At 57.5% G+C, this 48,922-nt stretch carries 45 protein-coding genes and 1 pseudogene (1 of these 46 running past the window's edge); 20 read left to right on the top strand and 26 right to left on the bottom strand.

The window, feature by feature from the left end; genetic code table 11:
• Positions 1-1,150 (top strand): choice-of-anchor F family protein (locus CWI75_RS16835; protein ID WP_146003625.1); only part of this gene is annotated, 1,150 nt, incomplete at its 5' end.
• A gap of 95 nt (positions 1,151-1,245) precedes the next feature.
• Here CWI75_RS16835 and CWI75_RS16830 read toward each other — a convergent pair.
• Both CWI75_RS16830 and CWI75_RS16825 read right to left on the bottom strand, forming a co-directional pair.
• A complete protein-coding gene (locus CWI75_RS16830) occupies positions 1,246-2,886 on the bottom strand; it encodes an AMP-binding protein (protein ID WP_101522689.1) in 1,641 nt (546 codons plus the stop codon).
• A 30-nt stretch (positions 2,887-2,916) separates the two neighbouring features.
• Positions 2,917-3,765, bottom strand: coding sequence for a crotonase/enoyl-CoA hydratase family protein (locus tag CWI75_RS16825; RefSeq protein ID WP_101522688.1), 849 nt, complete (start codon positions 3,763-3,765; stop codon positions 2,917-2,919).
• A 72-nt stretch (positions 3,766-3,837) separates the two neighbouring features.
• On the opposite strand from CWI75_RS16825, the gene CWI75_RS16820 reads away from it, so the two are divergent.
• Positions 3,838-4,632, top strand: coding sequence for a hypothetical protein (locus CWI75_RS16820; protein ID WP_146003624.1), 795 nt, complete (start codon positions 3,838-3,840; stop codon positions 4,630-4,632).
• Between the two features lie 64 nt (positions 4,633-4,696).
• Here the strand turns inward: CWI75_RS16820 and CWI75_RS16815 are convergent, their stop codons facing one another.
• Positions 4,697-5,995: an erythromycin esterase family protein gene (locus tag CWI75_RS16815; RefSeq protein ID WP_101522686.1), complete on the bottom strand. Its 1,299-nt coding sequence runs from the start codon at positions 5,993-5,995 to the stop codon at positions 4,697-4,699.
• A gap of 29 nt (positions 5,996-6,024) precedes the next feature.
• Positions 6,025-7,059: a chemotaxis protein CheB gene (locus CWI75_RS16810; RefSeq protein ID WP_101522685.1), complete on the bottom strand. Its 1,035-nt coding sequence runs from the start codon at positions 7,057-7,059 to the stop codon at positions 6,025-6,027.
• 338 nt (positions 7,060-7,397) lie between these two features.
• Here CWI75_RS16810 and CWI75_RS16805 point away from each other — a divergent pair, with 338 nt between their 5' ends.
• Positions 7,398-8,690 (top strand): HNH endonuclease signature motif containing protein, encoded by a 1,293-nt coding sequence (locus CWI75_RS16805; protein ID WP_101522684.1) that lies wholly within the window; start codon positions 7,398-7,400, stop codon positions 8,688-8,690.
• Here the strand turns inward: CWI75_RS16805 and CWI75_RS16800 are convergent.
• Both CWI75_RS16800 and CWI75_RS16795 read right to left on the bottom strand, forming a co-directional pair.
• Positions 8,684-9,721 (bottom strand): AI-2E family transporter, encoded by a 1,038-nt coding sequence (locus tag CWI75_RS16800; RefSeq protein ID WP_101522683.1) that lies wholly within the window; start codon positions 9,719-9,721, stop codon positions 8,684-8,686. The genes CWI75_RS16805 and CWI75_RS16800 overlap by 7 nt on opposite strands.
• Positions 9,722-9,790: 69 nt before the next feature.
• A complete protein-coding gene (locus CWI75_RS16795) occupies positions 9,791-10,714 on the bottom strand; it encodes an alpha/beta fold hydrolase (RefSeq protein ID WP_101522682.1) in 924 nt (307 codons plus the stop codon).
• A 292-nt stretch (positions 10,715-11,006) separates the two neighbouring features.
• Here CWI75_RS16795 and CWI75_RS16790 point away from each other — a divergent pair, with 292 nt between their 5' ends.
• Both CWI75_RS16790 and CWI75_RS16785 read left to right on the top strand, forming a co-directional pair.
• A complete protein-coding gene (locus tag CWI75_RS16790) occupies positions 11,007-11,774 on the top strand; it encodes a glutaredoxin family protein (RefSeq protein ID WP_241521273.1) in 768 nt (255 codons plus the stop codon).
• 39 nt (positions 11,775-11,813) lie between these two features.
• Entirely contained in the window at positions 11,814-12,656 is an 843-nt protein-coding gene (locus CWI75_RS16785) for an SDR family NAD(P)-dependent oxidoreductase (RefSeq protein WP_101522681.1), read from the top strand.
• 9 nt (positions 12,657-12,665) lie between these two features.
• Here CWI75_RS16785 and CWI75_RS16780 read toward each other — a convergent pair whose 3' ends face one another.
• Both CWI75_RS16780 and CWI75_RS16775 read right to left on the bottom strand, forming a co-directional pair.
• Complete coding sequence (locus CWI75_RS16780; protein ID WP_101522680.1) at positions 12,666-15,824, bottom strand: efflux RND transporter permease subunit; 3,159 nt, start codon at positions 15,822-15,824, stop codon at positions 12,666-12,668.
• 3 nt (positions 15,825-15,827) lie between these two features.
• Positions 15,828-16,967, bottom strand: coding sequence for an efflux RND transporter periplasmic adaptor subunit (locus tag CWI75_RS16775; RefSeq protein WP_162300116.1), 1,140 nt, complete (start codon positions 16,965-16,967; stop codon positions 15,828-15,830).
• A 217-nt stretch (positions 16,968-17,184) separates the two neighbouring features.
• Here CWI75_RS16775 and CWI75_RS16770 point away from each other — a divergent pair, with 217 nt between their 5' ends.
• From CWI75_RS16770 to CWI75_RS16755, 4 genes are all read left to right on the top strand, one after another.
• Positions 17,185-17,433 carry a bacterioferritin-associated ferredoxin gene (locus tag CWI75_RS16770; RefSeq protein ID WP_101522678.1) on the top strand — a complete coding sequence of 83 codons (249 nt, stop codon included), beginning with the start codon at positions 17,185-17,187 and terminating at the stop codon, positions 17,431-17,433.
• 50 nt (positions 17,434-17,483) lie between these two features.
• Positions 17,484-17,954 (top strand): bacterioferritin, encoded by a 471-nt coding sequence (gene bfr, locus CWI75_RS16765; RefSeq protein ID WP_101522677.1) that lies wholly within the window; start codon positions 17,484-17,486, stop codon positions 17,952-17,954.
• 58 nt (positions 17,955-18,012) lie between these two features.
• Positions 18,013-18,672: a glutathione S-transferase family protein gene (locus tag CWI75_RS16760; RefSeq protein ID WP_101522676.1), complete on the top strand. Its 660-nt coding sequence runs from the start codon at positions 18,013-18,015 to the stop codon at positions 18,670-18,672.
• An 81-nt stretch (positions 18,673-18,753) separates the two neighbouring features.
• Positions 18,754-20,166, top strand: coding sequence for a M20/M25/M40 family metallo-hydrolase (locus CWI75_RS16755; protein WP_101522675.1), 1,413 nt, complete (start codon positions 18,754-18,756; stop codon positions 20,164-20,166).
• 34 nt (positions 20,167-20,200) lie between these two features.
• Here CWI75_RS16755 and CWI75_RS16750 read toward each other — a convergent pair whose 3' ends face one another.
• Positions 20,201-21,604, bottom strand: coding sequence for a hypothetical protein (locus CWI75_RS16750; protein WP_146003623.1), 1,404 nt, complete (start codon positions 21,602-21,604; stop codon positions 20,201-20,203).
• A 109-nt stretch (positions 21,605-21,713) separates the two neighbouring features.
• On the opposite strand from CWI75_RS16750, the gene CWI75_RS18285 reads away from it, so the two are divergent.
• Positions 21,714-21,896 (top strand): hypothetical protein, encoded by a 183-nt coding sequence (locus tag CWI75_RS18285; protein ID WP_146003622.1) that lies wholly within the window; start codon positions 21,714-21,716, stop codon positions 21,894-21,896.
• A gap of 4 nt (positions 21,897-21,900) precedes the next feature.
• Here the strand turns inward: CWI75_RS18285 and CWI75_RS16745 are convergent, their stop codons facing one another.
• The 3 genes from CWI75_RS16745 to CWI75_RS16735 form a co-directional block, all read right to left on the bottom strand.
• Positions 21,901-23,094, bottom strand: a complete 1,194-nt coding sequence (locus tag CWI75_RS16745) for a hypothetical protein (protein ID WP_146003621.1) — start codon at positions 23,092-23,094, stop codon at positions 21,901-21,903.
• Positions 23,095-23,287: 193 nt separating this feature from the next.
• Positions 23,288-23,680 carry a DUF302 domain-containing protein gene (locus tag CWI75_RS16740; protein WP_101522672.1) on the bottom strand — a complete coding sequence of 131 codons (393 nt, stop codon included), beginning with the start codon at positions 23,678-23,680 and terminating at the stop codon, positions 23,288-23,290.
• 68 nt (positions 23,681-23,748) lie between these two features.
• Positions 23,749-25,317: a M48 family metalloprotease gene (locus CWI75_RS16735; protein WP_101522671.1), complete on the bottom strand. Its 1,569-nt coding sequence runs from the start codon at positions 25,315-25,317 to the stop codon at positions 23,749-23,751.
• Positions 25,318-25,575: 258 nt separating this feature from the next.
• On the opposite strand from CWI75_RS16735, the gene CWI75_RS16730 reads away from it, so the two are divergent.
• Together CWI75_RS16730 and CWI75_RS16725 are read left to right on the top strand one after the other, a co-directional pair.
• Positions 25,576-26,202 (top strand): hypothetical protein, encoded by a 627-nt coding sequence (locus tag CWI75_RS16730; protein ID WP_101522670.1) that lies wholly within the window; start codon positions 25,576-25,578, stop codon positions 26,200-26,202.
• A 170-nt stretch (positions 26,203-26,372) separates the two neighbouring features.
• A complete protein-coding gene (locus CWI75_RS16725) occupies positions 26,373-27,668 on the top strand; it encodes a pyridoxal phosphate-dependent aminotransferase (protein WP_101522669.1) in 1,296 nt (431 codons plus the stop codon).
• Between the two features lie 91 nt (positions 27,669-27,759).
• On the opposite strand, the gene CWI75_RS16720 is transcribed toward CWI75_RS16725, so the two are convergent.
• Positions 27,760-28,515, bottom strand: a complete 756-nt coding sequence (locus CWI75_RS16720; protein WP_101522668.1) for a hypothetical protein — start codon at positions 28,513-28,515, stop codon at positions 27,760-27,762.
• 161 nt (positions 28,516-28,676) lie between these two features.
• Here CWI75_RS16720 and CWI75_RS16715 point away from each other — a divergent pair, with 161 nt between their 5' ends.
• The gene (locus CWI75_RS16715) at positions 28,677-29,870 is read left to right on the top strand and encodes a BaiN/RdsA family NAD(P)/FAD-dependent oxidoreductase (protein ID WP_101522667.1); all 1,194 of its coding nucleotides are present in this window, start codon (positions 28,677-28,679) and stop codon (positions 29,868-29,870) included.
• Positions 29,871-29,908: 38 nt separating this feature from the next.
• On the opposite strand, the gene CWI75_RS16710 is transcribed toward CWI75_RS16715, so the two are convergent.
• Positions 29,909-31,720 (bottom strand): hypothetical protein, encoded by a 1,812-nt coding sequence (locus tag CWI75_RS16710; protein ID WP_101522666.1) that lies wholly within the window; start codon positions 31,718-31,720, stop codon positions 29,909-29,911.
• A gap of 230 nt (positions 31,721-31,950) precedes the next feature.
• Between CWI75_RS16710 and CWI75_RS16705 the strand changes: the two genes are divergently transcribed.
• Both CWI75_RS16705 and CWI75_RS16700 read left to right on the top strand, forming a co-directional pair.
• Entirely contained in the window at positions 31,951-32,631 is a 681-nt protein-coding gene (locus CWI75_RS16705; protein ID WP_101522665.1) for a hypothetical protein, read from the top strand.
• A gap of 174 nt (positions 32,632-32,805) precedes the next feature.
• On the top strand, positions 32,806-35,748 hold the full coding sequence (locus tag CWI75_RS16700; protein WP_146003620.1) for an AsmA family protein: 2,943 nt from the start codon (positions 32,806-32,808) through the stop codon (positions 35,746-35,748).
• 14 nt (positions 35,749-35,762) lie between these two features.
• Here CWI75_RS16700 and CWI75_RS16695 read toward each other — a convergent pair whose 3' ends face one another.
• Positions 35,763-36,971 carry a cation:proton antiporter gene (locus tag CWI75_RS16695; RefSeq protein ID WP_101522663.1) on the bottom strand — a complete coding sequence of 403 codons (1,209 nt, stop codon included), beginning with the start codon at positions 36,969-36,971 and terminating at the stop codon, positions 35,763-35,765.
• A 310-nt stretch (positions 36,972-37,281) separates the two neighbouring features.
• Here CWI75_RS16695 and CWI75_RS16690 point away from each other — a divergent pair, with 310 nt between their 5' ends.
• On the top strand, positions 37,282-37,503 hold the full coding sequence (locus tag CWI75_RS16690; RefSeq protein WP_101522662.1) for a hypothetical protein: 222 nt from the start codon (positions 37,282-37,284) through the stop codon (positions 37,501-37,503).
• Positions 37,504-37,552: 49 nt separating this feature from the next.
• Here the strand turns inward: CWI75_RS16690 and CWI75_RS16685 are convergent, their stop codons facing one another.
• The 3 genes from CWI75_RS16685 to CWI75_RS16675 form a co-directional block, all read right to left on the bottom strand.
• Complete coding sequence (locus CWI75_RS16685; protein ID WP_206604772.1) at positions 37,553-37,705, bottom strand: hypothetical protein; 153 nt, start codon at positions 37,703-37,705, stop codon at positions 37,553-37,555.
• Positions 37,706-37,833: 128 nt separating this feature from the next.
• Positions 37,834-38,229: an ectoine synthase gene (locus CWI75_RS16680; protein ID WP_101522661.1), complete on the bottom strand. Its 396-nt coding sequence runs from the start codon at positions 38,227-38,229 to the stop codon at positions 37,834-37,836.
• A gap of 226 nt (positions 38,230-38,455) precedes the next feature.
• The gene (locus CWI75_RS16675) at positions 38,456-39,952 is read right to left on the bottom strand and encodes a M17 family metallopeptidase (RefSeq protein ID WP_101522660.1); all 1,497 of its coding nucleotides are present in this window, start codon (positions 39,950-39,952) and stop codon (positions 38,456-38,458) included.
• A 123-nt stretch (positions 39,953-40,075) separates the two neighbouring features.
• Here CWI75_RS16675 and CWI75_RS16670 point away from each other — a divergent pair, with 123 nt between their 5' ends.
• Both CWI75_RS16670 and CWI75_RS16665 read left to right on the top strand, forming a co-directional pair.
• Positions 40,076-41,041, top strand: coding sequence for a zinc-binding metallopeptidase family protein (locus tag CWI75_RS16670; RefSeq protein ID WP_101522659.1), 966 nt, complete (start codon positions 40,076-40,078; stop codon positions 41,039-41,041).
• Positions 41,042-41,295: 254 nt separating this feature from the next.
• A complete protein-coding gene (locus CWI75_RS16665; protein WP_101522658.1) occupies positions 41,296-42,603 on the top strand; it encodes a carboxylate--amine ligase in 1,308 nt (435 codons plus the stop codon).
• Positions 42,604-42,694: 91 nt separating this feature from the next.
• Here the strand turns inward: CWI75_RS16665 and CWI75_RS16660 are convergent, their stop codons facing one another.
• Entirely contained in the window at positions 42,695-42,850 is a 156-nt protein-coding gene (locus CWI75_RS16660; RefSeq protein ID WP_101522657.1) for an entericidin A/B family lipoprotein, read from the bottom strand.
• A gap of 219 nt (positions 42,851-43,069) precedes the next feature.
• Between CWI75_RS16660 and paaI the strand changes: the two genes are divergently transcribed.
• A complete protein-coding gene (paaI, locus tag CWI75_RS16655; protein WP_101522656.1) occupies positions 43,070-43,507 on the top strand; it encodes a hydroxyphenylacetyl-CoA thioesterase PaaI in 438 nt (145 codons plus the stop codon).
• Between the two features lie 263 nt (positions 43,508-43,770).
• Here the strand turns inward: paaI and CWI75_RS18460 are convergent, their stop codons facing one another.
• From CWI75_RS18460 to CWI75_RS16630, 5 genes and pseudogenes are all read right to left on the bottom strand, one after another.
• Entirely contained in the window at positions 43,771-44,625 is an 855-nt protein-coding gene (locus CWI75_RS18460; protein WP_206604771.1) for a putative inorganic carbon transporter subunit DabA, read from the bottom strand.
• 34 nt (positions 44,626-44,659) lie between these two features.
• Positions 44,660-44,977, bottom strand: a pseudogene (locus tag CWI75_RS16645) (DUF3604 domain-containing protein); the annotation flags it as partial.
• Positions 44,978-45,006: 29 nt separating this feature from the next.
• A complete protein-coding gene (locus CWI75_RS16640; protein WP_101522654.1) occupies positions 45,007-45,228 on the bottom strand; it encodes a DUF3604 domain-containing protein in 222 nt (73 codons plus the stop codon).
• A gap of 33 nt (positions 45,229-45,261) precedes the next feature.
• The gene (locus CWI75_RS16635) at positions 45,262-46,107 is read right to left on the bottom strand and encodes an oxidoreductase (protein ID WP_101522653.1); all 846 of its coding nucleotides are present in this window, start codon (positions 46,105-46,107) and stop codon (positions 45,262-45,264) included.
• 1 nt (position 46,108) lies between these two features.
• Positions 46,109-47,356: a hypothetical protein gene (locus tag CWI75_RS16630; RefSeq protein ID WP_101522652.1), complete on the bottom strand. Its 1,248-nt coding sequence runs from the start codon at positions 47,354-47,356 to the stop codon at positions 46,109-46,111.
• 387 nt (positions 47,357-47,743) lie between these two features.
• Here CWI75_RS16630 and CWI75_RS16625 point away from each other — a divergent pair, with 387 nt between their 5' ends.
• Entirely contained in the window at positions 47,744-48,499 is a 756-nt protein-coding gene (locus tag CWI75_RS16625) for a hypothetical protein (protein ID WP_101522651.1), read from the top strand.
• A 29-nt stretch (positions 48,500-48,528) separates the two neighbouring features.
• On the opposite strand, the gene CWI75_RS16620 is transcribed toward CWI75_RS16625, so the two are convergent.
• Positions 48,529-48,789 carry a TIGR02450 family Trp-rich protein gene (locus tag CWI75_RS16620; RefSeq protein WP_241521272.1) on the bottom strand — a complete coding sequence of 87 codons (261 nt, stop codon included), beginning with the start codon at positions 48,787-48,789 and terminating at the stop codon, positions 48,529-48,531.
• A 4-nt stretch (positions 48,790-48,793) separates the two neighbouring features.
• Positions 48,794-48,922 carry the 3' portion of a VF530 family protein gene (locus CWI75_RS16615; RefSeq protein WP_101522650.1) on the bottom strand. Its footprint extends 117 nt past the window's final position, so 129 of the gene's 246 nt are visible here — the last part of the coding sequence; its start codon lies off the right edge, out of view; its stop codon occupies positions 48,794-48,796.

The raw sequence follows: 48,922 nt of genomic DNA, 5'->3' as shown, positions 1-48,922 counted from the left end.
AAAGTCTCTACTCAAAACCTCGATTATTTTTTGGGGGGATTACAACAGCACCATCTATGATCGCGAAGTGCCCGATAGCAATGCGCGCAGCAGCGGTGTCATCACTTTCGATGGTGCAGAGACGCTTTCTCCCGGCCTGAAGGTGGTTAACGATGCGCCATCGGGGGACCCCAACGATGCGCCCGGGGGCGGCGACGTCTTCAACTGCATCATGGCCTCGAGCCTTGCCAGCTGCAACAGCCCGCGCCAGTCCGGCAAACGCTTCAAACTCGACCGAACCGGCATTGATGCGATTGATCTTGTTTTCGGAACGAACCCCGATGGCACGTTTTCAATCCCGGGTAACGACGGCCTGTACAAGGTATTCCAGAAATCCGGCAATGCGACCGGGAGTAGCCTGCCGGATTTTACCGCCACCCTGGGTACCGGTATTGGCGCTGATTTCCAGTCTTCCACGGCCGACGACGGCCTGAGCTTCGTTGACTTTGGTGCCGACCCGAAGAACAGCCAGTTCAGTTCACTGTTCGCCAGGGGCCTGTTCGGGTCGACCGACGAGGTGCACCCACTGGACGGCTACTTTGACACCCAACGTGCGGGCTATGGCCTGCAACTTACCAGTGCGGACAGTTTTACGTCCACAGGCATATTCGGCGCTTATAGTGCTTTATTTGGTGACCTCCTATCGTATACGCAGGTGCCCAACGGCGTCTTCTACGACGACGACGGCAACGCCGACACAGACAACGTATTGTTGGCGCACCAGCTTGCCGATGGGTCCTGGGTGCAGAACCGTAGCCTGGAATTAGTTGACGACGTCGTGACTGTTGCGACCATTGCCTTCCTCAATAACGGCACATCGTACGACACCCTGGCTGAGCTTCTTGCTGCACTGGCAGACAGCTCCGGCGTTTCCACATGCGATGTGGTAGCTGATGGTGTGGCCTGCCTGACGGGCGTAGAAGGCGTAGACGTCATCGAGGACCTGGCCAAGTTCAACCTGACCTACTCGATTGATCCAACTCAGTTCATGGGAAGCGAATTTACCCTGCGCTTGGCGTCGGTAGCGGCTGTGCCCGAGCCTGCCGGCATTGCAATATTCGCTCTCGGCCTGGGTGCGCTCGGTTTTACCCGCCGCCGTCGCCTTCGCTGAGCCTTGAGCCCGGGAGTCGTACGTCGAGTCCCGGGCCTTAAAACTCTTCCTGGACCGTGTGCCGAAAACGGCTGTCGGGAAGGTCACGAGGGTAATCAGGCTGTTCGCTGTGCCGCCTGTTCCGCCGCCAACTGCCGGAGGCGATATCGAGCAATCTTGCCGACCGGTGTATAGGGAAACTCGTCCAGGGAAAATATGAATCTGGGGCGAGCGGGCGGCTCATTCACCTGCCCGGCGATAAATGCCGCAAGCACTTCCTCGCTCACACCCTCACCCTCGTGATAGCGGACATACAAGACCGGCAGCTCACCGGCATAGGCATCCGGCATGGCGACGGCGGCAGCCTCCGCCACCGATGGATGACTCATAGCGACCTCCTCGATGACCAGCGGATCAATGTTATGGCCGCTGCGGATGATGATTTCCTTGGAGCGGCCGGTAAGGCGAATGTCACCCGATTCTTCCACTATCGCAAGATCCCCCGAGCTGATCCAACCATCCTGATCGTCTTTGATATATCCGTGTTCTGTCAGATAACCCGCAAAAACCTGTGGCCCTCTGACATAAAGTTCGCCGGAGGCGCCGGGGTCAAGGGGAGCGCCGGGCTTCCCCAGGGAAATTTCCGAAAGCGGTACTGGCTTGCCCGCGCAAGGCGACCGAAAAACCCCGTCGATGGCCTGGTTACAGACAATACCTGCGGTTTCGGTCATGCCGTAAAGCTGGTAAACCGGACATCCGGTAGCTCTCTCAACACGTTTCGCCAGAGCTGTCGACAATGGCGAGCCACCGGTCACCGAGGCGCGAAGCGTCGAGACACTCAGATCATCTCGAGGAGCATCGCTGATCGTCGACAGCATGGTGGGGACACCAGCAATAATCGTGCCTTCAACCTGGTTGAGGATGGACCAGAAATTGTTTATGACCCCAGGGTTTCTTAGTCCCAGTGCTGTCGGGAAAACGACGGTCGCCTGAACGGCTATAGAAGCCATCACCACATCGACCAGCCCGCCAACGTGGAACAGCGGCAGGCCACTAACGATCCTGTCATCAAAGCTGTAGCCAAAACCCGCCGCCGCCATAAGACCACCGGCGGCCAGGTTTCTTTGGGTCAGGCCGGCCAGCCTGGGCTCGCTCGTGGTGCCACCAGTGTGAATAAGCGCCGCCACCCTGTCCGCATCCTGTCCGGCAACTGGGGCAGCAACTTTACCCTCCGACAGGAAGTCTTCCCAGCTCGCACTGCCTGGGGATGCCTCGCCCGTCACGGAGAGCTCCACCAGTTTGATGCCGCCAGCGGCCTGTACCGCCTGCCCGACCCGCTCCCGGACATCAAGCGCAGGGTGCGCGCCCATGGTTATCACCAACCGTGTCCTGGCAAGATGGAACTGGGACACCAGTGCATCGGGTGACAGCAACAGATTCACCGGAAATGCCACCGCGACACTGGCAGCTGCAATCAGCGCGGAAACTGCCTCGGGCAGCAAGGGCAGGAATATGGCCACGCTTTCGCCAGGTTTGATATCACTAAAGCGAATGGCAGACGCCAGCTTTTCGGTTTCTTCCAGCAAATGGCGGTAAGTTACCGATATTGGTGCGACCCCATCGGCGGATGGCAGGTAGACGATCGCCAGTTTCTCGGGATGGCGACTGGCGGCGCGTCGCAGCAAATGCAGCGGGGTCGGGTTTTCATTCAGAAGCTTACGGACATGATCGTTATCGTTTTCAATTGCCGGTCGCATCGTGGCTCTTCCTGTTAACAATTCGTGCAATTACCTGGAGACGCCAGGCGCAATGGGATCACCGGAATCACGTTCTTTTACCGCCTGCTTGAAGCCCACTTCTTCAGCCCTTTCCTTAAACCAGACCCCCTCCGGGGAGTGCCGCGCAACGCCATCAAACAGGGATGCAAACATCTGGGTGGTCTTTAGTCCCATGTTGTCAAATGCGGAGTTGATCATCAGCTTGCTCATCATCAGCTGGTTTCTGGGCACTCCCTTGATACGATCAGCCAGCTTATCCACGACTTCGTCCAGCTGATCAAAGGGAACCGAATCGAGCACCAGCCCCATATCCATGGCGGTTTGCCCGTCGACCAGGTCGCCGGTAAACAACATGCGCTTGGCTTTTTCCGCACCCAGCCGATAGACCCACATGGCCGGTGTCGGGATGCCCCATACCCGTGCGGGCGGATACCCGATTTTGCCCTCGTCCGTCATAATCACCAGGTCACAACACAGCGCAATATCGCTGCCCCCGGCTACGGCATAACCATTCACCTTGGCGATAGTGGGCTTGTTGGAACGCCACAGAGACATGAATTTCTCGGTGTTACCATACATGAGGTCGAAATCGACCATTGGGTCCCAGGGCATCTCCTGCTGCCCCTCGTTGGCACCCGGTGTTTGCGCGTAATGCTTCAGGTCGTAACCACTACAAAAGGAGCTCCCCGCGCCGGTCAGCACGATCACGTGCACACTCTTGTCGCGATTCGCCATCTCGACCGCCTGGGCCAGCTCCGACGGCATATTCGCGTCAATCGCGTTTAATGCTTCTGGGCGATTCAGCATGATGGTGGCGACACGATCACTGACCGAATAGGAAATACTTTCGAAAGACATGTCTCAATCCTTTTGTTACGCTATTATGCACTTAAAAAGATTTATTGTAACTTTTGTCCCGTGAGTGTCAACGTGAAAGAACTCGATCTCCCTGAGATGTCCCCCAAGCTGGTAATCCTGGACGTGCTTTCCGTTGCCGGCGACATCGCCCTCACTTCCCCCATGCTTGCCCGCAGCGGTGAGATCATGGGCTTCAAACCGGGCTCCATGCGGGTTGCCACAAGCCGCCTGGCGACCGATGGATTGATCAAAAGTCCTCGACGAGGCGAGTGGCAGTTGGCAAAGACCGGCACCTGGATCAAGGAACAGTCCCGATGGACACTCCGCGAGGAGCTGGTCAAGCCGTGGCAGGGAGACTGGTGGGTTGCGTCAACACAGTGGGTATCCCGCTCCAATCGTCCAGAATGGCGTTCACATGAAAACGCCCTTTGGCATCGGGGTTTTGTAGAGGCCGGCCGAGATTATTTTGTCCGCCCCGCCAACCTCAACCTGACATTTTCACAACTACTCAGTGAGCTGGCGGCTCTTGGCATGTCGGCAGAGTCGCTGGTTTGCCACGCGATGGCGCTTTCAATGGCGCCCGATACAATGCTCTGGGAAGCCCGAGAACGTAATGACCTTTTTCGGGCGCTCGCCTCCAGGATAGAAGCTTTGATCAGTTCAACATCAGCCAGTATGACAACCAGGCAAGAAGTTTGCCGGGATTACCTCCGGCTCGGAAGAAAGGCCGTCTGGGCGCTGAACATGGACCCATTACTGCCAAAAGAGTGGAACGACAATACCGACACGGATCATCTGCTCAGCCTGATGCCGCGGTTTATCGCCAGCGGCAAAAAGCTTTGGTTGGAACAACTCGGAATTGACTGACACAAGGCGATAACCGGACGGGCAGAGCCTCCTGCGAAGCGTTGCTGCTCGTCCGGATATGCCGTTAAAACCCATACGGATAAGTGTCAGGCATTTTCGCTTTGTCTTCGCGAATATCAATTGCGTGCAACCCTCTCGTTTCATCAAAGAAAATAAAATGGTCATAACGCTGGGGGATAATACTGGGAACGTAGTTGCCGTAACGTTCGTGTCGTGGGTTATAAACCACACCCACGGCACGGTGCGGAACGCGTCGCTGCAGTTCCGGTACATCCATCAAATCACCAGAGGCAATATAGAACTGTGTGCCGGCCTGGTGGCACCATTCCTCCCAGCTGTTTTCGCGCGCCTCCGGAAGGTCTATTTCCTGCACCGGTGAACCCCAGGAGCTCCCGGCGAGAACACTTCCGCGGTAAGAACCAAAGCCGATCAGGGCAACCTTGTCCCGCCCGTACTCCTCGCGCCCGAGTTCACCGATATTGTACAGGCCTGCGTCACCCATATCGGTATATGAAGCATCGCCAATATGGGTGTTGTGGGCCCAGACAATACCCTTCGCATCGCTACCATGAAACGCCATTAAATGGCTCAGGGTGTCCATCATATGCTGGTCACGAAGGTTCCACGTTGACTCGTCGCCCGATGCCATAATCCGGTAATAACGCTCGGCGTTGTTACTGACCATCGCATTTTGCTCCACACTGAATGTTTGCTCGCGATCCGTATTGTAAGTGGGTACTTTGCTGCGAATTTCCCGCAATAGTTGCGTAACTTCAGCGCTACAGCCCTCGGGAACCAATCGCGTCGACAGTGCGTAGCGCTGGCCATCGCCGTCCCGGTGAGGCTCAAAACAGCGCATCGCCATTTTCGCGGTTTCAAACGCATCGGGATCTTCATCTTTCAGATAATCCATTATCGCATCCATAGATTCCCACAAACTGTATACATCCAGGCCGTAAAATCCTTTGCGCTTGTTTTCCGCCAGCCCCTGATTCAGTTGACGAAGCCACTGCGCCCACTCGTACACTTCCCAGTTAGCCCACATCCACGAAGGCCAGCGCTCGAAGTGCTGCAAAACCTTGCCGGTGTCTGCAACGGCATCGTCATAATTTTTTACGTGTCGATTCAATTCATAGCATGGTGGCCAGTCGCCCTCCACGGCAACAAAATCGAAACCGTAATCCTCCATCAGTATTTTTGAGATTTTTGCACGCCATTTATAGTACTCGTGCGTCCCATGTGAGGCTTCACCCAACATCACGATCTTCTTGTCTTTAACGGATTCCAGCAGAGGCCGTAGCCCGTCACTGCCGGTAAATTCTTGCTTATGCTGCTGTAAAGCCTTGACCACTGAATTGTCCATAGCACCCCCTTGGTAAAATCGGATTGCGGTCAGTCGGTTTTTTCTTCACCGAACAGGTTCTCGCCGGTGAAACGTTTCCTGCGCAGCAGGGTTTCGCGCAGCTCTCTCGATTCGGCGGTCGCAATGCATGCTTCCTCATGAAACAGTGCTGCCGCACTACTATTGCCCTGCTCGCTCAATGTATCGGCCGTATGCTCCAGCAGCATCGCCGCCTCTTCCAGGCTACGCATTGAAATCCAATAGGTTTCCTCGATCTTTTCGACCAGCTCGGAGAGCAGTGCCGGACGGGTGTAGCCATGACCGGTATGACAGCGGTAGCGTAGCAAACCGCCCTCGTCGATCTGTACCAGCACGCCATGGCACTCGGGACAGGTAAAGGGAGTGAGTTCGCCGGCCTTCATGATGCCCTTGCGGAACGCATCACCGTCTCCGGCGATACTCGTCTCCAGTCCTGCACGCTCAACCACCGTAATCGCGTTACTTGTATCGACCTGTGCCGGAACCTGCAGGGAATCCAGTGAGGCACCCATATCATGAGCGGCAAGACAGTGGTCGATCTCCACCTGGCTCAGCGCACTCAATGGCATTGAATCGAAAGCAGCTTCCGTAGGCAGCTGCACCATGGTTATGCCACCAAGTCGCTTGATCGACCAAAGCCCGGATGTACCGTCATCCAGTGCCCCGGAAAGCACAATGCCCACCACGCGTGCACCATAGCTGTAGGCGGCGGAGCGGAACAATGCGTCTATGGAAGGCCGGAAGCGGTTCTCTTTGGGGCCGCGCTTGATCAGGACATGCCCGTTGTCGAGCAGCAAATGATGGTCCGGGGAAGCGACATAGATTGTGCGGGGCTCGATATGGTCGCCATCGGCCGGATGTTTCACCGGAAAAGGTGCATGTACAGACAGGATTTCCGGGAGCGCGCTGCGATAGTTCGGCGACAGGTGCTGCACGATAAATACAGATGCGTCGAGCTCCGGCGGCAAGCCCTTGACCAGCGCTATCAGACTCTCGACGCCACCCGCCGAGCAACCGACCACGACTATGCGCTCGCTGTCTCTCATTGCGCCTCCCGCTACAATCATTCACAGGATTCAGCATAGCAGTCCGCAGCGAAAACCGAGCGACGGACCTGGTCGGTACGCATTTCGGCGGCATTGGCACGACGGCTGTGTAGATCGTGGCGCTCAGTTTACGTTTTGTAGCGGACACATCGTTTGCACATTAACCCAGGGCATTTGATGAGCAATCGCGGGATGACCGGGATTGAAGGGCTAGTTGCAGACAGGCGGTTGCGCGACCGCTTGTCTGAACATATTTGATTGAAAATTACCCACGATCCGAAGCACCCCAAGTGGCAGAATACTGGTTATACAAACAGTATTCTTTGGGGAGCACATCCATGAATGCCATCGTTCCGCACTCTGCGCTACAAACCCTCGAGGACCAGATCACAGAGCTGGCCGCTCACATCAGCGCCGCAACCTGGCGCCTGTTGGCACTGATCCGGGAATACGACCTGCGCAGCGGCTGGAACGGCGGTGGCACCAAATCCTGTGCCCACTGGCTCAACTGGAAATGCGGGATTAACGTAGGCGCGGCGAGGGAGAAAGTCCGGGTGGCGCACGCCCTGCCCGAGCTACCCCAGATCAGCGCCGCCTTCCGCGAAGGGCGCCTCAGCTATTCTAAAGTACGAGCCATGACGCGCGTAGCTACGCCGGAAAACGAGGATTACCTGCTGATGATTGCCCGCCACGGCACCGCCTCGCACATAGAACGGCTGGTTCGCAGTTACCGTCGTCTCGGGCGCGGTGAAGCACGGCAACAGTTATCGTGCCGGGAGTTGTCCTATTACATTGACGATGACGGCTCGTATGTTATCCGCGGCCGGCTCACAGCCGAACAGGGCCAGCGCCTGTTCCAGGCACTGGATACTGCAGCCGAAGCAATCCCCTACGATGAGGAACACACGCCGGTAATGCGCAGGGCCGATGCGCTGGAAGGCATCGCCGAAAGTTTCCTCACCAGCGCCGCCTGCGATAGCAACGGCGGTGACCGCCATACCCTGCACGTACACACGCGGGTTACGGACCTGCAGGCAGCTGGGGACGTTTCCGCGGAAACGCAACGGCGCCTGGCTTGCGATTGCGGTGTGGTGCACTGGCTGGAAAATGAGCGGGGGCAGGCACTGGATATGGGCCGCCGCACCCGCAATATCTCGCCGGCCCTGCGCCGGGCGCTGGTGCATCGCGACGTCGGCTGCAGTTTTCCCGGCTGCACGACGCACCGGCATGTCGACGCGCACCACGTCGTGCACTGGGCGGACGGCGGTGGCACAAGTCTTGATAATCTCGTACTGCTGTGCCGGTATCACCATCGACTTGTGCATGAAGGTGGCTTCGGCGTAACCCTTTCCGCTGCCGGTGAGAAGCGTTTCAATTATCCCAATGGTACCGAGGTACCCACTGGCGCGGATATGCGTTTCCGCGGAAACGTGTCCGCACTGCAGCTGACACACCGCCATACCCGATTGAACATCGGCCCTAGGTCGCTACCACCGTATTGGCAGGGCGAGCGCATGGATCTGGGGATGGCCATTGATGGCCTGTTGCGTCGCAGTTCTCAGGGGACCGTTCCTGATTCCGCAGACAGTCGTGATAGCACCTTGCCAGGGGCCACACGCCAGCATTACTGAAACTCGCGCACAAAAATGTCCCAGAAGGTCACGAACATCGCTGCCACCAGCGGCCCGATTACAAAGCCGTTCATCCCGAACAGGACGAAACCGCCCAGCGTCGACAGCAGCACAATGTAATCCGGCAACTTGGTGTCACGACCGACCAGGATTGGGCGCAGTATATTGTCAACCAGGCCGATGACACCGGCGCCGTATACAATCAGAATCAACCCATCAAGCCATTCACCGGTAGCCAAAAGATAGATCGCCACGGGCAGCCAGATCAGCCCGGCGCCCACCACGGGAATCAGCGACAGCAGCGTCATCACCACGCCCCACAGAAATGCGCCGGTAATGCCGAGCGCCCAGAAAATCAAACCGCCGAGGGTACCCTGCACCGCGGCCACCACCAGATTGCCCTTTACGGTTGCGCGGGTCACTTCCGCAAACTTGTCGAACAACAGACGCTCGCGTTCATCATCCAAAGGTAACGCCTGCATCAGTTTCTCGACCAGCCGCGGACCGTCGCGCAACATGAAGAATGCAAGATAGAGCATCAGAGACAGATGGAATAAAAAACGCGCGGTGCCTTGCCCGACCTGCACGGCATTCTGGGCGATAAAGCGACTGGCGGTGATGGCGCCACCAGCGAGTTGCTCTCTGAGATTGGTGATATCTACACCGAGCCCCTCCAGAACGTTCTGAATCATTGGAAATGTCTGGCGGATACGATCGATCCAGGCGTCGGGGTCCAGCTCGCCGCTTTCCAGGCGCTGGTACAGGTTAACGCCTTCCTGGAAAAATGACCCGACAACAAACAGCACCGGCACCACACCGATGAACACGCAGGCGGTTAGCGAGACCAGCGCCACCAGGTTGGGCCGATCACCCCAGCGCGCCAGCAGGCGCCGATGCAGGGGGTAAAACAGTAACGCAATAGTACAGGCCCAGAAAACGGCGCCGAAGAAGGGCTTAAGTAGCCAGAGAAACAGCACGGTCACCGAGACCAGTAGCAGATAAAAGGAGCGCTGTTCCAGTTTGTTATCCATCTTGCTTTCCTGTCTGGTGTTTTCAGGTTTTTGTAAGGTCGGCTCTGCTCGAGGCCGCGACCACCGTGCTTAATCCCCTTCCAGAAAATCGAGAATCAGCTCGCTGATTTGCGCCGGTTTTTCTTCCAGCAACCAGTGACCGACATCGTCGATGATTACGAGGTTGGCGTTGGGTATCGTCTGCTCAAGACGACGGCCATAGTCCGCTTTCTGAAATGGATCCTTTTCCCCCCACACAATCAGCGCAGCATGCGGTAACTGCTGAAGTTCCTCAGCTATAGCGAGCGTGTATTCGCTATTCAGACGGCGCAGGTTACGGAAAAAGGCCTGCTTTCCTGTTTCACTGGACCAGGGCTTCGCATAAATATCGATTACCGATTCGGTCATGACCTGTTTATCGACAACCCCCTGCGGCATGAAGCCGCGAATCATGTCGACGAATTCGTCAAGTGCCATGTCAGCTTCAGCTCCTGGTTTCTGCAGGGGCTCGAATTCCGGGATGGGCCAGGAGTCGAATGACACGGTATCCATCAGCACCAGGCGATCGAAGCGCTCGGGTCTCTCTACTGCCATTAGCTGTGCTACGCCACCACCAATATCGTGTGCGACCAGATGAGCCCGCCGAATACCCAGTGCATCGAGAAGCCCGAACATGATTCCTCGCTGGGCGTTGATCGACACATCCGCGCGTTCGGGCATGTCCGAATGACCATAGTTGAGCAGGTCCGGCGCAATAACACGAAACCGCTCTGACAGGACCGGGATGACATCGCGCCACATCAGGCCATTGGTCGGGATACCGTGAATCAGCAGCACGGGCACACCTTTGCCCTCGTCAATATAGGCAATTCGATGGCCATCGACCTGCGTGAATTGCCGGGTGTAGGTCGCGCTCGTCGAAGAGCTGTCAGCAGTCTCTTGTGCGGCAAGGAAGGAGGGGTGACTTATCGTAAAAAATATGACAATTAGAAAAACAGGTTTGAAGATCTGCATGACTGTCTCCTTCTAGAGTGACCTGAGGGTATACGGGTGCCGGCCCTGATGTCGATTTCAGCCGGGGCCCCCAGTATAGTACCGCACTCAATATGGCAGGGCTTCTTCAAGCCTGCTCAGGCACGGCCGCAACGGCATGTATCGTGCCCGGACCAGCAGATGGCGCCTCCTGTCCCAGTTCCTGCCGGGGGTGTGTTGTGCGGCCGCACTGTGCTTGCATAGTCTGGAATCCGACCGTAAGGTTAAACTATGATGGTGATTTTCGTGAACATCCGGCACTGGAGAATTTGAAATGACGCATGGTGATACACGACAACAGGCGAAGACCGCGCAACTCTATCGAATGGTGACCGACGAGCATGTCTGCCCTTTCGGCCTCAAAACCAAGGACCTGCTCGAGCGGCAGGGCTTTGACGTCAAGGACCACCGCCTCGAGACACGGGAACAGGCCGACGACTTCAAGCGCGAGTACCAGGTGGAGACTACGCCGCAAGTCTTTATAGGGGATAAGCGGATAGGCGGCTATGAGGAGGTGCGAAAACACTTCGGGCTTGATGTGCCGGGAGAAAAAGAAGTCAGTTACCGGCCGATCGTTGCTATTTTCTCCACCGCGTTCCTGATGGCATTGGCAGTGGCCTGGGCGGCGCTGGACACGCTGTGGTCCATACGCACCCTGGAGTGGTTCGTTGCCATCTCCATGTGCCTGCTGGGCTTACAGAAACTCAAGGATCTGGAAAGCTTCAGCACCATGTTTCTCAACTACGATCTGCTGGCCCAGCGGCAGGTGCGTTACGGCTATGTCTATCCTTTCGCTGAAACGCTGGCCGGCATCCTGATGCTGGCGGGCATGCTGGTATGGCTGGCCGCACCTGTGGCACTTTTTATCGGCATCGTCGGGGCGATATCGGTATTCAAGGCCGTTTATATCGACAAGCGCGAACTCAAGTGCGCCTGTGCGGGTGGCGACTCGGATGTGCCTCTGGGCTTCGTGTCCCTGACCGAAAACCTGATCATGATTCTAATGGGATTGTGGATGCCCATCAGGATGTACTTGCTTTAATAAACCAGGGTAACTTCCCACCCTGACAGGAGCACCAGGATGACCGAACGCAGAGTCGCCTTTATTACCGGCGCCAGCCGCGGCATCGGCGCGGTCACCGCCATCGCACTGGCCCGAGCGGGGTACGACCTGGCCCTGACAGCCCGCACCCTGCGCGAGGGTGAACAGCACGAACATGGCAGCTGGGAGTCACAGGCGACCGCCCTGCCCGGCAGCCTGGAAGCGACCGCCGCGGCTGCCCGGGCACACGGGGCGGATACGCTGCTGCTGCGCTCGGATATCCTTGACATGGAGAGCGTGCTCGCCGCGGCGGACCGGGCCCTGGAACATTTCGGTCGTGCGGACCTGCTGTTCAACAATGCCTGCTACCAGGGGCCCGGCAATATGCAGCGAATACTGGATGTAACGCTGGAGCAGGCGAACAATGTTTACCGCGGCAATGTAATGACACCCCTGGCGCTGGTGCAGAAGCTGCTGCCGGGCATGCTGGCGCGGGGCACGGGAAGTGTTATCAACATGGTTTCCGGATCCGCACTGGCGGACCCACCCGCGCCCGCAGACCAGGGCGGCTGGGGCTTTGTCTACCCCTCCTCCAAAGCTGCCCTGATCCGCATGGTTCCGAGCCTGCGCGTGGAGCACGCCGACAGCGGCGTGCGCTTCTTCAGTGTGGAGCCAGGCTTCGTCCTGACTGAGGTCATGAAAGCCAATGGGTTTGGCGACGACATCCCTACTCTATACCCTGCCACGGCACCGGAAGCCATTGCCGATATAGTCGTGTGGTTGGCGGAGTCCGCTGAAGCCCTGGCCTGGCATGACAAGGGTGTGATCCGCGCGCCGCAGTTGCATCGCAAGCTGTTCGGCAATGACAACCCGGGAACTTAAACCATAGCGTTATGGGCTCGCCACTGCAGAACTGCCCTTACGCTCACTCCACTCAAGCACCATTACTGTAAGCGAGGGCAGCATGGTCAGGGTCACAATGGTGGCCCCCACGATCCCCGCCATCACGATCACGCCAACCCCGCGGTACAGTTCGCTGCCCGCGCCGGGCAGGAAAACCAGTGGCGCCAGGCCCACGATAGTGGTGATTGTAGAGATCGCAATCGGCCGCAGACGGGAGCTCACTGCCTCGCGAACGGCCTCTACCGGCAGCAGTCCTTCTTCCTTCAGGTTACTGATGGCCCGATGCACAATCAGGATGGGGTTGTTAACCACCGTACCCATCAGAATCAGGAATCCGAGCATCGAGATCATGTCGAATGGCTGGCTGAAACCGCCCAGGCCCAGTTTACCGGTCACGGCGCCAAGCAGGTTCATTAACGCCAGGCCGGCAATGCCACCGGCGATACCCAGCGGAATGGTCGCCATGATCAGCAGCGGGTAACCCCAGTGGGCGAAAATGGCCACCATCAGCAGATAGATAATCACCAGAGCCACCAGGTAGTTGCTGCTGAGCGCATCGCGAGTGGCATCAAGCTGGTCCGCGGCGCCGGAAATACTGAGGTTCACACCCGCCGGCACTGCCCCGCTCTCCTGCAGGTAATGTACAACCTCCTCACGTACTATCCCGACGCCCGTTTCCAGGGCCACGGAGCGCGGGGGGATGATATTCAGGGTCACCGAGCGACGGCCATCCAGCCGACGGATACTGCTGGTATCCACTGTCTCGATAACTTCGGCAACATCGGAAAGGGGCAGCGTGGTATTGCCGGGCACATAAATGGAGATGTTCTGCAACGTATCCAGGGACGCACCCGGGCCCTGTTGGTTGTAAAGGTAAATATCGATTTTATCGTCGGCGAGGAAAAACTCATTGACGAATGCGCCGTCTGTCAGCGCCGCCACAGTGAAGCCAATGTCTTCGGTGGTAAGGCCCAACTCGGCTGCCCGTTCCCATCGGGGCCTTACCTGCAGCAGTGGCTGTCCCAATGACAGACTGGAGGGACGCGTCTGGATACTGGGGTTGTCGAACACCTCCTCGGCCCGGTTATAGGCCGCCCGGGCTACGGTGAACAGTGCTCCCAGATCGGCGCCGGACACGTCCAGGTTGACACTGCGGGTACCCCCGTCATTACTGCTGATAATCGATCCCCGGGCGGCAAAGGCTCGCATTCCCGGATAGGTTTCATACTTGCGCACCAGCGCGGCCATCAGCTCATCAATTTGTGATGGGTCCGTGGACTCGGAAATGATTCTGAGACTCTGGGGGCCAATACCCATATTCAGGTAGCTCATCGCGGGCACAGCGGTCTCGCCGCGGCTGAATCTTGCAGGGTCATCACCCACAAATTGCAGGAAGTAGTCCTGCAGTTCCATACCGATCTCCGTCATGGTTTCCAGGTTGTAGCCCGGGGGCGCATTCATAAAGGCAAATGTTTTCGGCTCCTCCCCCTCGGGCAGGTATTCCGCAGGAGGAGTCAACAACAGGGCGATGGCCCCGCTCACCACCACGGTCAGCAGAATGCAGCTGACACGACGACGCGGCGTTGCTATCAGCCAGCCTATTTTATCGGTGATTCTAGCCTGTAGCGGGTGGTCATTTCGGGACTCTCCCTCGGTATTCGTGCTGAATGACAAGCGTGCACTGGCGGCGGGGATCACCGTAATGGCGACCACCATTGACACCAGGATGGAGGCGGAGATGGCAATGGCGATATCCGAATATAACTGGCCGGCCTCTTCGGCAATAAAAACCACAGGCAGGAACACCATTATGGTGGTCAGGGTTGAGGCGAGCACCGCCGGCCAGACTTTCCGCACACCGGCTACCGCGGCCTCAAGCTTTTTCAGACCGCGCCGCCGCTCGAGCTCAATGCTCTCGAGTACCACAATACTGTTATCAAGGGTCATGCCAATGGCAAAGGCGACCCCCGCCAGGGAAATCACATTGATGGTCCGTCCCGCCAGCAGCAGGCCCAGGAAAGCGGCGATCGTGCAGATAGGTACCCCGATAACGCCCAGGGCCGTCGCACGGAACGAGCGCAGGAACAGGTACATTACGGCAGTGGCCAGCAGCGCCCCGAGAATCAGGTTTTTCCAGACATTGAAAATAGACGCTTCGATGTAAACCACATCGTCCGCAGTCCGCTGTAATTCCATGCCTTCAGGATTCAGCAACTCATCATTGATAAGCACCAACTCCTGCATCATCGCCTCCTTGATGGCAATCACGTTGGAGCCACTTTCCCGTCGTACCGAAAGGCTGAGCACAGGGCGCCCGTCGACATAGGATTTGTTGCGGATCTTGAAGTGGTCCAGCTCGACTTCCGCCACGTCGGCAAGGCGGGTGATACCGTCCCCATCGCGGGCCAGTATAAGTTCGCGCAGATCATCAAGATCCTCAAAGCGGCCCATGGTGCGCAGTAAATAGCGCCGCTTGCCGCTCTCGATTTCACCGCCCGACACATCCCGATTGCGCTGGGCAATCGCCGTGCGCACGTCATCAAGTGTCAGGTTGCGCTCAGCCAGGCGTTTCGGGTTCATATGGATCTGGATCTGGCGCGCGGCACCGCCGCCGACATCTACCTGGGATACTCCCGGCACTCCGGACATTCGCGGCCGCACATTGTCTTCCACATAATCGCGCATCATGTCCATATCCAGCTCCCTGGGGTTTCCCTCCAGGGGTGAAATACGGAAATACATAAAGGCGTTGGCGGAGAACGAGGTGGCGTAAACCCTTGGCTCGTCGACATTGACCGGATAGGAGGGTACCTGGGTGAGCGCGTTATTCACCCGAATAAGAGTCTCGGTAATATCGACACCGAACGGAAACTCAAGCTCGATCTGGGCAGAGCCGAAATTGGCCGAGGACTGCATCTCCTCCAGATAGGGAATGTTGCGCAGGTATTCCTCCTGCTCAATGAGAATTTCCTTCTCAATATCCTGCGGCGTGGCACCAGGCCAGCTGGTCTGGATGGAGATGGTGCGCACTTCCAGGTCGGGAATCATCTGCACGGGTATTCTCAGTGCAGCGATGATACCGAGTACGCAAATGATGAGCACGGTAACCGTGACCAGGATGCCGTGGCGAACAATGTGATCAAACACGGATTAGTTCCCCAGGGTTTCTGTGGCGCCGGCGTCGCGTGGCTCAGCCGCTTGCTCCGGCACCACTGCCTGGCCTTCCTGCAGGGCTTCATTGCCGCGGGTGACAACGACACTGCCCGGCGCCAGCCCGGAGCGAATTTCCACCAGGCCGGAGAAACTCATTCCCGTCTCCACCCGCTGCTCACGCACCTGGCTCTGTGCGCCCCACTCAGGCTCGTCCACCACCCACACGGTGACCCGCCCGTCCGGGTAGCGTATGAGTGCATCCCTGGGCACGGCAATGCCGGTGTTATCGGTGTCGATTCGCAGATAGCCCGAGGCAGACATGCCGGGGATCAATGACCGGGTCGCTTCCTCGGGGAGACTGAGTCGTAACAGAAAAGTACGGCTTCCTTCCTGGCTGACCGGGACTTTGCGCTGAATCTGGCCAATAAAGCTCTCGCCCGGCAGCGCGTCAAAGCTCATGCGCACTTCGGCATCTTCCTGCACCAGCGGATAGTAGCGTTGCGGCACCCGGAAATCGGCGCGCAGCAATTCGGTTCCCACCAGCTCCAGCAGGGCATCGCCCGGGGTCACCCACTCGCCCTCTTCGGTCTGCTTGGCGCTGACACTCCCGCTATAGGGCGCACGCAGCTGATGTCGCTCAAGCTCCGCGGCCAGGCGGTCCAGGTCGGCCTGGGCGGCATCGAGCTCGGTCCGCCTGACCCGCTCCCGGGCCTGTAGCGTACGAACTTCGCTGGCGGCGATACTGCCTTCGGCCAGCGTTTCAGCCTCCCGGAGGCGTCGCTTGCTTTCGGACCATTGCTCTCGAGCCTGCTCCACCTGGGCCTCGGCGCGAGCCTTGTCGATCGCCGTGAGCTCCGAATCGAGTTCAAGCAGGATATCCCCACCATCTACCCGGTCCCCGAGGTCGACATGCAGACGCTTGACCAGACCACTAACCTGGGTGGATAGCCGGGAAACCCGGTCCGTGGTAACGGAGCCACTCAGCGGCACATCCTCCACCAGAGCACGCTGCCCAATCTCCACCGCTTCTACCTTGATGGCATTCTGGGCGATGGTTGACGCGGGTATCATTAGCAGGAGGACACTACTGAGGGAAGCGAGTAAAGGTGACTTCTGCATGCGATAGTTTTTAAGCATAGTAATCTCGTTGGACAAGGCCAGACCCCCTGGCACAATGACAAAGTACGCCTTCATGGTAACGCTTTTGGTGTACGAGCTGATACGCGATCATGTGTCGCGGGCTCATAAGGGGCTTGATTCCCATGTCCCTGCGCCTTCCGCCTGAATCTTATTGACAATCATTCGCATTAATATTATTGTTTTTTGCAGTAACCTTCTGGAGTAAAGAGAGCCCATGTATATCTGTCTTTGCAACAACGTCAATGACACACAGATTCGCGGAGCCGTGGCGCAGGGCGCGAGTAGCCTGGATGACTTGCGCGATGTGCTCGGGGTTGCCAGTCAGTGCGGGCAGTGCGCCTGCATGGCCGAAGAAGTGCTTGCGTGTGAACAACAGCGCCTCGGTTTGTTCTATAATGCGGGTCGCCAGGGCCATCGGGCCGGCCAGCCACGAGATATGGTTGCCGCTACCGCCCTCGCCTGAGCTATCATGGGAGCACTATTCCCGACACTACACCCAGGAGGCACCACCCCATGAAGGGAGACCCGCAGGTCATCGCATTATTGAACAAGGTACTGGCAAACGAACTGGTTGCCATCAACCAGTATTTTCTGCATTCACGCATGTATAAAGACTGGGGCCTGAAGGAACTGGCCGACTACGAGTATGAAGAATCCATCGATGAGATGAAGCACGCCGATCAGCTGATCGAGCGCATCCTGTTTCTGGAGGGCCTGCCCAATCTGCAGCATCTTGGCAAACTGCTCATTGGCGAGAACACCCTGGAAATGCTCACCTGTGACCTGAAGCTGGAGCTGATCGCTATACCCGACCTGCGCGAGGGTGTGGCCTATGCAGAGAGCGTCAAGGACTATGTTAGCCGCGATCTTTTCAGTGCCATCCTAGAGTCAGAGGAAGAGCATGTCGACTGGCTGGAAACCCAGCTGGGGCTGATCGAAAAAATTGGTATCGAGAATTACATGCAGTCCAAAATGTCATCGTGAGAGGCACTCGTCTTTTTACCCGTGCATAATCCCGGCACACCACTCACGAGGCACCCACATGATCACGCTGCACGGCTTTCCCTTCAGCAATTACCACAACATCGTCAAGCATGCGCTGCTGGCCAAGGGCCTCGAGTTCGAGGAGAATATCGTCTACCCGGCCTCCGAGGCGCTGCTCGCGGTCAACCCGCTGGGCAAGGTGCCGGCCATGACTACCGCGGAAGGTACACCCCTGTCCGAGACCTCCGTACTGCTTGAGTACCTGGAGGAGAAATACCCTGAGACGGCGCTATACCCCGCCGACCTTGAGGCAAGAGCGAAGACGCGCCAGCTCATGAAGCTCTCCGAGCTCTACCTGGAGCTGCCGGCACGGCGCCTGCTCCCGGCGGTCCTGGGCAATGCCATTATCCCGGTGGAGACCCTGGACGAGGTGCGCGCAGCCCTGCAGCGCGGCGTATCCGGCCTGACCGAACTCGCAGCCTTCTCACCCTATGTCTGCGGCGAGGACTGCACGCTCGCGGATATCTATCTGCGCTACGCACTTGCCATCCCCAAGCTTGTGGGCCCTGCCAAGCTCGACTGGGATGTGGTGGCCGCGGTACCGGGCCTTGCCGACTGGGATGAGATGATGGCCGCCAGCGATATCGCGAAACGCATCGACGCCGACCAGGCGGCCAATGCCGGCGAGTTCATGGCCTACGTCGCAAAGCAGCGCTGATAAGCCCTCGGCGCCCGCCCATGGCGTTTGTTCCAGACGCATAGGGTATACTGCGTCCCACATCAACCATGGGACGTTCACATGCCACTACCCAAGCCACTTATTGCGCTGGGCCTGATCGCCGGTATGGCGACTGCACAGACGCTGTACGCAGACGCTACCATCCGCTCTGAACACGCACAGAAGACCCTTGAAATCTACCGCACCATCGTCGAGGTCGACACCTCCAAGCGCATGGGCAACACACCCAGGGTAGCCAATTACCTGGCTGGTGAATTGCTCGCCGCGGGTTTCCCCGCCGAGGATGTGGAAGTACCGATGACCGGCGAGTTCGCCTCACTGATCGTACGCTACCGTGGCGACGGCTCCACCGACGCGAAACCGATATTGTTTCTTGGGCACATGGATGTAGTGGAAGCGCTCGCGAAAGACTGGGAGCGCCCGCCTTTTGAACTCACCCGGGACGAAGTGAACTTTTATGCCCGCGGCACCATCGACAACAAGTTTGGCGTCTCACAACTGACCTCCACGTTTATCCGCCTGAAAAAAGAAGGCTTCGTTCCAAACAGGGATCTCTACCTGGTGTTTTCCGGCGATGAAGAGAGCGGTATGACCACCACACGCATGCTCGCCTACGAGCGCCCGGACCTGGCGGAAGCAGAATATGCGCTGAACTCCGACGCGGGCGGCGGCGTGCTGGACACTAACGGCAATCCCATCGCCTACCGCATACAGGCCGCGGAGAAAACCTACGCGACCTGGGAAATCACTGTGCGCAACTCCGGTGGGCACAGCTCGCGCCCGCGGGAAGACAACGCCATCTATGATCTCGCCGATGCGCTCAAGGCGATTCAGGCCTACCGCTTCCCGGTACAGTGGAGCGAGATGACCCTGGAGTATTTTCAGCACACGGGCGAGCAGCTGGGCGGTGAACTCGGTGACGCCATGATCACCTTCGCCTACGATCCTGGTGACAAGGCTGCCGCTGCGCGGCTGGCCAAAGAGCCGTCCTATATCGGCACCACCCGCACCACCTGCGTGGTGACGATGCTGCAGGCCGGGCACGCCGAAAATGCCCTGCCACAGTCGGCCACCGCCACCGTCAATTGCCGTATTTTCCCGGGCGTCGGCGTTGCAGAAGTTGAAGAGACACTGCGCACAGTGGTCGGGAATGACGCAGTGGAGTTCGAGATGCTGGCGGACCCGACCGAGAGCCCGATCTCCGAGCTGCGCAGCGACGTTGTCGCCGCCGTGGGTAAAGCCGTCCACAGTCGTTATCCGGATGTGAAGCTCATCGCCTACATGGAATCCGGCGGCACCGACGGGATGCATTTTCGCAACGCGGGCATTCCCACCTGGGCCGTCAGCGGCGTATTCATGAACCCGGATGAAATGTTTGCCCACGGCCTCAATGAACGCGTACCGATCAAGGCGTTCTATGACGGCCTGGATCACTGGAGCGTTATTATCCGGGAACTCGCGGGGAAGCAATAGTCCTCGTCGGGATCGGGAAGCACGCCGGCGGCGCTTACTTCAGCACCTCGGTCAGGTAGATCCCGGCCCAGCCAGCCTCCTCGGTGCCCATGCTTGCATTGATAACGAGCGAGTTGCCGCGGAATCCATCGCGCTCGATGCCCATCTCCGTAACCGGCAGAACAGCGCCCGTTTCCGCGACGATGGCCTCCGGGTCGAGGATAGTGCCATCCATGCCCGTCTCGACCACGGCCACAAGCCGGGATAATCCCGGCCCTTGCCGGAGATAGATCCCGTCTACCGGGTCGGCGTAGGCCCCATAGACCACTTCCCCCGCCCGGGCCTTGAAGGCGGCATGGAAGGTCGCGTCACTCAGCCGCCCATCAACCAGGCCCGAAACCGCCACGAAACTCGCAGACCGCCAGCGTGCCGGCTCGCCGTCCTCATCATCTCCCTCACCCGTACCGGGGACACGGCCCGAGAAGTTCCAGTAGACGAAGTCATCAAAATCCCGCGGTGTCCTGGCGACCACGCGTGTCGTCCCGTTCTTGAGGTCATGGACGAAAATACCCTGGTGCACCGGGACCTCAACTTCAAAGCCCTCCGGATACTGTTCGTTACAGAATGCGATACGATTGCGGTTGCCCTCCGTCGGACACTGTAAAACCAGGGTCTTCATTTCCGTCCCCCACGCACCCCAGAAGGCCACGAACCGGCGGTCAAAGGACACGCCCTCGCCGAGTCGATTGAATGTGGTCTGGATGGGCTCTCCCGGGACCTGCGCGCCGATGCTGACGAGTGTGGCGAGCGGCGGCTGGGACGTTCCGTCCAGGGGCGCCAGATAGATGCCCCCCAGGGTCGGGTCATCTTCGTTGTCAAAGCCGGCGAACACCGCCTCGCGGTCTGCGGCACTAGGCGGCGCAGTGGAGCCGAAGATCACCGGTGGATCGCTGCCCGGAATCACCGTGTTCGTGTTATTGGCGATGAGCACCACGGGATTCGAGCCGCCGGCGGGCGCCATCGGAATCGATGCATCCACAAGGTCGCGGTAGTAAACACCGGTCTTGCCGATTGCATCTACCGTATAGTTGCCCTTGAATGCGATGGTGGCCCCATCGGTTACCGCGGGCGCGCCGGGGAAGACGTCGAACGGAGTGCCCGGAGCTTCCGGGACCTCGAAGAACGAGAACCCGGGGACTACCCCGAGCTTGCTGGCGCCGGTGATCACGGGCCCAAAGGGGTTAGTGTAGATGCCGGAGGTTCCGGCCCGGGTCTCGCTGCCATCGGAAAGAACGTATTCCCACACCGGCTGGTGATTGCCGCGGGCGGCGATGGTATCCGATCCGATGTCAATACGCGGGAAGGATGGCGGCTCGATGAACGTGGTATCGAGATTGTTGGGCGGGGGTACCAGGGTGTCGCGGTCCAGTACCCTGACGACCGGTGTTCCAGCGGCCATGTCGCGGACGTAGACGCCGTGGACGTTCTGCTGCGCCCCCTGCCCGCCGCGGCTGCGCGCCCGGATCACCACCAGCTGGTTCGCGTTCACCGAGGGCTGGTTGTAGCTGTTGAACGTTCGGCACGAGGGCGTCGACGAATACGACGGATTGCAGGTATCAGTCGGCATGAAGTCGCCATTGTTGACCACCACCTGCCAGGCCGAGATAGCCACTGGCGCCGCGTCAACGGCCCCAGTGGCGGCTGCTATTGTTGCACCACCCAACACCGCAGTCAGCATTCTCCACCGCTGATTACTCACTTGGGAAGATCGCAGAGATGGAGTAGCTCCACCTGCACCGGATGCTCGTGAGTCCAGAGGATTACGGCTCGGGCATCGTCTACCGCCTGGGCATAGCCGTAGGCGTTGGTCCCGGAGAAATACTCGTTATCGAAGACCATCTCCATAACCGGCCTCTTGACGATCTGGCCTGCAATGTCGATCGGCAGCGTGTCTCCCGGCTCGATACTGGTTACGTCCAGAAAGCAGACATCACCGCTGTAGGTGGCCACTCGGTTATAGCTGAACGCACTGAAATTGAAGTACTCGCCTGCCCACGGTGCACCGAAGAGCGCTCTTGCATCGGCATTCATATCGGTGCCAATGGCCAGAATCCGGGTAACATAGATCAACTCGTCCAAGCCAACATGGCCGAACTTGTCGCTCGCTGCCGCGAGCAGTGGAGCCGTTCGAGCCAGCAGGCCCTGGGCATCCGCTGGTGACCCCGGCAACTCGACCGGGGTACCGTCATTGACATCGGCATGGTACAGAACGGTCTCCTCCAGGACTCGCTGGAAGGCAGCGAGGTTCTCACTGGGGGCGTCGATGGTCTTCTCAACCAACACGCCGTCGACCATGTAATTCACCACCAGTCGGCCGGCCGGGTCCAGGGTGATCGACTCGCCTTCCTCACCGTCCACCTCCGACAAGGTGGTAACCATCTCCATCAGAGCCTGATCGAGCACGCTATCGGGGGAGCGGGCCACGCTCAGGCGCCCAAGATCCGCCTCGGTAGTGCACCCGGCATACGCCTCCGGGATCTCGCCATCCACCATGGGGATGCGATAGGCATCGATTTCGAGGGCAAAGTACACCGAAGGCGAGTCGACGGGGATCAGCTCGTCACTCGGGTCCGAGCCCTCATACCACAGGGGACAGACTTCTGCTGTCGCTTTCGGGCCGAGCATGATCGGTTGGGGCACCTGCGCAGGGGAATCGCCCGGGCCGACCCCCAGGGTGGTGATGGGCACGCCGTTAACGTCACGGTCGATGATCACCATCTCGGCGAAAACGTCGGTGGCTGGCGGCTTACCGCCACCCCCGCCACCGCCATTACCCCCACCGCCAGGCGGTGGCCCGGGGTTACCACCCTTCGCCGCATAGCCGACGCCGCTGTATGTGAGCATGGCCGTCAGGGCCGCTGCTGTTGTTAATGCGAGTCTTCCTTTCATGACAAGTACTCCCATGCATTAAAGTTCTTTAATCCCGAGTTGAGACCAATCTGCCCTGCGCATCATGCAGACTCTGAAACCGCTCGTGCCGTAATAATGAATAGACGAGGAGTGGGTTGGCGTCAAATGCATCCGAGGCCATGGCCGGTGGGGAAGTGGGCTGGGGGTTTCAAGCGTGTGATCACCTCGTGTTTCAAAGAGCTGCAAGCACCCGTTCCAGATGTTCGCGCACCTCCTCGGCCAGGGCGTGTACGGCCGGGTTGTCCACCAGATTGAGCACCGCCTGCGGATCCATGAATTCCACGTGTACCGTGCCGGTGTCTTCCTGTCTGACCACCACGTTGCAGGGCAATAGCAGGCCGACGGAGGGCTCGGCGGTCAGCGCTTGATGCGCCAGCGGTGGATTACAGGAACCGAGGATACGGTAGGGCTGCATGTCTTCGCCGAGCTTTTCCTTCAGGGTTGCCTGGACGTCGATGTCGGTCAGTATGCCAAAGCCTTCTTTCTGCAGCTCCTGTGTGACACGTTCGATTGCCTGAGCGAAAGATACGTTCACGCTTTTGCCAAACCCGTATTTCGTGTTCATGCCATGTCTCCCGTTGGTCGATATATTCCAGACCTTTTCAGTATAGGCCAGCGGGCGGACAATACTGTCTAACGTGCCTGTGCCTCGCGAATGCGGACATCCACCTGCTGCCGGGCATCCTGCAGGGTAATACCGGAATCCACGTTGACACTTGCGCCAGCCGGCAAGGTTCTCAGCACGCGGGTTTGCCTAGCCGTCCCCTCGTCGGTGGCCGCGACGAAATCGACCACCACGCTCTGCAGGTCCAACCGGGTGCCATTGCTCACCCGGGCGTAGAGGCGTCCGCCGCGTTCCAGAAAGGGCCGGGCCTGGATGTAGGTGCCGGGGTTTTCCGGAATATCCAGCCGCACAAAAGCCTGGCGGGCCTGTTGGCTTACCTCCCCCTGGCCGCTGGCAGCGGCCTGGAAATACTGTCTGGCCTCAGCCGTGTTACCCGCATTCAGGGCGATCTTACCCAGCTCATTCATGCCGACCGCGGTGGGCAGCAGCTCGGTGCTTTTTTCGAGGTCCTGCCGTGCCAGGTCACGCGATCCCAGCCGGGAATAGGCCACACCTCGACCCAGGTAGTAGTCGAAGTAGCCGGAGTCCAGCGACAACGCGCGGTCGTAAGTTTGCACCGCTTCGCGATAGCGACCCTGGTGCAACAGGATATCCCCCTGCAGACCCACGAAGCGGGCTTCCCGGGGAACCATTTTCTGGGCCTCGCGCAATTTAACAAACGCCTGCTCAAGATCGTCATCGGTGATTTCCTGGCGGGCCTCATCGAAAAGCTCGTAGGCGGGCTGGCTTTGCTTCAGAAAGGAGATGGCCTGCTGGTATCGCTCGCGGCCGGTTTCCAGGTCCCTGCCCTCCATCTGCGGCGCCAACTCCCGGACCAGCCGGCGATTGTTCTCCACGCGCTCCTGTGAGGGTGGATGGCTGGCAAACAGGCCCTCCAGCCAGCCAGCCCGGCTGCGCCCTTTGGAGAGCCTGACGAAGGTTTCCTGCAGCGCGACCGCAGCCCGTGGGTCGTAACCGGCTTCCAGCATATAGCGGATCCCGTAATAGTCGGCTTCCCGCTCCGCGTCGCGGCCATAGCGCTGGTTGATCAACTGCGCCCCCAATTGCGCACCGCCAACGATCAGGTTGGAATACTCGCTGTCCGCGGAAGCGATCATTCCCACCACCATTGCTCCCTGCAACAGAGTGCCTCGGGTTACGGCCTGGGCGCCATGGCGGGCCGCCGCATGTACAATTTCATGACCCAGCACCGCCGCCAGTTCGGCTTCGCTGCCCAGTTCCACCAGCAACCCGCGATTGAGTGCGATCTTGCCACCGGGAAGGGCCCAGGCATTGGGTACGCCATTATTGAGGACAGCGAACTCATAAGGCAGATCGCGGTCGCTCACCGCAACCAGGCGCTGCCCTACCCTGTTCACATACTCGGTGAGCTCCTCGTCCACCTCGTAGTCGCCGCCCTGGCTTTGTCTGGACGGCAGGTATTGCTGTTCGCCGATGCTGATTTCCTGGGCAGCGGACACCAGCGAGAACTCGCTCTCGCCCGTTACCGGATTAGTGCTGCAGCCGGAAAGGGCCAAGCCCATAAGCACCCATGTCATGACAATCAAGCCACCGCGCCTGCAAACGAGCATACTCATTCTCCTTGATCCTCTCCTTCTAACCCGACTTACGTCGGTCGCTTTCCGTCGCGTTACCGGTTTACCGGGCGACACGTTTCGATGTTCCCCACCGGGTAATGTATTAACACTATTAAAGTCTGCCTGCCAGTTAAGCTGCAGCCCCGAACCTTACCTCGTGGCTATATTCACAAACAGGCATGTAGTTCATTGAAAAGGATAGCTTGCCTGAGTACGCTGTGATGCCACTTGCCGACTACAAAAACAGGGACGACGGCAATGCTGAAAATGATCTATCTCGCGAAGCGCAAGCCCGGCTTTTCCTTCGACGGGTTTGTACGTCGCTGGCGCAAGCACGGTGCGCTGGCCATAGAGCAGCCTCTGTGGCGACAAACCCTGGGTTACGTCCAGGCTGAGCCAATTCGTCCGCAACCTTTTGTCGGCGCTTCCGAGGATTACGATGCAATCGCCTGTTATATGGTCCGGGACGGCCTGTTCACGGAGATGACCGAAGAAGACGCCACCAGTTCGGCAATTATGGCAGAGGATGAACTAAAAACCTTTGCCGAACCGATTCCCGCCACTGCATTATGGGTGAAAGAAGAGCGCGTGTTGCCCGGCGAACTCGGTGGAATTACTGCCTTCCTGTTCTTTAACAACACCGCGAATGCGCGAGAAAGTGCCCAGCGCGCCAGTGCCAGCGGCGGGCTCAACAGAATCACGCTGAATACCCGGGACGACGGCATGCCCCGGGAATCGCAAACTCTCCCCTACCAAGCCGTGGTGGAGCTATCGGCTGCCAGCATCCCGGCCCTGGAGGCGGCACTTGAAGCTGTGGATGTCATACCCACCTCCGACCTGGCGGTAATAACCCGGGAAGCCGTACTGTGGCATAGAATGTCCTGAAACACCTGTCATTGACACTCTGCCAAAATGGTGCCGCCGACATTAGGAAAACGGCGGCAACAACGGCTGGCGTGCCTGTAAATGAAATGGTTTGGATTACAGTGACATCGACCGTGTTCCAATAGCGGGACCCGGCAAATTGACCTGAGAGGTCTGGGGCTAAAGTAACAATGGATATTCACAAAGAACATCATCACGCCATCAACCTTAACGTCCGCGGCATAAAGCCCTCGGCAACGCTGAGGATCAACGAACTCAGTAACCAGCTGCGGTCAGAGGGCCGCGACATTATCAAACTGGGCCTTGGTCAATCGCCCTTCCCCGTTCCCGAGCGAGTTGTCCAGGCGTTGCGAGATAACGCCTTCCAGAAAGATTATTTGCCGGTAAAGGGCCTGAAGTCCCTGCGGGAATCAATCGCCAATTACATCAATCGCTGTGAAGGCATGGAGTCGAATCAGGAGGATGTGCTGATCGGTCCCGGCTCCAAGGAGCTTCTGTTCATCCTGCAACTGGCCTATTACGGCGATTTGCTGATTCCGCAGCCGAGCTGGGTGTCCTACGCTCCCCAGGCTCGAATAATAGGCCGTTCCGTACACTGGCTGCCAACCCATGCCGAAAACAACTGGCAGCTGACAGCGGAGGAGCTCGACATTGTCTGCCGCGACGACCCTTCAAGACCGCGCATCCTGATCCTGAACTATCCCTCCAATCCCACCGGTTGCACCTATACGGATCAACAGCTGACCGCTATCGCTGCAATAGCACGCAAGTACCGGTTGATTCTGCTGTCCGATGAAATTTATGGTGAAGTTCGTTTCGATGGACGACAAAAATCCATAGCCCGCTACTACCCGGAAGGCACCATCATCAGCACCGGACTCTCCAAGTGGGCCGGTGCTGGTGGCTGGCGGCTGGGCACGTTTATTTTCCCGGCGGAGCTACGCCCCTTACAGGACGCCATGGCGATCATTGCCAGTGAAACCTACACCGCCACCAGTGCGCCAATCCAGTATGCCGCGATCACCGCATTCGATGGCGGTGCGGATATAGACGATTACCTGCACCATTCACGCCGGGTTCTCAAAACCGTGGGGGAATACCTGCACAAGCGCCTGACCGACATGCGCGTCCCCACCCGAAAACCGGAAGGCGGTTTCTACCTGTTCCCGGATTTTTCAGCTTACCACGATGCCCTGGCATCGAAGGATATAAAAACCAGCCCCGCCCTGTGTAACGCGCTGCTTGAAGATACGGGCGTAGCCATTCTGCCCGCCAGTGATTTCGGTTTTATGCCGGACGTCCTCAGCGCCCGCCTGGCCTTTGTCGATTTCGACGGCGCCGGGGCGCTGGCGGCTTCCGCAGGTGACTACGCTGACCGCGACATGGATGAAACCTTTGTTGCCGAAACCTGCCCACGCCTTAAACTGGCCATGGACAGGTTAGGGGACTGGCTGCAAAAGCTTTGAATCCTGGCGGGCTGCTGCACGACGCGAAGCACCTGGCGCCGAATCAACAGCCCCCCTAGCCAGATCCCGGAGTTAAACAGCGTTTGCCGTTTCAGCTATCTGCGGGAACCTCTACAATCAGCCGGGCATCATACAAATTCGGACTCTTGCAGCTGGCGACCCCGTCATAGAGAGCAGTGGCCTTCTCCATGCCGCCCCCGTTTACATAGGCTTCCCAGGCGCTGGCAAAGGCCGGATAGGAAGGCCAGGCGGCCACATGGTAGTAATCGAAATCGGCATCGACAGAGCCAAGACCCGGCACGAACATCCAGCTCGAACCCTGTGCCCCCATCTCCCGCATCATTGCAGTAACTTCCGCGTGACTCGCGGCTGCTTCCGAGAGACTGGCATCATCCTCCAGTGAACAGCGTGAGAACCAGACCACACCATCCCCGGGGGGGCCATCAGGAGCACCGGTGTCATAGGAGGCCATCAGGGCATGACTGCAGTCCACTGTGTCGTAATAAGCCTGGGACACATTACCCGACTCGTTGACCCATTTGTCGATGGCTGCCCCAAAGTGATCGGCAGACTGGTACCCACCTATCCAACCCACATCGAATTCGGTTTCCGCGGAGCGAAACTGCGGCGTAATCATCCATGCAGTGTGGCCACTGGTATTGGCTGCTGCCCATTTTTTAAAATTGGTGTTGGCCTTTTCGAGATCCTTCATACTCTTGCCTTCCCTGAAGGTGCAGGCATAGAGCTCGACCGGTTGGGCGCGCATGTGCTCATCCGCATGTACGGGCGCGACTGTAAAAGACGCCAGTACCAGTGCCCCTGTCATTACTTGAACGGCTTTTTTCATGGCTATTACTCCTTCTTTTTGGGAATGGTAAGCCGGCGAAACCACAGTCGACCATATCCAAGCATAGATCACCCGGAAAAAACCACCAGTTGAGTCGACTCTGTTACCGACCCGGCACTGATATACTGCCCGCCTTTTCTTATCCAGGATTGGCAGGCAACATGGCAGCGGCTTCAGCATCACCATACGACGTCATCATCATCGGCGCCGGCGCAGCGGGCCTGATGTGCGCGGCGACCGCAGGATATCGGGGCCGCCGCGTCCTGGTACTGGACCACGCCAACAAGCCGGGCAAGAAAATCCTGATGTCCGGTGGCGGGCGCTGCAACTTCACCAACCTGAACAGCACACCCGCCAACTTTCTTTCGGACAATCCTGCCTACTGCATTTCAGCACTGAAGCGCTATACCCCACAGGATTTTCTGGAACTGGTGGATCGCCATGGTATTGAGCACGAGGAGAAAGCGGCTGGACAGCTGTTCTGCAAGGACAGCGCAAAAGACATTCTCAACATGCTGCTCACCGAGTGCGAATGGGCAGGCGCAGAAGTTCGCCTGAAAACCAGTGTCGAACAGATCAGCGAGACCAACTCCGGCTACCACCTGCACACCGGTTCAGGTGGCCTGACCTGTGAATCCCTCGTAATTGCCACCGGCGGGCTATCGATTCCCACCATGGGCGCCACTGGCTTTGGATACGAAGTGGCAAGGCAGTTCGGGCTTGAGCTGTTGCCGACCCGGGCCGGCCTGGTACCGTTTACCCTGCAACCGGAACTGAAAGAGCAGCTTGGACCGCTGTCTGGTGTCAGTTGCCAGGTGGATGTACGCTGTCATGAGCAGCACTTCCGCGAACCCATGTTGATCACCCACCGGGGCCTCAGTGGCCCTGCCATGCTGCAAATTTCGAGTTTCTGGGAACCAGGAGACAGCCTGGCCATTAACCTGTTGCCAGCCTGCCGGATTATCGAAGACCTGCTCAGCCTGCGCAAAACCCGGCCGCAATGGACAATTGGCCAGTACCTGGCACAGCACTTGCCGAAACGATTTGCCCAGGCTTTCACCGAATTACAGGGGTGGCGTGGCCCTTTGCAAGGATACAAGCGCAGCGATCTCGAACGGGCGGCGAACACGCTGGGCCAGTGGTCTATCAAACCCGCCGGTACCGAGGGCTATCGAACCGCGGAGGTCACCCTGGGCGGCGTGAATACCCGCCAGCTCTCTTCCAAAACCATGGCGGTTCTCGAAAAGCCAAACCTGTATTTCATTGGCGAGGTGGTGGATGTCACCGGCCACCTGGGCGGCCACAATTTCCAGTGGGCCTGGGCCTCCGCTGCGGCGGCGGGTAACGACGCCTAGCGAAGAACGACCAGGAACATCGCGTACGGTGATATCGCTCAGGTTTCATTCTGTACATGCCCTCCGTCCCTATACAGGTTGAAGACCTCACCCTGGCGACGCTCGATGTCGTTGAATACCCGCGCCGCGATCTGGCCATGATGCCTGGCCAGTGCCGACTTGATAGCGGTTTTCTCGGCCTCAATCACCGCCAGTAGTTCCGCACGCATACGGGCTCGGTTAAGCGCCTCGTCAACCTCGTTAAGTGCCAGGTCTGTTACCAGCCAGGCCGTACCGGCCAGCGCCGGGATACAGGCCCAGGCCATGGGGCCGCAAAGTGCCCCGGACCCACTAGCCTGCCCCGCCGTCGTCGCCCTGGCGCCCGTACGCGCCACCACCCCCGTCAACAGGCGTCGTACTCCCACACGGCCAACCGCCCTCGCACCCAGCCCCGCGGCGACCCGCCTGGCGACGATACCGGCTGCGACACCGCCGCCCACCCAGGACTTTTCAGCCAGCGCGGCCAGAGGTGTGTCGAGACGCGGTAAGTCAAGGCAATCCGAGCCCTCCAGCCAATCCCTGACAAAGGCCTCCTGTCCCTCATAAGCTGCGTTTACCTGATTCCGGAGTTCAATTTCCATGTCGGCCCCAACCGCATTGAGCGCGGGAGCCGTCCGGTCGTGAATATAACGGTCCACCTGCATTCCGACCCGGTCTGCCAGGGAGAGCTTGGTCACACCGGCAGCCAGCACCCAGCCCAGCTGCTGGTATTGCCCCCTCAGGCTGAAGTTCCAGTCAAGAAAATCCTCCACACCCTGGCCGGCAAGAGCATAGGCGGCATCGATCCGGGTGTTGGCCAGGCTGTTCAGGGCGCTATTAAAGGACTGTTCCTCGGCGTGCAGGCGTTGATTGGCATCGGCGACAAGCCTGGAGTGCTCCACCCCGGCAATGGCTCGGCAAGGATCGGCAAAAGTACTGGGCTGCCGAAGTTCGATGTGGCTTACTCCGAGGTAACCTGCACCGGCAATCGCCGCCACCAGCACAAAAGCCAGCGCGGTGGCGCCATCACCTGCCGCCTGCCTGGGTCGCGCTCGCAGCCGCTCTGCCAAAGTGACCGCCCCGAGCAACAGCATCCAGAGCGCGCCCACCTTGAGCGCATTCCAGAGCAGGATGCCCGCCCAGGCTCCCAGGTATACCCAGCGGCTGGCGCCAGCTACCGTGGTGGTAACCTGCATCAGGTGCCAGGCACCTGCGTCCAGTGCGGCGCTGATGCCCAGTACCTGGCTCACCAGTGGCACAGTGGTTGTCGCCGCGCCGCGCTCGAAGCCGCTACGCAGCACGTCGGCCAGGGAAGTGTGATGTGTTACGGGTACCTCCAGCCAATAAACCTGCCAGAGGACCAATACGGCAACCAGCAGTACCAGGGTGCCGCGAAAGGCCCAACGCAGCGCCAGCGGGAAATGATAACGAGGCGCAAGCTGGCTGCGCAGCAGCCACGAGGCCAGCATGAACAGCACCAGGAACAGCGGTAAGCTTGCCAGGACAATAAGCCACTCCTGGGGCCTGATTGTGGCACCATACACCAGGGCAATCACGGCGGTCAGCAAGGCTATGACCACCAGTTTCAGGCGCAGGAAGAACCCCTGCCACAACCAACGCCGGATCCAGCTCTCCCGGGTGGTCAGCGCGGTCAGGTAGGCGTGCCGCTGCAGCAGGCGCAAAGGCTCCAGGTACTGGTAAATCATCCAGGCCAGCGCCAGCACCACCAGCGGCAATGTCAGGGTGGTCATCTTCTGCAGGGGGTAGAAGTGAAAAAATGTCATCACAACGGCCATGCCCAGCAACGCGGGTAACGACAATGTATTGATCATGGCGCTGCTCCCGTTTAAGGCCCCATAAATTGGCCCGGCTACCTGACCCGCCAAGAATAAACCAGCTTGCTGGCCGGCGCTAACCTGATCGTCACGACGAGTTGAAACAAAAACAACAGCCTACGGTGACCCTTCTTTATTGGACGGGTTTGCATTTTTGCAAGACCGAACTAAGTTCTATAGTAAACACAGTGAGTTTCACCCAATCGTGCATGATAGGAGGTCATCAAATGAAATTGAATACTTTTGTGGTTGCTACCGTACTGGCATCGGCTTTGTCCGCCGGCCCTCTTCTGGCGCAGACCGAAGACGAAAAAGCCAAAATGCAGAAAGATATCCAGAACTGGGCAGCGATGCGCGAAGAGGCAATACCGGCAGGAGAGATTCTCGCTGGAGACGTCAAGAACATTGCCAACCCTGTAGGACAGGTCGAAGAGCTTATCCTTAATGAAAAAGGAACGCGCATCCAGTACGTACTCTTCGAAGTACCCTATCCGTACAGCTTTTATACCGGGGAAGACGGCTTCGTTAACTACAAAGCCGTAGAGGTAGAGGATGGCTACTACGGCGGTGTAAACCTGCTTATCAGGGACGCCGACGTCGACCTGCCTCGCGATCAGCTGAAATTGACCAAGGGCGAGGCCCGCGGCCGGCTGGTAAGTCGGCTTATCGGCAGTGATATCAAATTCGCTGATGGCCAGATGCGTGAAGTGGAGGACATTCTGGTTCATCCAAAAACCGGTATGGTGACCCACTATGTGGTGGAGATGAATCCGGATGCGTTGTTCGATGACGATTCGCGCACTATTCGTGCAACAAAAGTGTCCATCAAAAAGGATGGAAGTATCGTCACTGATCTTAAGGTTACTGACGTGGAGGAAACCCAGGATTTCGATCCGAGATTCCTGTAATACCTCGCAGCGGTGACCCCGGGCTCTCTTGATAACGAGGTCCACCAGCAAACTGGAAATAGGTAACAGCCGGTCTCCCAGGGCCGGCTGGTTGGTAGTGTATGCAGCGGAGCACCCTACTCCGGCACTGATCTTTTGGCCTGACTCCGGCAACTGATCCTTTGGAGAGTCCCGTTGCAGAGTTTCTTGTGGCAACCCCTGAAAACTATACTCGCCATTATCGGTGGTGGGATCATGGTTATTCTCGGGCACGCGGTTGCCATCCTGACAGTAATCGCCCTGGCTATGGAAACAGTTTGGATCAGCGACCAGATACAGAGTCGTGTCGAAAAAAACTGGAACCGCGAGGTACACTGGTCAGGCGGCATCGAAGTGGACTGGGCCATGGCGCCCACGCTGACAATAAAGCGACCCACTCTTGCAAACGCGTCCTGGGCCGAAGAGGCGCACATCGCCAGCGCCGAATCGATCTCCGCACGAATCAATCTCCGGCCTCTGCTAAACCAAAAACTGGTTGTGGAGAGACTTACGCTCGACAAGCCGCGCATTCATTTGCAACGATCGCCAGATAAAGGCAGCAACTGGCAGGCATTGATCTCCGAAAAAGATGAGCCGCCATTCTTTCAAACCCGTTTTGAAGAGATCGAAATCAGTGATGGCAAGCTGAATTATGTGGCTTCCGAGGAAGAGACTGATATTGCCATGGAGGTTGATACCACCCAGGGCCAGAAATTGCGTTTCAACGGCAAAGGGTCTTTCAAGGGCAAGTCACTGGCATTCGATCTCACCGGCGATCCGCCGCGAAAAGTCACCGCCGCGCTTCTCGAAAACCGCACACAGCCCGGGGCTTATGCCCTGCGCGGTAATCTGGATTGGGGCGAACACCAGCTGACACTGGATGGCCAAAGCGACACACTGACAAGCCTGCAATCCCTGGAATTCCAGTTCTCCCTGCAAGGACCGAATAGTACTGAGATAACCCGACTTTTCGGCTATGAAACGCGTGACGCGGCCTACCGGGTTGAGGGTGTCATGCAACGACGGGATACCAAATGGCGCCTGGAAAACCTCGACGGGAATTTCGCGAATAACGAGTTCAAGGGAGAAGTGACCTGGATCGAAGGACAAGAGCGACCCAATCTCAACGTAGCGTTCAATATCGAGGCCCTTAACCTGGACAAGACTTTACCAGGACTGATGCCATCCGACAGGGAAGAGTTTGCTGATGAGAAAACCGAAACGGAAAACGGCATGCGCTGGAAAAGTCTGGTCAAGACACAAACAGCAAAACTCAAGCAACTCGATTTTGATCTCGACCTCCAGGCCCAGCAGCTGATTTTAAAGGGAAGGCAACTTCATAATATCGATCTTCGCGCACACCTGGCATCCGGCCGACTTGAAATTGGAAACTTGTCCGGCAAGCTGGGCGAAGGGAGCTTCACCGTCGTTGGCAGCGTGGATGGATCCCAGCCATTGCCCCAGGGCAGCATCGATATCGAACTCACGAAGATGGATATGGGGCGAGTATTGCCGACCGTCGAGGTTACGCAACTTGGCTATCTTGAAGGAACAGTTAGCGCCAGCATGAAGGACGAGACTCTCCTGCTGGAGAAAAGCCGCCTGCGCTACTGGCACGACAACATGAATAACGACATCGATATCCGGCTCGCCAGCCAAACCATGGAGAGCAGCGGTGTCGGAATCCAGCTCACCGCAAGCGGGATCCTGCGCAACCACCCGTTTAACCTTGAGCTAAACGGAGGCCCCTTGCTGGACCTGGACGATCCACACAAGCCCTACCCTCTCTCTTTGAATTCGACTTTCGACGAAACCATAATTCAGGCCAACGGCACCATCACCCAGCCCATGCTGCTGAATAGCGTCGACCTGAAAGTACATGTCGAAGGGCCTGATCCAGCGCAGCTGTGGTACATCACACCCTTCATACTGCCCCATCTTCCTCCCTATAGTATCGATGCCAGGCTCAAGCGCGACGAAGAGAAATTCTGGGTCCTGCGGGAAATCGACGGCACCGTGGGCAATAGCGACCTATCCGGCACGGTGCGGTGGCGCGCCACGCTCGGCGAGCGGCCGGAAGTATGGGCGAACCTGAACTCTCGCCTGCTGGACCTGGACGATCTTCTGCCGGTGATTGGCGCGGCCCCCGCTACCGGACGTGGAGAAGCCACTTCCCCCGCCCTGGAAGCACTGGCACGTCGACAAGAGGCCCGGGAGGAAATACTCCCGACCGCGGGGCTCATGCGCGAACGACTCAAGGCCGTGGACGCGCATGTCGACTTCAAGGCGCTGGAGATGCGGGCAAGAAAAGTCCCTTTTGAGGAGGTGGTCCTGGAACTGGACCTGGAAGACGGCATACTCAAAGGGCACCCCCTCGCCCTTCACTTTGCCAAGGGCAAATTCACACTGAACGGAGAAATCAATGCCAATTTCGATCCGGCCCGGAGCAACGGGAGGCTCGAAATCTCCCGCGTCAACCTCAAGGAGTTCACCGAGCACTTTAATATCGCTGCTGATACCAAAGGTATTTTTGGAGGGGACGGAAAACTGACAATGGAAGGCAACTCCCCGGACCAGGCTCTGGCAAGTATTGACGGCAGCCTGCAACTGTTAATGAGCGATGGTCAAATCAATGCCTTACTGGTGGAAGCGGCAGGACTGGACCTCGGGGAAGTATTGCTCAGTCTGGGGGAAGAGCAGCCCGAACCGCTGGAGATCCTGTGCCTGTATGCCAAACTTGAGGCCAGCAAGGGCCAGGCAAACGTCGAGGCTCTGACCATGGCAACCTCCGACAGCAATATCGTCGGCAAGGGCGAGATAGACTTTGCCAACGAAACCTATGAACTGGTTCTGGAAGCAAGGCCCAAGGATTTCAGCGTTCTCTCCAGCAGCAGCCCGGTGAGGGTCTACGGCAATTTTGCCAATTACAATGTAGACATGGTCAGCGATGAATTGATAGCGCGGGGCGCACTGGCACTGCTGGGCGCGATGATTTTTCCACCCGCGGCACTGCTCCCCCTGGTGGAACCGGGCACCGCCAGTGGCCAGGCTGGTTGCCAGCAATTGGTTTCATCCAGTAAAAAGGAGTCTTCGAAGTAAGAGCGTATGGCTGCTTATTTCGCATATCGCCGGATCAGCCAAACCAGAAGAGGGGGTGTAATTAGACAGGTGCTCAGCACTACCACTACCATGGCGGAGAAAAGTTCACCTGGTACCGCCCAGTCGCCGATTCGGTGGGCACGCTCCATAATGATCATGGAAATCTCGGCGCGGGGAATCAGGGAGACGCCCAGCGTGATTGCCCCGCCCATTCCCATTCCCCTTATTACCGCGGCGACCGGAAGTGTGCCCAGAAGCTTGCCCGTCACCGCGGCCACCAACAGCAGCAAACCGGGAATCAAGGCCTGGTCCAGCGTGGAAGGCGGCACGCTCAGGCCGATCCCTATAAAAAAGAACGGTACGAACAGGTCGCACAAGGTATTGTAGGGGGTCTGGTTTTCGACAACTTCCCGGTTTCGGCTGAACGCAAGGCCGGCGAAGAAAGCGCCAATCGCTACGGAAAAACCCAGCAGATCCGCCAGCCCCGCAATCAGGATAGCGAGACTGGTACAGCTGATCACCGCATCGGTCTTTGTCTCGCTTCTGGAAAAAAATCGCACGACTGGTGTTTCCGCATAGCGCGCAAACAGAAAACAGGCGGCACCAAACAGTGTCAGCTTTAGCAACACCCATCCCACCGTACGCAGAGTCATCCAGGCCAGCCCGGCACTTTCACCGACACCGTCACGCAAAACGGGCAGGAGTCCGAACAGGATCGTGAGAAGGAGGATGCCTGAAACGTCATCCATCTCCGCGACCTCCACAAAGAACTGGCCGTCGTCGGTCTCGATGGCCCCTGTTCGTTCCCAGATAGCCGAGGGAATGCCCACGCTGGTAGCCGTCAATGCTACCCCCGCAATCAGGCAAGGAATGAAATCGAAGCCCAAAAAGGACGCCGCCCAGAAACCGATGAGACCGCTCATGATCACGTTTCCAAGCCATACCAGACCGGCACTTTTAAGACGACGAACCAGCTTGCCGGGATGGCTTTTGAGCCCCACCGTAAACAGCAGTGTAATCACCCCAAGCTTCGCAAAAAAACCGAATACGGATTCCGCATCATCCGGTAGAAGCCCCCAGTGTGTATCCGCAGCCCGCAAGCAGAAACCGATAAAAATGTAGCCAATCAGGGGAGGAAGACGTAAGCGTTCGAAGCCGGCTTTCACCAGCAGCGCGGCAACGATGACTATTCCAACAAGCGGAATAAGTGTCTCTGTGTCCATAATTCCAGTCGATCGCAGTGTTCGTAGGAGAGCGCCTGCAAAAATTTTCCTGAGGTTCTGCGTGCACTTTAAAACTAGATGGCGGACAGGGTCCTGTCAAAGATGAATGGGATGCTGGTAAACGCGATCGCTGGCGCATACTTGCCTGTAACCAGCAGCCGAACGTGGCGGTTCGACGTGACCAAGTTCTTACTGTAGCCTTTAAGTTGTTATGGTTTGTGGAACACGAGCCATATTTTTCTTAAAGCCTGCGCGGCGGCGCTGGAACTTCATCGCGCCCAAAGCCTTGCATCTGCCCAAGGAGTACTTTATGCCATTCAAAGCCCGTGCCAATCTGGTGTTCGCACTGTTCGCGACAATTCTCGTAAGCTGTGGAGGCGACTTGCCAGCGGATTCTGCCGACGAAGGTGGATCGTCCAAGGCAAGTAAAGGATGCACAGAGCGTGACGGTGGGTGGTTCGGGCGCAATGAGAGTGGCGCCATGATCATCAGCCAGACCCAGGAGGCATGCGAGGAACGGCTTGGCAAGTGAAGGGGTGCCCCCTAGAGGTGGGCCTCCATGCAAGCTGCTTCCAGAATGCCTAGCTTGCAGCTTTCTGGATTTCCTCCGCTCCTCGCTCAAGGTCCTCACCAGCACCCTGAATGGTATTGCAGGCGGTGAGGGATAACATCAGCAGGGCGAGTACTGACAGCGTTGAAAACAGGCCGCCCATATTTAAAGGTAGTTTGTTCATAAGATGCTCTTCAACTCGTTAACTACGATTACCATAGTCCTCTGGAAAGGGCTTGTCACATAAAATCCGGCGGTACGGGAGTTGCTGGCAGGACATGCCAGCATGGACAGATGGCCCCGGGAGGTGAATCAGCCTTCGCTATCGTCCGGCAGGTAAGCGCCATCTTCATCATGGACTTCACGACCGGTAACCGGGGGATTAAAGGCACAAATCAGGCGCATGTCTTCAGTACCACCGCGAAGGGTATGCTGATCATGCTTGTCGAGTGCGTAGAGTGTACCGTCGGAGATTTCGTGAGTCTCGCCCGTCGCCTTGTCAGTAATGGTACCGTTACCGGCTACACAGTAGACCGCTTCCAGATGATGCTTGTACCAGAGGTTGAGCTCGGCACCGGCGGGAATAATGGTCTCGTGGAACGAAAATCCCATGCCGTCTTTCTTCAACAGCATCCGGCGGCTGGTCCAGCCCGGACCGTGGACTTCACGTTCAGTATTAATAATATCCTGCACTCTGACAATTTTCATTTCCATACCTCGTGTATTTTTCGAATAATATTAATGCTATCAATTTCGTTAGAAAAATTAACTCGAAAATAAGGGTAACATGGTTTCATGCCATATACACCGCCGCCATTCTGAGACAGGCCCTTACGCTGTATCCGCAAACTGCGGTTCCGGACTTAAGAGGTGATCTCGGAAAACACCCTGGCATCGAGCACGATAAATGCAACCGTGGCTTTACCACATAAGGTTACAAATGCGTGTCATTACCTATTTGCGTAAGCCAATGCACCCCAAAGCGGACCCCAAATCCCTGCAGGTCTGTCGGTATATGAGCCAGTCCACCCGGATGGGTACCAGAAGAAGCCATGTCCACATGCACCCAACCAATATCGTCGTCAACAAAACGGCCAAGCAAACGGGCCGCGTAGATATGGTCTCCTTGCCCTGTCTTTCTGCATTGCAGCGTATCTGCCACGTTGGACTCGAGGTCCTCATCGTAATCGTCTTCATACGGAAACGGCCAGATCCGCTCACCGCACTGCTCACCCGCCTGGATAATCGGTTCAATCCACTTTCGGCGATTGGTTATGGCGCCGGCCATTCGCTGCCCCAGAGCCGCTCCGACGGCTCCTGTCAGCGTCGCGTAGTCAACAATCGCGCGAGGCTTTCCGCGGGACACGAGAGCCAATGTGTCCAACAACACCATTCGCCCCTCCGCATCTGTATTGATGAGCTCAATCGTCGTCCCATCCAAAGCAGTAATGACATCGTTGCACTTTACCGCTCGGGATCCAATATGGTTTTCCGCCAGGGCCAGCCAGCAGTCCACTGGCTGGTCAAACTCAAGGCGGGTAAGGGCGAGAAAGGTGCCCAGGGCGACGGCACTGCCTTGCATGTCACCATGCATCCCCAGCATACTTCCGCTCACTTTCAGGTTGCTTCCGCCGGTGTCGAAACAGATTCCTTTACCGACCAATGCTAGCGGTTTCCCCTCGGCCCCCGGCGGGCGATATTCCAGGTGCAATATCCCGGCGTCCCTGATCGGGCTGGCCTCAACAACGGAAAGAAAAGCACCAGCCCCCAACTCCTCCAATTTATCGCGGTCATAGAATTGTGCTCGCCATTCCTCCTTGCATGCCAGCGACTCCGCAAAGTCCCGATAAATACCGGGCGTTAAATAGTTACCCGGCAAATGAGTGAGCCAGCGGGCCAAATTGTTGCCTTCTGCCGTAGCTTCAGCATATCCGAAGCGAGCTTTTTCGAAATTGCCAAAGAAGTTGATATCCCTTAGGTCGTTTGGTTCGGATGGCTTGTCTGAGATCCGCGGCAGATGAAAGAGACCAGCATGCAAGGCGGCCAATAGAGCTTCAGCCATGGCACTTCCACACTCATCATCGACTAAAAGGGAGATGATATTGACCGCAACCGGACGTTCGGCCATCAGGGGCCCTATAGCCTTTCGCGCCAGGGTAAGCGCTTTGAAAGTCGGCAGCTGGTCAGGCACATAGACAGTCGCCGCTCGGCCGCCATGGGGGGTGGACAAAAACACCGGATTTTCCGATGCCAGATATTTCGAAAGTACTTTTCCCAGGAGAACAGACCAGGGCGTATTTTCTACAGCCTTTCTATCGTTTTCCGGCACCAGCAGCACAACGCCTACGTCAGGCCCGAAATCCCACACGGCTGGTATTGAGCTGTCTTTCCGTAGTGCTAAATGGTGTAATGCTGGAAACTCAGGCTTCATTGACCATACTCCGAAAACGACTCACTCGGATTATAGATGGTTTTATGATTTTAAAAAGCACAGATCAAATAGCAGTAAAAGCCCCTGAGCATAACCCACCAATCACGCTGGAGGCGTTTGTGTATGTTAACTTTCTCCAACCCGGTTGGCTCTGGAACCCTGTGGTTTCACAACCTGACCACCGCCGATGGCACACCGGTAGCCTATGATCCCCAGGCCCGGGCTTTTCTGCCCACGCCGCCATTCTGCGCAAATCGCAAAATTATTGGTTGCAACTGGATTGCGCCCGAGGAAGGTGCTTTCTGCCGGTCCTGCGCCATGACTGCGCTGGCTCCGGATCCGGATATTCCCAACGCTATCTCTAACTGGGAAGATACCGAAGCGGCAAAACGCTGGGTTCTGGACAATCTTGGCCGTTGGCACTGGTTCAGGCCTGAAGATCCGGGAACGCGCCCCATTTTTCACATGCTCGCCGATGGCACCATGATAGCTGCCATGGGCCATGGCGATGGCGTCGTAACAATCAGTGTGACCGAGGCGGACCCAGTGGTACGCGTTACCCGCAGAGAGGCTCTGGATGAACCCTACCGAACCATGATCGGACACATGCGCCACGAAATTGCTCATATGCTTTGGTGGCGGCTGAGCTTGCGTAATGACTTTCTGACCGCATTTCGGGAGATTTTTGGAGATGAACGATCGGATTACACTGCGGCGCTCCAGAGGCATTATGATCAAGGTCCTCCCAAAGACTGGGATCTTTTCTACCTGACCAGCTACGCCTCAGCGCATCCTCACGAAGACTGGGCGGAAACGGCTGCACACCTGTTGCACCTCACAGATATTACCGACAGCTTTGTCGCCACCGGGTTGACTTCGCCAGAGTTACCCCCGGGAAACTGGGACCCTTACTCAGAGCCCGATTGTGCTTTGCTGATCAACGTTGCAACTGCGCTTGCCACCCGCGTCAATCATATTAATCGTTCCATGGGATTGTCGGACGTTTATCTCTATGCCCTTTCAGAAACAGCCCATCGCAAACTTGCCTTCGTGCACGACTGGTTGCGCCGCGGGGCCTTCGGCTTTTAACTGGCTAAAAATTCCTCGTGCAAATGGTGCGGTCACACGAAGAATTTCTTACGCCATCTCTCTGTGAATTTGCGCTGACTTATAACTACTTTGTATTTGTGATATAATAACCATCTTTAGCGTTGTAATTTGGCTGAATTTGAAGCAGCCGCGCTATTATCTTGCTCAATCGCCTCTGAGCACTTCTGCCCACAGATTATGTTGTTTTTATCTGCTGCAAGTTGTCGTGAGGAGATCAATCAGGAGAAATTTTAATGTCCGTTACAAATGAAAAGAAATTATCCCAGGAAGTACTGTCATGGCGCGACACCGACCTGGATTCCGTCAAAGGAACCGAGACCCCCAAGGATCCCAACAAAGGCTACATTGCCCTGCTGGGCTGGAGCATCAATGCGATCAAGGCGGCGCAAAAGTTTGACCGCCGCTACCTTGTGGTGGCGCCTGACTGGGCTGCGGATTTCTGTACCGCAAACAACATACCTTTCATTCCATGGGATTTTGTTCGCCTGAATGACCGGTCTCTCGAAATTGCCGAAAGACTTAAAGCAGAAGGCGTCGACGTCGCCATACCACTCTTCGAGGAAACCGTCGAATGGTCTGGTGCCATCAACTCCGTGCTCATGAATAACCCTCGTATGTTCGGCCAGTCTATTCTGTTTCGCGACAAGGCGCTGATGAAACGCCGTGCTCAGCTTGGCGGTATTCGAGTCGGTATTTTCGAGGAAGCGCACGAGAAAGAAGACATCGTCCGCTTCATGAAGCGCGTCAACCAGACCCTGCTCAAACTTGATGGTGACCCGGACGACCCGATTCACGTCAAGGCTTTCGACAAGGCCGGTTGTCTCGGTCACCGAATGATCCGCAAAATAGAAGAGATCGACTCCATTCCTGCGGAGGAATATCCCCTGCTGATGGAAAGCCACCTGGATGGCTGGGAGTTTGCTGTTGAAGCCTGGATCCACGATGGCAAAATCAAGTTTCTCAACATCTCTGAATATGTGACGCTGGGTTACTCGGTGTTCGTGCCTGCAACCGAGGAGCTGGAAAGCTGGCGTAACGCAATCACCAAGCAGATTGAGTTGTTGATAAAAACCTTCGACATACAGTTTGGCCTGATTCACCCAGAGTACTTCGTTACTGCTGATGGGGAAATGTACTTTGGAGAAGTTGCCTATCGTCCACCCGGGTTCAAGGCTTTCGAGTTGATTGAACGGGCCTACGGATTCAATGCCTATCAGGCTTCCATGCTCGTATTCGATCCGAAGAGCACAAAAGAAGAAGTCGATAACTTCTTCCCGCGCGAAGTGGTCGACGCCAAGGGCTACGCGGGTTGCTTCGGTGTGTACCCAAGACGTCGTGTCGTCAGCAAACTCGAAATGCCCAAAGAGTGCATCGAACATCCTTATTTCGAGTCACACGAGTTGGTCGCGCCAGCAGAGGAGACAGTTCCTGACCGATCAGCTTTTGGTACACACTGGGGCCTGGTCTTTTTCTTTGGTGATGACCCCATCGAGATGCGGGACCTGCTGAAAACCCAAGAGGATCTGGACTTCTACGTTTAGAGACTGCGTCCGAAGGGAGCGCCTGACTGCTGTCCAGCAGCCAGGCGTAGTGTGCGGGGAGGCGGCTCTGTGCGAGCCGCTAACGGAATACCTAGTCCGCAGCGTCCTGGATCTCCTCGCCGCCCCGCTCAATGTCCCGACCAGCGCCCTCGATGGTATTGCAGGCGGTGAGCGGCAATGCCAAAAGGGCGAGCACTGACAGCCGCGAAAACAGGCCGCGTACACTCAGAAAATGTAGTTTGCTCATAACTTGTTCTCCAGTTTTTTGCCAGGAATCATCATAGACCTGCCGGGGCGGGTTGTCACTTCCAGGCATTCATGCAGAAAATGCTGGAGGGTCGCATGAACTGGACAAGCGTCGTTGTTGCGTCCATGGTCTGCATCCGCTTTCGAGAGCGCTGAAGTATTACATGAAGAGTTATATAAGATATGATTTAAGTATCATAAATGGCGGCTGGAGGAAATCATGAGCACATCCCTGGAGCTGGCCCTGGCCTGCGGAGAGGCGCTGTGGGTGGGTGACCATGCCTGCCGGGGCCTGGACATTACGCTGGTCGATATCGCAGCGGGCAGCGCAACAATGAGTATGCGGGTACGTGCTGACATGGTGAATGGTCACGATCTCTGCCATGGCGGTCTTATCTTCACCCTCGCGGACAGTTGTTTTGCCTACGCCTGCAACAGCGAGAACTTCAATACCGTTGCTGCGGGTGCGCGTATTGAGTTTCTCGCCCCGGCTCGGCTGGGTGATGAACTGACTGCAAACTGCAACCAAGTGCAGCAAGGTCGGCGCAGCGGTGTGTATGATGTGACGGTGATCAATCAGGCGCAACAGACCATTGCCCTGTTTCGGGGTAATTCCCACCGCATTGGCGGGCACCTTGTCGAGAGTGAGAATCTGTAGGACAAGAATAACCTTTCTGCTGATGGTGCGGCGCGAGTATGGCGCTGGCCGCGCACGCGGTGTGCACGACCAGTACGCCTTTTTCCTAACAAAACTGCAGAGAGTTCATCGATATTAATCCAGCCAAATCTGCCAGCTCCCCTCCCAGTACTGCTCCATGCGCTCACCATCCAGCCCGGGCAAGGTACAGCCAGCGATTGTCCAGCAGTTGCCGCACCATGGCATGCCTCGCTATAACAGCATCTATGGCTTGCCTTGGCGTCTCAATGACCCGGTGCATGGCTGGGTGGCAACTCGTCCAGGTCATATAACAACACCTCATCGGTTGTGGTGTTATGCAGTCCCGCCAGGAAGTGGGTACCCGACGGAATCCGTATACCTTTCGCCAGCAGCTTCTCGCGAACCGCCGGCTCATTCAATAGCCCCGCCAGGGCCCGGGCATTTACTTCTCCCGTCTGGCCACAACAGGCGCCACAGTCGAGCCCGGCGCGCTGCGGATTGTTGCGATTCTGACTGCCATGACCCAGCAGGAGCACCAGGCGCCCAAACTGCTGACCAAGACCCATCGCACTCAGCACCTGTGCGGCAATATCCGCCTGTCCATCCACGCCGCCAGCGGCAGCGCTGTCCAGGGTCGGCCGCACCCGGCGGGCATTCGCATCCAGCCCCAGTGAATCCGCAGAGGTAAATGGCGAGCCACTCGGCAGGCTGCGCTGCACCAGCTTCCCCAGATATCCCAGCCCCAGCTCACTAAGCAGCGGCAGTGGCACCAGGGCAGCCTCCGGCTCGTCCAGCTCGGCGACCACTTGCTCCAGGGTCAGCTGTGCCCGATTTTCCCTCAGCGCCTGCTGCACGTCATCTGCGCCAATATCCGCCTGTTCCCAGGCTTGGCGGTAGGCCTGCAGAGGCTGGGTCATAGGCGATCCTGCCACCTGAGCCAGAGCGGCAGCCACTTCGGTAAAGGGTTGCTGGATACGACCCCAGTAGGGGTTCACCGCGATCATTCGGTCCAGGGGCCAGTTGGGGGCAACGCTCTCGACCGCCGAGGCAATGGCGCCGTGAACAATATCAGTACAGTGGGGATAAAAGTAAGTCCCATCGAGATGGAGAACCTGCAAGATGAGACTTTTGGCCTGCGGGTACATAAGCTCTTTATGGCCGGTACCAGATCGGTGAGGTATAGGCGCGCTCCTGGTGGACCAGTGCGGTGCCCGACGGTATGTCGGCATCCAGCCGCACCTTGTCGTACAGGGTCCAACGCGGTGTCGGGATCTCCAGTACCCGCAGGTAATAAACGGCCGGTTGTGCGGGGTCGAAGTCAGGATCGATCCATACCTCAGCTAATTCGGCATCGCCAATATTGTTGGCGTAGCTGGCGGTTGCCGCGTTGACGGTATTGCCGACCGCCGCGAGCTTGCCCTCGGCATCGTGACCGCGCTCATCGGACCAGGCGACATCGTATACCTGTTCGCGGGACTCGCCCGGTAACGCTCATAAGGTTAGGCGTGTTCCGGCCCCAGATTCCGGGCGCCGAACAGGTTGGCGTCCAGGGAGACGGAGGTGTGCAGATGAGTGTCGCCCCAGTACACCTTGATCGGATAATCCTCGCCCTGCCAGGGGGAATAGCTTGAATCACCCGCAGACGCTGCCAAGGTAGCACCCGCGGTAACGAGGGTAATTGCTGCAACGAGCAATCCCATGCACTGTGTGATCGCCTGCATCGTAACCCCTCTTGTTATGGGTAGTACCACAGGCTAGGTCGGCGGAAAATCGGCCGCCGTGGTGAGTGGCTCCAGACGCTCCAGTCCAGCCATGATATCCGTCAGTTTGCCGCGGTAGGTCGCCAGTGCGCCTGCACCCAGCACCAACTGTACCGGTGGCTCCGGCATGCTGTACAGGTCGATGAAAATCTGTGCCGCCCGCACCGGATCCCCCGGTTGTTTACCATCCATGGCGGCAATCATGTCCAGCCGCTCATGGACATGGGCATAATCGTCAATGACCACAGAACTGCGTTGCATGGAGCGGCCGGACCAATCAGTACGGAAGGCACCGGGTTGTACCGAGGTAACCCGGATGCCCAGGGGGGCCACTTCCTTCTGCAGGGCTTCCATCAACCCTTCGAGAGCGTACTTCGAGGCACTGTAATAGCCTGTGCCAGGGTTGGCCATGATGCCGGCCTGGGAGGAATTATTGATGATGTGGCCACTGCCCTGGCGGCGCATGATGGGTAGTACCGCGCGGGTCAGCGCCAGGGCGCCGAAAAAATTGACCTCGAGTAGCGCGCGTATTGCAGCCTCTTCGCCTTCTTCAATGGCCGCCACATAGCCGTAGCCGGCATTGTTGACCAGTGAGTCAATGCGGCCAAATCGGTCAAGAGTAGCGTCAACGCAAGCTGCAATGTCCTTGGCCGAGGCCACATCCAGAGGCAGGGCAATGGCCTGCTCGGGAAAGCGTTCACAGATGTCCACGACCGCGGCGGGATTGCGCGCGGTCACCGCGACCCGGGCACCGCCCTCAAGAGCGGCAAGGGCGATTTCCCGGCCGAAGCCAGTGGAGCAGCCCGAAATCAGCCAGACAGAATCTTTGATTGCAGGCATGTTATTCCTCCAGCCGCCAGGCGTAGCTCTGGGCGCGTTCCGCAAGCTGTTGTTGTCGCTCGCCGGGTTGCAGCCAATGATGATCTCCACGCAATTCCTGCTGTAAGCGGTCCAGCGCGACCAGCCGCTGGCGTACGCCAAGGTCTGCACCAGGCCTGTTCTCGGCAAACTCTGCCCAGCGCAGGGTCAGGATGCCTTCGTCGAGATCGGACGGATCCAGCCAGTTGTGCACGCCGGGATCCCGCAGGCTGAGGACAAAGGTGTAGGTCCCGTCCGGGTTGGCGCGGGACTGGTGCCGGTTCAGGCAGCCGGAACGGTCGGTGATCTCATTGGTCGTGCCCCAGATATTGGTGATCGGAGCGATGAAGTAATCGGCACCACCGAGGTTGATATCCAGCACCATGGCGGTGCCTGCATCCGGCAAGTGGAAGTAACCCATGATGTAGATCTGGTTGCGCAGTGCCCCGTCGCTGTCGCGATCGATGGTGAACTCGAAGGCGTTGACCGGCCCGTCCATCGCCTGGCGGTTCCAGCGCGTGGTGGACTCCGCCCAATGCTGCATGTAGGTTTTGATTCGACCCAGGTTTTCCGCCTCGCCAAACGGGGGTCGTGGCGGCTTTGGCTCCAGTAACTCAATGGCCAGTTCGTTGGCCCGATCCGAGCCCCAGTTGGCAATGACATCGCGAATATAAAACTCATGACTGCCGGGGGGAACCTGGATATGGTTGCGGCGGCCATCCGCGGCGCTGGCATCCACGGTGATTTCGAAGTGCCCCTGGCTGTCCACAACCAGATCCTTGCCGTCCAGCAGGCCGAGGGTCTGCATCTCCGGCCCCCAGAGGGTGAAGTAGTTTTCGACCAGGCGCTGCTGCGCGACCCGGCCCCGGATCAGGTAGCGGTACTCGTGGTTCACCGGGATCACCCGGTAGATGGAGTCCGGGTTATCGATGCCCCAGCGGCTGCCGGGAATGGACTCACCAGCAAGCCGGTGGGGCAGCCGGCTGATGGTAATGACCCTGGGATAGAGTGGATCCTGATTGAGAGCCCACACTGTGGCGCCGAACATCACCTCTTCAAAGGCCCAGTCGAAACAGCTGCGCATGGTCGCACTGGGTGCCGCGTGCTGCAGCCAGAACGCGCGTACTTCCTCGCGGGCGGCGACAATCTCCGGATGTTGATAGTAGCTCAGCGCCAGCAGTTCGTGCTCGCGCTGCTCCTCAGTGTGGATCGGATTATTGGCTCCCTGCATGGCTGGGCTCCGTAATTGTATGTTAGATTTTCATAGAGAATATCCAGCCCGTACCTGTGCGGCAAGGTAAAATAGTTGGTGGCAAAGCCGTGGCTGGCTTTCGGCAGCTCCGGGGACACTGGCAACAGGCGCTGTCCATCAAGAGGCAGGGTCTTGTTGTGACGCGTCGATATTACTGTGATGGCTTCTTCTGAACCCTTGAATACTACTGCCATCCATGTAGCCAGCGTGTATATCCTGAAATGTGTTACGCCGCGACCTCTGTAATGTGCCACGCTTTTACACCCATTGGTTAAGAAAAGTTCATTTTTCAAAATTTGTGTGCTACGGTTTTCATCGCGCCAAGTTTTGTAAATCAAGATTAGCCTTTCACGGAAAATCCGATTCTTGGTAGGTGTTTTCGATAACAAACAGGCGGCCTTCGCTGCGCGCACTCATTTCTCTGATATTTCTTACCTGCATGGGGGCACAAACACCTTGAAAAAATCTATCATAAAAAACCGCGATCTCATTGGACCACTTGCTGCCATAGCCTCCCTGTCACTCATTTTCGGCGCAATGACTACAAACGCCAACGATGCTTCCTGCGTATTCGAAGCTACTCTATCCAATGGCGCTGACGCCTCATATACGTTTAGTGGCGAACAGGGCGGGCTTGTGCTTTCACTGGGTGAGAGTGGTTATGAGGGCATTCGGTTTCTTGGCAGTTCGACGGACCATACCAAACGTACCATGATGGTCTGGACTTTCAACGAGCCACTGCCCTTCGGGGGCAAAGGCCCGACAACCACGACCATTAATGCTTCCATGACGTCGACTATTGAGAGTCAGTCTTTTGGTTCACGTGACATGTTGAGTGGAAAACAGCTTCCGCCATTACAAGTGAGCATAACGGAGCGTGAGCCATTGTCGTCCCGTGATCCGAACGCGGTGCGAATGGCGGGAACCATCGACGGCAACGTCTCGGTGCGCAAGCTACCGAAGCCGTCCATTACAGCGTCAGTGACAGTTAGGTTCGAGGGTTTGTTCACCTTCCGTCCGCCAGGACCCTATACGCTAAACTGCGACAACGTTTCCTTTAAGGCCGCTGACATTGCCGGCTTTCGAACCAAACCTGTGAACAATCGCAACCCCCTGCTTTAGGGGAAGCAGCTCTTCTGAACCGCTTAACTTTACTGCCATCCATGTAGCCAGCGCCCGTCGTCCTTCAGGTCGTGCCAATCTATCGGCGTTGATCGCCTTGACATGACCGCTTCAATTGAGCAGGAAATCACCACGTCCTCTTCGTCATATTCAACCTCAGAGACGATGAAGTGTTTTTCCTTGTCCGCTGGCGTTACCGCGGTCCATTTGCTGTTGCGCAATTTTAGAGGGTTTATCTTGTTCATAGTCTCTTCGCCAAGCCTTTTATCGCTCTCGTTCGCCTTGAGCAACAGACTACCTGGAACGCCCCCATGGAGATTGCTGGTCAAATGTAGAAAGATACAGACGCTCAACCTTGTCTCGCGCCCATTGCGTTTTGCGCAAAAATGTCAGTGATGACTTGATGGACGGATCATTCTTGAA

The sequence above is a fragment of the Kineobactrum sediminis genome (assembly GCF_002868715.1).
Lineage (GTDB): Bacteria > Pseudomonadota > Gammaproteobacteria > Pseudomonadales > Halieaceae > Kineobactrum > Kineobactrum sediminis.
This window is presented reverse-complemented; position numbering and strand designations above follow the sequence as displayed.

Bases quoted from the DNA above. Each gene is read 5' to 3' on its own strand.
- CWI75_RS16740 (WP_101522672.1), bottom strand. From the start codon at position 23,680: ATGAACACGAAATACGGGTTTGGCAAAAGCGTGAACGTATCTTTCGCT.
- CWI75_RS16640 (WP_101522654.1), bottom strand. From the start codon at position 45,228: ATGCAGGCGATCACACAGTGCATGGGATTGCTCGTTGCAGCAATTACC.
- CWI75_RS16705 (WP_101522665.1), top strand. From the start codon at position 31,951: ATGAAATTGAATACTTTTGTGGTTGCTACCGTACTGGCATCGGCTTTG.
- CWI75_RS16735 (WP_101522671.1), bottom strand. From the start codon at position 25,317: ATGAGTATGCTCGTTTGCAGGCGCGGTGGCTTGATTGTCATGACATGG.
- CWI75_RS16830 (WP_101522689.1), bottom strand. From the start codon at position 2,886: ATGCGACCGGCAATTGAAAACGATAACGATCATGTCCGTAAGCTTCTG.
- CWI75_RS16720 (WP_101522668.1), bottom strand. From the start codon at position 28,515: ATGAAAAAAGCCGTTCAAGTAATGACAGGGGCACTGGTACTGGCGTCT.
- CWI75_RS16815 (WP_101522686.1), bottom strand. From the start codon at position 5,995: ATGGACAATTCAGTGGTCAAGGCTTTACAGCAGCATAAGCAAGAATTT.
- CWI75_RS16680 (WP_101522661.1), bottom strand. From the start codon at position 38,229: ATGAAAATTGTCAGAGTGCAGGATATTATTAATACTGAACGTGAAGTC.
- CWI75_RS16770 (WP_101522678.1), top strand. From the start codon at position 17,185: ATGTATATCTGTCTTTGCAACAACGTCAATGACACACAGATTCGCGGA.
- CWI75_RS16805 (WP_101522684.1), top strand. From the start codon at position 7,398: ATGAATGCCATCGTTCCGCACTCTGCGCTACAAACCCTCGAGGACCAG.
- CWI75_RS16730 (WP_101522670.1), top strand. From the start codon at position 25,576: ATGCTGAAAATGATCTATCTCGCGAAGCGCAAGCCCGGCTTTTCCTTC.
- CWI75_RS16800 (WP_101522683.1), bottom strand. From the start codon at position 9,721: ATGGATAACAAACTGGAACAGCGCTCCTTTTATCTGCTACTGGTCTCG.
- CWI75_RS16825 (WP_101522688.1), bottom strand. From the start codon at position 3,765: ATGTCTTTCGAAAGTATTTCCTATTCGGTCAGTGATCGTGTCGCCACC.
- CWI75_RS16630 (WP_101522652.1), bottom strand. From the start codon at position 47,356: ATGCAGGGAGCCAATAATCCGATCCACACTGAGGAGCAGCGCGAGCAC.
- CWI75_RS16665 (WP_101522658.1), top strand. From the start codon at position 41,296: ATGTCCGTTACAAATGAAAAGAAATTATCCCAGGAAGTACTGTCATGG.
- CWI75_RS16660 (WP_101522657.1), bottom strand. From the start codon at position 42,850: ATGAGCAAACTACATTTTCTGAGTGTACGCGGCCTGTTTTCGCGGCTG.
- CWI75_RS16755 (WP_101522675.1), top strand. From the start codon at position 18,754: ATGCCACTACCCAAGCCACTTATTGCGCTGGGCCTGATCGCCGGTATG.
- CWI75_RS16760 (WP_101522676.1), top strand. From the start codon at position 18,013: ATGATCACGCTGCACGGCTTTCCCTTCAGCAATTACCACAACATCGTC.
- CWI75_RS16670 (WP_101522659.1), top strand. From the start codon at position 40,076: ATGTTAACTTTCTCCAACCCGGTTGGCTCTGGAACCCTGTGGTTTCAC.
- CWI75_RS16690 (WP_101522662.1), top strand. From the start codon at position 37,282: ATGCCATTCAAAGCCCGTGCCAATCTGGTGTTCGCACTGTTCGCGACA.
- CWI75_RS16785 (WP_101522681.1), top strand. From the start codon at position 11,814: ATGACCGAACGCAGAGTCGCCTTTATTACCGGCGCCAGCCGCGGCATC.
- CWI75_RS16795 (WP_101522682.1), bottom strand. From the start codon at position 10,714: ATGCAGATCTTCAAACCTGTTTTTCTAATTGTCATATTTTTTACGATA.
- CWI75_RS16775 (WP_162300116.1), bottom strand. From the start codon at position 16,967: ATGCTTAAAAACTATCGCATGCAGAAGTCACCTTTACTCGCTTCCCTC.
- paaI (WP_101522656.1), top strand. From the start codon at position 43,070: ATGAGCACATCCCTGGAGCTGGCCCTGGCCTGCGGAGAGGCGCTGTGG.
- CWI75_RS16745 (WP_146003621.1), bottom strand. From the start codon at position 23,094: ATGAAAGGAAGACTCGCATTAACAACAGCAGCGGCCCTGACGGCCATG.
- CWI75_RS16750 (WP_146003623.1), bottom strand. From the start codon at position 21,604: ATGGCCGCTGGAACACCGGTCGTCAGGGTACTGGACCGCGACACCCTG.
- CWI75_RS16695 (WP_101522663.1), bottom strand. From the start codon at position 36,971: ATGGACACAGAGACACTTATTCCGCTTGTTGGAATAGTCATCGTTGCC.
- CWI75_RS16685 (WP_206604772.1), bottom strand. From the start codon at position 37,705: ATGAACAAACTACCTTTAAATATGGGCGGCCTGTTTTCAACGCTGTCA.
- CWI75_RS16725 (WP_101522669.1), top strand. From the start codon at position 26,373: ATGGATATTCACAAAGAACATCATCACGCCATCAACCTTAACGTCCGC.
- bfr (WP_101522677.1), top strand. From the start codon at position 17,484: ATGAAGGGAGACCCGCAGGTCATCGCATTATTGAACAAGGTACTGGCA.
- CWI75_RS16715 (WP_101522667.1), top strand. From the start codon at position 28,677: ATGGCAGCGGCTTCAGCATCACCATACGACGTCATCATCATCGGCGCC.
- CWI75_RS16710 (WP_101522666.1), bottom strand. From the start codon at position 31,720: ATGATCAATACATTGTCGTTACCCGCGTTGCTGGGCATGGCCGTTGTG.
- CWI75_RS16810 (WP_101522685.1), bottom strand. From the start codon at position 7,059: ATGAGAGACAGCGAGCGCATAGTCGTGGTCGGTTGCTCGGCGGGTGGC.
- CWI75_RS16790 (WP_241521273.1), top strand. From the start codon at position 11,007: ATGACGCATGGTGATACACGACAACAGGCGAAGACCGCGCAACTCTAT.
- CWI75_RS16635 (WP_101522653.1), bottom strand. From the start codon at position 46,107: ATGCCTGCAATCAAAGATTCTGTCTGGCTGATTTCGGGCTGCTCCACT.
- CWI75_RS16675 (WP_101522660.1), bottom strand. From the start codon at position 39,952: ATGAAGCCTGAGTTTCCAGCATTACACCATTTAGCACTACGGAAAGAC.